Annotated in this window: 33 protein-coding genes (1 of these 33 only partly in view); 17 read left to right on the plus strand and 16 right to left on the minus strand. The window is 73.4% G+C overall.

The genetic code is table 11. The features are described from left to right. The 4 genes from ACFYVL_RS17395 to ACFYVL_RS17410 form a co-directional block, all read left to right on the plus strand. Positions 1–528: the final stretch of a DUF692 family multinuclear iron-containing protein gene (locus tag ACFYVL_RS17395; RefSeq protein ID WP_389245526.1), read on the plus strand. The gene continues 1,164 nt to the left of window position 1, outside the view; the window shows 528 of its 1,692 coding nt (coding positions 1,165–1,692); its start codon lies beyond the left edge, outside the window; the stop codon is at positions 526–528. Continuing rightward, positions 525–1,634, plus strand: coding sequence for a TIGR04222 domain-containing membrane protein (locus tag ACFYVL_RS17400; protein WP_389245528.1), 1,110 nt, complete (start codon positions 525–527; stop codon positions 1,632–1,634). The genes ACFYVL_RS17395 and ACFYVL_RS17400 overlap by 4 nt, the downstream gene beginning before the upstream one ends. A 307-nt stretch (positions 1,635–1,941) precedes the next feature. Next, a complete protein-coding gene (locus ACFYVL_RS17405) occupies positions 1,942–2,760 on the plus strand; it encodes a TIGR04222 domain-containing membrane protein (RefSeq protein WP_389245529.1) in 819 nt (272 codons plus the stop codon). Between the two features lie 198 nt (positions 2,761–2,958). Next, positions 2,959–4,629 carry an alpha/beta hydrolase gene (locus ACFYVL_RS17410; protein WP_389245531.1) on the plus strand — a complete coding sequence of 557 codons (1,671 nt, stop codon included), beginning with the start codon at positions 2,959–2,961 and terminating at the stop codon, positions 4,627–4,629. 123 nt (positions 4,630–4,752) lie between these two features. Here the strand turns inward: ACFYVL_RS17410 and hemQ are convergent, their stop codons facing one another. Continuing rightward, positions 4,753–5,490 carry a hydrogen peroxide-dependent heme synthase gene (gene hemQ / locus ACFYVL_RS17415; RefSeq protein WP_389245533.1) on the minus strand — a complete coding sequence of 246 codons (738 nt, stop codon included), beginning with the start codon at positions 5,488–5,490 and terminating at the stop codon, positions 4,753–4,755. A gap of 4 nt (positions 5,491–5,494) precedes the next feature. Further along, positions 5,495–6,949, minus strand: coding sequence for a protoporphyrinogen oxidase (gene hemG, locus ACFYVL_RS17420; RefSeq protein WP_389245535.1), 1,455 nt, complete (start codon positions 6,947–6,949; stop codon positions 5,495–5,497). A 213-nt stretch (positions 6,950–7,162) separates the two neighbouring features. On the opposite strand from hemG, the gene ACFYVL_RS17425 reads away from it, so the two are divergent. Further along, a complete protein-coding gene (locus ACFYVL_RS17425; protein ID WP_389245537.1) occupies positions 7,163–8,290 on the plus strand; it encodes a DUF4349 domain-containing protein in 1,128 nt (375 codons plus the stop codon). A gap of 77 nt (positions 8,291–8,367) precedes the next feature. Beyond that, the gene (locus tag ACFYVL_RS17430) at positions 8,368–9,753 is read left to right on the plus strand and encodes an FAD-dependent oxidoreductase (RefSeq protein WP_389245538.1); all 1,386 of its coding nucleotides are present in this window, start codon (positions 8,368–8,370) and stop codon (positions 9,751–9,753) included. A gap of 18 nt (positions 9,754–9,771) precedes the next feature. Here ACFYVL_RS17430 and hemE read toward each other — a convergent pair whose 3' ends face one another. Next, on the minus strand, positions 9,772–10,839 hold the full coding sequence (gene hemE / locus ACFYVL_RS17435; protein WP_389245540.1) for a uroporphyrinogen decarboxylase: 1,068 nt from the start codon (positions 10,837–10,839) through the stop codon (positions 9,772–9,774). Positions 10,840–10,930: 91 nt separating this feature from the next. Between hemE and ACFYVL_RS17440 the strand changes: the two genes are divergently transcribed. From ACFYVL_RS17440 to ACFYVL_RS17450, 3 genes are all read left to right on the plus strand, one after another. Next, positions 10,931–11,626 (plus strand): DUF3000 domain-containing protein, encoded by a 696-nt coding sequence (locus ACFYVL_RS17440; RefSeq protein ID WP_389245542.1) that lies wholly within the window; start codon positions 10,931–10,933, stop codon positions 11,624–11,626. Positions 11,627–11,857: 231 nt separating this feature from the next. Further along, complete coding sequence (locus ACFYVL_RS17445) at positions 11,858–12,523, plus strand: LuxR C-terminal-related transcriptional regulator (RefSeq protein WP_389245544.1); 666 nt, start codon at positions 11,858–11,860, stop codon at positions 12,521–12,523. Between the two features lie 213 nt (positions 12,524–12,736). Then, positions 12,737–14,026, plus strand: coding sequence for an HRDC domain-containing protein (locus ACFYVL_RS17450; RefSeq protein WP_389245546.1), 1,290 nt, complete (start codon positions 12,737–12,739; stop codon positions 14,024–14,026). A gap of 138 nt (positions 14,027–14,164) precedes the next feature. Here ACFYVL_RS17450 and ACFYVL_RS17455 read toward each other — a convergent pair whose 3' ends face one another. The 6 genes from ACFYVL_RS17455 to ACFYVL_RS17480 form a co-directional block, all read right to left on the minus strand. Next, entirely contained in the window at positions 14,165–15,043 is an 879-nt protein-coding gene (locus tag ACFYVL_RS17455; protein ID WP_389245548.1) for an ABC transporter permease, read from the minus strand. Beyond that, entirely contained in the window at positions 15,040–15,825 is a 786-nt protein-coding gene (locus ACFYVL_RS17460) for an ABC transporter ATP-binding protein (protein ID WP_389245550.1), read from the minus strand. The genes ACFYVL_RS17455 and ACFYVL_RS17460 overlap by 4 nt, the downstream gene beginning before the upstream one ends. Next, positions 15,819–16,577 carry a PIG-L deacetylase family protein gene (locus ACFYVL_RS17465; protein ID WP_389245551.1) on the minus strand — a complete coding sequence of 253 codons (759 nt, stop codon included), beginning with the start codon at positions 16,575–16,577 and terminating at the stop codon, positions 15,819–15,821. The genes ACFYVL_RS17460 and ACFYVL_RS17465 overlap by 7 nt, the downstream gene beginning before the upstream one ends. Further along, the gene (locus ACFYVL_RS17470) at positions 16,574–17,362 is read right to left on the minus strand and encodes a papain-like cysteine peptidase (RefSeq protein WP_389245553.1); all 789 of its coding nucleotides are present in this window, start codon (positions 17,360–17,362) and stop codon (positions 16,574–16,576) included. Before ACFYVL_RS17470 ends, ACFYVL_RS17465 begins: the two co-directional genes overlap by 4 nt. Positions 17,363–17,535: 173 nt before the next feature. Next, positions 17,536–19,044, minus strand: a complete 1,509-nt coding sequence (locus tag ACFYVL_RS17475) for a glycoside hydrolase family 3 protein (protein ID WP_389245555.1) — start codon at positions 19,042–19,044, stop codon at positions 17,536–17,538. 693 nt (positions 19,045–19,737) lie between these two features. Beyond that, complete coding sequence (locus tag ACFYVL_RS17480; protein ID WP_389245556.1) at positions 19,738–20,952, minus strand: SAM-dependent methyltransferase; 1,215 nt, start codon at positions 20,950–20,952, stop codon at positions 19,738–19,740. A 448-nt stretch (positions 20,953–21,400) separates the two neighbouring features. Between ACFYVL_RS17480 and ACFYVL_RS17485 the strand changes: the two genes are divergently transcribed. Both ACFYVL_RS17485 and ACFYVL_RS17490 read left to right on the plus strand, forming a co-directional pair. Then, entirely contained in the window at positions 21,401–22,621 is a 1,221-nt protein-coding gene (locus ACFYVL_RS17485; protein WP_389245558.1) for a thiolase family protein, read from the plus strand. Beyond that, the gene (locus tag ACFYVL_RS17490; protein ID WP_389245560.1) at positions 22,618–24,750 is read left to right on the plus strand and encodes a 3-hydroxyacyl-CoA dehydrogenase NAD-binding domain-containing protein; all 2,133 of its coding nucleotides are present in this window, start codon (positions 22,618–22,620) and stop codon (positions 24,748–24,750) included. The genes ACFYVL_RS17485 and ACFYVL_RS17490 overlap by 4 nt, the downstream gene beginning before the upstream one ends. A 71-nt stretch (positions 24,751–24,821) precedes the next feature. Here the strand turns inward: ACFYVL_RS17490 and ACFYVL_RS17495 are convergent, their stop codons facing one another. Next, positions 24,822–25,517: a polyprenol monophosphomannose synthase gene (locus ACFYVL_RS17495; RefSeq protein WP_389245943.1), complete on the minus strand. Its 696-nt coding sequence runs from the start codon at positions 25,515–25,517 to the stop codon at positions 24,822–24,824. 259 nt (positions 25,518–25,776) lie between these two features. After that, positions 25,777–26,859, minus strand: a complete 1,083-nt coding sequence (locus ACFYVL_RS17500; protein WP_389245562.1) for a sugar phosphate nucleotidyltransferase — start codon at positions 26,857–26,859, stop codon at positions 25,777–25,779. 210 nt (positions 26,860–27,069) lie between these two features. Between ACFYVL_RS17500 and ACFYVL_RS17505 the strand changes: the two genes are divergently transcribed. From ACFYVL_RS17505 to ACFYVL_RS17530, 6 genes are all read left to right on the plus strand, one after another. Next, positions 27,070–27,531, plus strand: coding sequence for a GtrA family protein (locus ACFYVL_RS17505; RefSeq protein WP_389245564.1), 462 nt, complete (start codon positions 27,070–27,072; stop codon positions 27,529–27,531). A 93-nt stretch (positions 27,532–27,624) separates the two neighbouring features. After that, positions 27,625–29,334, plus strand: a complete 1,710-nt coding sequence (locus ACFYVL_RS17510) for a glycosyltransferase family 2 protein (RefSeq protein ID WP_389245566.1) — start codon at positions 27,625–27,627, stop codon at positions 29,332–29,334. 4 nt (positions 29,335–29,338) lie between these two features. After that, positions 29,339–30,439, plus strand: a complete 1,101-nt coding sequence (locus ACFYVL_RS17515) for a glycoside hydrolase family 26 protein (protein WP_389245568.1) — start codon at positions 29,339–29,341, stop codon at positions 30,437–30,439. Next, complete coding sequence (locus ACFYVL_RS17520) at positions 30,436–31,947, plus strand: hypothetical protein (RefSeq protein WP_389245570.1); 1,512 nt, start codon at positions 30,436–30,438, stop codon at positions 31,945–31,947. The genes ACFYVL_RS17515 and ACFYVL_RS17520 overlap by 4 nt, the downstream gene beginning before the upstream one ends. Continuing rightward, on the plus strand, positions 31,944–33,506 hold the full coding sequence (locus ACFYVL_RS17525; protein ID WP_389245572.1) for a glycosyltransferase family 39 protein: 1,563 nt from the start codon (positions 31,944–31,946) through the stop codon (positions 33,504–33,506). Before ACFYVL_RS17520 ends, ACFYVL_RS17525 begins: the two co-directional genes overlap by 4 nt. 81 nt (positions 33,507–33,587) lie before the next feature. Next, positions 33,588–34,043 (plus strand): NTP pyrophosphohydrolase, encoded by a 456-nt coding sequence (locus ACFYVL_RS17530; protein WP_389245574.1) that lies wholly within the window; start codon positions 33,588–33,590, stop codon positions 34,041–34,043. A gap of 16 nt (positions 34,044–34,059) precedes the next feature. Here ACFYVL_RS17530 and ACFYVL_RS17535 read toward each other — a convergent pair whose 3' ends face one another. The 5 genes from ACFYVL_RS17535 to ACFYVL_RS17555 form a co-directional block, all read right to left on the minus strand. Continuing rightward, complete coding sequence (locus ACFYVL_RS17535) at positions 34,060–35,484, minus strand: ArnT family glycosyltransferase (RefSeq protein ID WP_389245576.1); 1,425 nt, start codon at positions 35,482–35,484, stop codon at positions 34,060–34,062. Between the two features lie 130 nt (positions 35,485–35,614). Beyond that, entirely contained in the window at positions 35,615–37,144 is a 1,530-nt protein-coding gene (locus tag ACFYVL_RS17540) for an amino acid permease (protein ID WP_389245578.1), read from the minus strand. A gap of 217 nt (positions 37,145–37,361) precedes the next feature. Continuing rightward, a complete protein-coding gene (dxs, locus tag ACFYVL_RS17545; RefSeq protein ID WP_389245581.1) occupies positions 37,362–39,281 on the minus strand; it encodes a 1-deoxy-D-xylulose-5-phosphate synthase in 1,920 nt (639 codons plus the stop codon). Positions 39,282–39,515: 234 nt separating this feature from the next. Next, positions 39,516–40,829 carry a sugar ABC transporter permease gene (locus ACFYVL_RS17550; protein WP_389245583.1) on the minus strand — a complete coding sequence of 438 codons (1,314 nt, stop codon included), beginning with the start codon at positions 40,827–40,829 and terminating at the stop codon, positions 39,516–39,518. Next, positions 40,826–41,638 carry an ATP-binding cassette domain-containing protein gene (locus tag ACFYVL_RS17555; RefSeq protein ID WP_389245585.1) on the minus strand — a complete coding sequence of 271 codons (813 nt, stop codon included), beginning with the start codon at positions 41,636–41,638 and terminating at the stop codon, positions 40,826–40,828. Before ACFYVL_RS17555 ends, ACFYVL_RS17550 begins: the two co-directional genes overlap by 4 nt. Positions 41,639–41,826 lie beyond the last annotated feature (188 nt).

A 41,826-nucleotide genomic window follows, 5' to 3' on the forward strand; every position in this document is an offset into this window, starting at 1 on the left:
ATCGGCCCCGCTTCCACCGGTGCCGCCCGGCAGCGGCTCGCGCTCGCTCAGGCCGCGCTGCTGGACGCCCTCGTCGCCGGCGGGCCGGTGCCCGAGGGCTTCGACGGGCCCCGGCTGCGCGTGCAGAGCCGCGCCCTCACCGGCAAGCGCGCCGACATCGTCGCCAAGGTCGCCCCGGAGCTGCCCGGCATCCTCGGGGCCGGGTTCCGCCCGGCCTTCTTCGCGTACGCGCTGAACCGCCCGCTCCGGTCCGGTTACCGGCGCGACGCCCTGGACTTCGCCGAACACACCCTGGTGCACGGCGCGCCGGACCCGGTGGCCCGGCGCGCCCTCACCCACTGGTGGCAGGACCGTGCGGCGGCCCGCCCGCCGACCCGGGCCACCCGTCTGCTGCGCGCCGCCCGCGCGGCGGCCACCCGCGCCGGGGCCCACCGGCCCGGGTCCCGCCGGGCCGGGGACCCGCAGCCGCTGGCCGCCCGGACGCCGGATACGCAGCCCCTGGCCCACCGGGAGGCGCGCCAGGCATGAACTCCGAGAACCTCGCCGTCCTGATCAACGTGCTCGTCGGCGGCTCGTCGCTCCTGCTTGCCCTCACCCTGACCATGGCCCACGGCCGCCGCGGCCAGGCGAACGCCACCGTGCACGACGTCATGGAGGCCGCGTTCCTGATGGGCGGTCCCGGCCGCGCCGTGGACACCGCTCTGACCGCCCTGCACGCGGACGGGCGGCTGGGCGTGGGCGGGCCCGGCATCGTCGTCGTACGGCACAGGGCGGCCCGCGACACCGTGGAGCGGGCGGTGCTCATCGAGTACGACGCGGCACCCAACGGGGCGCTGCACAGCCTGCGTTACGCGACCATGCGCAACCCGGCCGTCCAGGAGATCGGCGACGCCCTCGCCGCGCGCGGGCTTCTGCTGGCACCGCGGGAGACTCTGGCGTGGCGCCGCTGGGGTCAGGTCCAGGGGGTGGGCTGTCTGCTCGCCCTGGTGCCCGCGGTGGCGCTGACCTTCGTCTTCCAGGCCACCGAGGACCGCTACGTCTTCCTACCCCAGACGCCGTTCGTGCTGCGGGTACTGCCCGCCCTCGTCATCGGTGCGGTGGTCGGGTTCACCATGGCGGCGCGGGCCAGGCGCCGGCTGACCGACGCGGGCCGCCGGGCCCTGCGTGCGTACCGCACGGACGCGGCGAACCTCGTCGCACCCGCCCAGTTGGTGGCCGTGGGCGGCATCCGCGCCCTGCCGGACGGCGAACTGCGCGACCAGCTCCGCGCGGCCGTCCGCCACCGCCCGGACCCCGTTCCCGCACCGCCGGGCAGCAGCGCGTCGACCTCCTCGGCGGCACTGGTCCCGGTGGTCTGGTGCGCCGGTACGGTCCCGGGCGCGGGCCCCGGAGCGGCGTGCGGCAGCTCCTCGGCGTGCGGTGGCGGCAGCGGCTGCTCGGGCGGCAGCGGAGGCAGTTGCTCCAGTTCCAGCTGCGGCTCGGGCGCAGGAGGCGGAGGCGGCGGTGGCGGTGGCGCCAGCTGCGGCGGAGGGGGCGGCGGCAGCAGTTGCGGTGGCGGCGGTGGGGGCGGAGGCGGCGGTGGGGGCGGAGGCGGCTGCGGAGGTGGTGGCGGAGGAGGAGGCGGCGGCTTCTGACCACGCGCGGAGGCAGCGTCCACGGAGGGGCCCGCCCACTCGCGGAGGCAGCTTCGACGGAGGGCCCGACCACCCACGAAGGCAGCGCCCGCGGAGAATTCAGACCACCCACGGAAACGCCCGCGCAGACCCCGACCGCACGCGGAGCCGGCGACGCTCACCCCCGGTCGCCCACCAAGCGCCTCTGGCCAGGCAAAACACCCACCGGTACGCACTTCCCCCAGCCCGCGGTCACATCTCCACAACACTCCTTGCACAACATGCACATGCCATAGCGTCAGGGACGGGCCTCGCATAGACATCCGTCATGTTCTGGGTCCCGTTGCTCCTCATCGCCTGGGTCGCGGCCATCGCCACCTGCGCCCGGCTCTGCGTCGCCGCCACCGCGGCGGCGGCCTTCGACACCGAGGCGCCGGACGTGCCGCCGCGCACCGACGGGCTGACGCTTCCGGAGGCCGCCTTCCTCTGCGGCGGGCCCGGCCGGGTGGCCGATCTGACCCTGGTCTCGATGCACGCCCGCCGCCGGGTGCTGCTCGCCCACACGGGCTGGACGACCGTCGTCGCGCCGGACGGCCGGGACGCGCTGGAGCGGGCCGCGATCGAGGCCGCCGGACCGGGCGGACAGTCCCGTACGGCAGCGGTGCGTTCCGCACTGGCCGCCGCGGACGGCGTGCGGGCCCTCGCGGACCGGCTGGTCGACCGGGGCCTGGCCGTCCCGGCGCCGGAGCGGGACGCGGTGGCCGGCGCGGTCCGGGCGGTGCGCAACGCGAGCGCCCTCGTCCTGGCGCTGGGCACCTTCGCGGCCCTGGCGCTGCCGCACGAGCCCGGCGGGCAGCTCCGGGTGGCGCTCTGGTTCGCGCTGCCGCTGCTGCTGACGGTGGGCACCCTGGGCGTGGCCCGGATGGAGATCCACCCGTACACCCGCTGGGCGTCCGGCGCGGGCCGGCAGCTGCTGCGCACCCTGCCGCAGGGGCAGGACTCCGGCGAGGGGCCCGACCCGGGCTCCGGCACCGCCGTGCACACCGGCTCCGAACAGGCGCTCCTGACCGCCGTCGCCGTCTCCGGCGTGCGCGCGATACCCGACCCCGAACTGCGGACGGCCCTCACCCCGCCCCGCCGCGCCTGACGGCACCCGCCCGGCTCCCCGCGCCGGGGCAGCGCCCGCACCCGGTCCCGGCGCCCCCGTCCGCCCCCGTGCATCGGAGTCAATGCACCCGACACGCACACAGGTGCTTTACATCCTCAACTACCTTGCCAAGTATCCCTTGCATCCGCCGCGGAGATCATCCGCGGGGTCGCCGCCTCACGAGACCAAGGGATCGCGATGAGAGCACTTGCGCTGTACGGAGCCGCCACCACCCTCGGCTCCCTGGTCCTGACCGCCCTCGCCGCGGCCCCGTCGGGCGGTGCCGCCCCCGCCCTCGCGCCGCCGGCCCTCCACGACTCCCCCGAGGCGCACGGCACCGCCCTCGCCGCCGGGCGGGCCCTGGCCGCCGGCATCGCGTTCGGCGCCTGCCCCGCCTCCGAGGACCTGCCCGCCCCGGTCAAGTGCGGCACGGTGAAGGTGCCGCTCGACTACGCCCACCCGCACGGCCGGCAGATCGAACTGACCGTCAGCCGCCTGAAGGCCTCCGGCAGATCAGCCACCGGGAGCAACGGCAAGGAAAAGGCCGCCCCGGTCCCCCGGCAGGGCGCCCTCGTCTACAACCCCGGCGGCCCCGGCGCCTCCAGCATGTACTTCCCGCTGGTCTCCCAGCTCTCCGAGTGGAAGCGGATCGGCGCCGCCTACGACCTGGTCGGCTACTCGCCGCGCGGGGTGGCCCGCTCCGCCCCGCTGTCCTGCGTGGACCCCAAGGACTTCGCCGAGGCCCCCACCCAGGCACCCACGCACCCCTCCGCGTCGTACAAGCGGGAGCGGATCGCCCGCGCGAAGACCTACGCGCGGGGCTGCGAGCGCCGCGCGGGCGATGCGCTGCGCCACTACCACTCGCTCAACAACGCCCGCGACCTCGAAGTGCTGCGCGCCGCCCTCGGCGAGCCGAAGCTCAACTTCATGGGCGCCTCCTACGGCACGTACTTCGGCGCGCTCTACGCGACGCTCTACCCCTCGCACGTGCGCCGGATGGTCTTCGACTCGGCGGTCGACCCCTCGCCGGAGCAGATCTGGTACCGGAACAACCTCGACCAGTCGGCCGCCTTCGAGCGCCGCTGGAAGGACTTCCGCACCTGGGTGGCCAAGCACGACAAGACGTACGGCCTGGGGTCCACGGCCGCCGAGGTCGAGCACAGCTACGCGCGGGTGCGCGCCGAGCTGGCCCACAAGCCGGCCGGCGGGGTGGTCGGTCCGGGCCAGCTCCAGTCCGCGTTCCTCAAGACGGGCTACTACGACGACGTGTGGCCGATGCGCGCCACCGCGCTGTCGGAGTACCTCAAGGGCAACGCCAAGCCGCTGATCGACCAGGCCTCGCCGCGCCCCGAGGCGGCCAAGGACGACGAGAACGGCACGGCCGTCTACACCGCCGTGGAGTGCAACGACGCGCCGTGGCCCACCGACTTCGCGACCTGGGACCGCGACAACACGCGGCTGGCCAGGCGGGCCCCGTTCGAGACGTGGGACAACGCGTGGATGAACCTGCCGTGCGCGTACTGGTCCGCGCCCAGGCAGCGTCCGCTGGACGTGCGGACCGCGCGCGGCGCGCTGCCGCCGACGCTGATCCTGGCCGCCGAGCGGGACGCGGCGACCCCGTACAAGGGCGCGCTGGAGCTGCGCAAGCGGCTGCCGGGCGCGGCGCTGGTCACCGAGGAGGACGCCGGTACGCACGGCATCGGCGGCGGCGCGAACGCCTGCGTCAACGGGCACCTGGAGCGGTACCTGCTGACCGGGAAAACACCGGTGCGGCGCGCTGAGTGCGCGCCGCACCGGGAGCCGAACCCGGTGTCGCTGGACAGGGCCGTCCCCAGGGGGATCCCCGAGGGGATGCCGGCCGCCGTCTGATCTTCCGGGCTGGGGTGACGGGAGAAGCGGACCACGCACCCATGGTCCGCCTCCCCGTCACCAAGTCGCTGTCGTACGCCTGACCGTACGAACGGTACGAAAACCCGTACCGGGGGATCCTGCTCAGGCGAGCTGCGCCACCAGGTCCGCGACGCTCTTGCGGCGCCCGGTGTAGAAGGGCACCTCCTCGCGGACGTGCATACGGGCCTCGGAGGCGCGCAGGTGACGCATGAGGTCGACGATGCGGTACAGCTCGTCGGCCTCGAAGGCCAGCAGCCACTCGTAGTCGCCCAGCGAGAACGAGGCGACCGTGTTGGCCCGCACGTCCGGGTAGCCGCGCGCCATCTTTCCGTGGTCGGCGAGCATCCGGCGGCGGTCCTCGTCGGGCAGCAGGTACCAGTCGTAGGAGCGCACGAAGGGGTACACCGAGACGTAGTCGCGGGGGTTCTCGTCGGCCAGGAAGGCCGGGATGTGCGACTTGTTGAACTCGGCGGGGCGGTGCAGTGCCATGTTCGACCACACCGGCTCCAGGGCGCGGCCCAGCTTGGTGCGGCGGAAGAGGTTGTAGGCGTTCTGGAGCTCGTCGGCGGTCTCCGCGTGCCACCAGATCATGACGTCGGCGTCCGCGCGCAGCCCGGAGACGTCGTAGGTGCCACGGACGGTGACGTCCTCGGCGGCGAGCTTGTCGAAGAGCGCCTGGACCTCGTCGGCGTAGCCGGTGCGGTCCTCGGGCAGCACGTCGCGCAGCTTGAAGACGGACCACAGGGTGTAGCGGATGACCTCGTTGAGGTCCTTGGCCTTCTTGCCGGCGTTCGGGGCCTTGGCGGGGGCCCCGGCGGCGGCGTTCTCCTGAGCAGTCATGTGGCTATTGTCCCGTGCCCTTCGCCATGCCCTCCACCAGGGTCGGCGTGGCCAAGATCTCGTCGATCAGCTCGCCGGCGGCGCGCTGTCCGCTGCCGACGCACGCGGGGATGCCGACGCCGTCGTACGCGGCGCCGCAGACCCGCAGTCCGGGCAGCTTCGCCACCGCGTCGCGGACCCGGGCCACCCGGTCGAGGTGGCCGACGGGGTACTGCGGCAGGCCGCCGATCCAGCGGGTCACCCGGGTCTCGACGGGGCGGGCGGCGAGCCCGGTGGCCGCGCCGAGGTCGCGCAGCGAGACGTCGACGAGGTCGGCGTCGTCGCGGTGCAGGTGCTCCTCCTCGCCGTACCTGCCGACGGAGGTGCGCAGTACGAACAGGTCGGGGGCGTGCGCGTCGGCCCAGCCCCACTTGCGGGTGGAGAAGGTGGACGCCTTGATGGTGTGGCCGTCCACCGGCGGCACCAGGAACCCGGAGCCCGCGGGCAGCACGGCGTCCACGTCCTTGCGGGCGAAGGCCATGGTCACCAGGGCCATCGACGCGTACTCGACGCCGGACAGCTCGGCGGCGGCGGCCGGGGACTCGTCGGCGAGCAGGGCGGACGCCGACCAGGCGGGCGCGGCGAGCACGACGCCGTCGGCGCCGATCGTGCCCTCGTCCGTGCGGATCCGCCAGTGGCCGTCCTGCCGGGCCATGCCCAGTACGGGCGTCTCGGTCAGGATCCGACCGCCGGCCGCCCGGACCGCGGTGGCCACGGCGTCGGGCAGTGTCCCGATGCCGCCGTCGATGCCCATGAAGACCGGGCCGGTCGCGGGGTTGCCCGCGGCCCGCCGCTGGAGTTCCACGACGCCCTCCAGGAGGGAATCGTGCCGCAGCGCCGCCTCGTACAGGGTCGGTACGGCGGCCCGCAGGGAGGTCCGGTACACGTCGCCCGCGTACACCCCGCCGAGCAGCGGTTCCACCAGGCGGTCGACGACCTCGCGGCCGAGCCGGGCGGCGACGTACTCGCCGATCGCCATGTCGTCGCCGACGTCGGTGCGCGGCAGCGTCCGGTCCCGTTCGGCGCGGGCGAGCCCGGCCTCGGAGAGCACCCCGGTGAGCACGGACGGGTCGCCGGGGACGCCCATCACATGCCCCTTGGGCATCGGGGTGAGCGCGTTCCGGTTCCACAGGGAGGCGGCGGCGGTGGACGGCGGCTGGAGCCGGCCGGCGATCCCGACGGCCTCGGCGAGCGCCACCGCCTCGGGGCGTCTGGCGAGCATCGACTCGGCGCCGAAGTCGACCGGCGCACCGGCGATTTCGCCGGCCAGGAGCTTGCCGCCGAGCCGGTCGGTGGCCTCCAGGACGGTGACCCGGGCGCCCGAGCCCACCAGCCGGTGGGCGGCGGCGAGGCCGGAGATGCCGCCGCCGATGACGACGACGTGGGGCGGCCTGGGGTCCGTGGCGTCCGTACCGTTCATGCCTCCACTGTCTCAAACGCCGGTACGTGGTCCCGCCCGGCCGTCACCGAGTCCCGACCGTGACCGCTTCGGAGCCGCTTCGGGACCGTTGAAGGGCAACCCGCACGCCCGTCCCGCACGTCGAACCTGCAACATCCTTCACCAGTTTCGGGGGGACCGAAAATGCGTGCAGCAGTACGTACAACAGCTCGTGCGGCGGGGCGCCGGCGCCGTATGTCCTTCGTGGGCGCGGCCGTGGTGGCCGCGACGCTCGCGGTCGGCGGGTGCGGGGCGAGCGACAACAGCGCCTCCTCGGACAGCAAGGGCGCGGCGGCACCCGCCCCGCAGAAGCCGGGAGGGGACTCCGGGACGGGCGGGCGGGCGAACCCGGGCAGCGGCGCGGAGCAGGGCTCTGGCGCCGACCAGGACTCGGGCGCCCGGCAGCCGAACGCTCCCAAGGCGCCCGCTCCCAAGGCGCCTTCGCAGCTCCAGTTGCACGTGATCCGCACCGCCGAGCTCCAGTTGCAGGTGTCCGACGCGACGCAGGCGCTCGTCAAGGCGCGTACGACGGCCGAGTCGGCGGGCGGGCTGGTCGGCAACGAGTCCACCGAGCGGGACTCCACCGGTCACGTCTACTCGCGCATCACCCTGCGGGTCCCGCAGGACAAGTACGCGGAGACCCTGACCACGCTGGAGCAGAGCGGCGGGAAGCTGCTCGCGCGCAAGGCGGACGCCAAGGACGTCACCAACGAGGTGGTGGACGTCGAGAGCCGCATCAAGTCGCAGCGGGTGAGCGTGGCGCGCGTCCAGGAGTTCATGAACCGGGCGACGAAGCTGACCGACGTGGTTTCCCTGGAGGCCGAACTGGCCACCCGGCAGGCCGAGCTGGACTCGCTGCTGGCCCAGCAGTCCTCGCTGAAGGACCGCACCTCGATGGCGACGATCACCCTGGTCATCTCGGAGACGCCGCCGAAGAAGAAGCCGACGCCGCCGCCCGCGGACGACGAGCCGGGCTTCCTCGACGCCCTGGACGGCGGCTGGGAGGCGTTCGTGACCACGGTCCGCTGGATCGCGATGGTCGTGGGCGCGGTGGCCCCCTTCGCGGCGACCCTCGCCCTCCTGTACCTGCTGTGGCGCCGGCTGGTCGCCCCGCGGCTGGCGCCGCGCCGGACCCGGCGGGCACCGGCCTTCCCGTCGTACCCGTCCGCCTACCCGGCCCCGCCCGGCCAGCGCCACCCGGAGCCCTCCGCACCCGGGCCGCGGGGCCCCGAGTCCGGCGCCCCCGCCCCGACCGCGCCGACCGCCCCCGCTGCCCCCGAGGGCTCCGAGGGGCCCGAGGGGGCCGCGTCCGGCAGGGACTGACCCACGGCCGCGCCCCGCGCTCCCGCGGGGCGCGGCCCACCGCCCCGGCGCCGCCGCGGCTGTCTACCGTGTCCTCCATGACCACCCGACAGGAAACCCTCGTCGTCATCGGCGGCGACGCCGCCGGCATGTCCGCCGCCTCCCAGGCCAGGCGCCTCAAGGGCCCCGACGAGCTGCGGATCGTCGCGTTCGAGCGCGGCCACTTCACCTCGTACTCGGCCTGCGGCATCCCGTACTGGGTCGGCGGCGACGTCGGCTCGGCCGACGACCTCATCGCCCGCACCCCCGAGGAGCACCGGGCGCGCGACATCGACCTGCGGATGCGCACCGAGGTCAGGGAGATCGACGTGCCCAACCGCCGGGTGAGGGCCCGCGACCTGGCCACCGGTGACGACTCCTGGACCGGCTACGACAAGCTCGTGATCGCCACCGGTGCCCGCCCCGTCCGCCCGCCGCTGCCGGGCATCGACGCCCCGGGCGTCCACGGTGTGCAGAACCTCGACGACGGCCGGTCCCTGATCGAGACCCTGGAGCGTACGGAGGGCAGGCGCGCGGTGGTGGTCGGCGCGGGGTACATCGGTGTGGAGATGGCCGAGGCGCTGCTGCACCGGGGCTACGAGGTGACTGTCCTGACCCGCGGCGAGCAGCCGATGGCCACCCTCGACCCGGACATGGGCGCGCTGGTGCACGAGGCGATGAACGGCATGGGCATCACGACCGTGTGCGACGCCGAGGTCACCAAGATCCTCACCGGCGCGGACGGCCGGGTCACCGGGGTCGCCACCGAGGAGGCCACCTACCCCGCCGACGTGGTGGTGCTCGGCATCGGCGTCGAACCGGAGGTCACGCTCGCCGGGGCGGCCGGTCTGCCGCTCGGCCCGTCCGGCGGGCTGGTCACCGATCTGGCCATGCGGGTGCGCGGGCACGAGGACATCTGGGCGGGCGGGGACTGCGTGGAGGTGCTGGACCTGGTGTCGGGCCGGCCGCGCCACATCCCGCTGGGCACGCACGCCAACAAGCACGGCCAGATCATCGGTTCGGGCGTCGGCGGCGGTTACGCCACCTTCCCCGGGGTCGTGGGCACCGCGGTCAGCAAGGTCTGCGACCTGGAGATCGCCCGTACGGGGCTGCGCGAGAAGGACGCCAGGGCGGAGGGGCTGCGGTTCGTGACCGTACGCATCGAGTCGACGAGCCGGGCGGGGTACTACCCGGGCGCGTCGCTGATGACGGTGAAGATGACCGCGGAGCGCGGCACCGGGCGGCTGCTGGGGGTGCAGATCGTGGGGCGCGAGGGCGCGGGCAAGCGGGTGGACATCGCCGCCGTGGCGCTCACCGCGAGGATGACGGTCGACCAGATGACGGCTCTCGACCTGGGGTACGCGCCGCCGTTCTCGCCGGTCTGGGACCCGGTCCTGGTGGCCGCCCGCAAGGCGGTGTCAGCGGTCCGCGGCGCGGGCCACTGACACCGTGCCGGTCCGCCCCTAGCGGGCGGTCCGGGTGTGGACGTACTCCACGAGCCGGGACAGCGAGTCCGGGTCCATGGAGGGCAGCACGCCGTGGCCGAGGTTGAAGATGTGCCCCTCCAGGTCCTTGGCCGCGGCGAGCACCTCGTCCGTCTTCGCCATGACCGCCTCCGGCGGGGCGAAGAGGACGGCGGGGTCGAGGTTGCCCTGGAGGGCCTTGCCGGGGCCGACCCGGCGGGCGGCCTCGTCCAGCGGGACCCGCCAGTCGACACCGACGACGTCCGCGCCGGCCTCGCCCATGAGGCCGAGCAGTTCGCCGGTGCCCACGCCGAAGTGGATGCGCGGGACCCCGTAGCGGGCGACGGCGTCGAAGACCTTGGCCGAGGCGGGCATCACGGACTTCACGTAGTCGGCGGGGGCCAGGGCGCCCACCCACGAGTCGAAGAGCTGGACGGCGCTCGCGCCCGCCTCGATCTGCACCTTCAGGAAGTCGCCGGTGATGGCGGCCAGCCGGTCCACGAGGTCGGCCCACAGCTGGGGGTCGCCGTACATCATGGCCTTGGTGTGCTCGTGGTTGCGGGACGGGCCGCCCTCCACGAGGTAGCTCGCGAGGGTGAACGGCGCACCGGCGAAACCGATCAGCGGGGTCTCGCCCAGCTCCTCGACGAGCATGCCGATCGCCTCGGTGACGTACCAGACGTCCTCGGGGGTCAGGTCGCGCAGCCGTGCCAGGTCGGCGCGGGTGCGGATCGGCTCGGCGACGACCGGGCCGACGCCGGGCTTGATGTCGAGGTCGATGCCGATGGCCTTGAGCGGGACGACGATGTCGCTGAAGTAGATCGCCGCGTCGACCTTGTGGCGGCGCACCGGCTGGAGGGTGATCTCCTTGACCAGCTCGGGCCGCATGCACGACTCCAGCATGGGGATGCCCTCGCGCACCTTCAGGTACTCCGGCAGCGAGCGCCCCGCCTGCCGCATGAACCACACCGGTGTGTGCGGCACCTCCTCGCGCCTGCACGCCTTGAGGAAGGCCGAGTCGTACGTCTTGCTCTGGGCGGGGCCCGCGGGGACCTGGTTGGCACTCACGCCCAGAATCTTCGCACGCGTGCGGAAGCACTCGCCCCGGGCCGGGTGTCCTTCCCGCCGTAGGGGCCGCCTTCGGCCTACCCTTCCCCGCATGGCTCCGGCTCAGGGACGATTTTCAGATGACGCGCACGGTCACCCACACGGCAGAGACAACAGGGAAGGCACCGAGGAGAACACGGCCCCGCTCCCCTTCCGCCAGGCGGTGGACGCCCTGCGCGCCGCCCGGCTGCGTCCCGAGGTGGAGGTCGACCCGACCAAGCCCCCCAAGCGCCTCGCCCCCTACGCCTACGCGCTGGAGGCGGCGGCCGTGGAGGGCGACGAGGACCTGGCGGACGGCCGTCTCGTACTGCTCCACGACCCGGCCGGGCACGACGCCTGGCAGGGCACCTTCCGGCTGGTGACCCTCGTACGGGCGGACCTGGAGCCGGAGATGGCGGCCGACCCGCTCCTGCCCGAGGTGTGCTGGTCGTGGCTGACCGGTGCGATGGAGGCGCGCGGTCTGACGTACGGCGAGGCGAGCGGGACCGTCACCCGGGCCGGTTCGCACTACTTCGGCGGGCTCGCGGACCGGCGGCCCGCCACCCAGATCGAGATCCGGGCGTCCTGGACGCCGCGCGAGGGGCGGGGCGGGGTGCCGGACACGGCGTCCTACCTGGCCGCCTGGTGCGATCTGCTGTGCCAGGTCGCGGGGCTGCCGCCGGCTCCGACGACGGGTCAGGAGGCCGCGTTCCAGGGGCTGCCGGGTGTGGTGTCGCTGCCGCAGCGACGGGGCCCGCAGCGCCCCTGACGGACAGTTCGAGAGGTGGGGCGGGGGGCGACGGGCCCTCCGCCCACTGCCCTGATCAGGGACTTCATCGATCGTCCGTCCGAATTGCCCGAATTGTTACTCATCAATTCGTGATCTTTCCCTAAAGCCGGGCGGGGTTGCTGCCGAAGAGGTCAATGACCCTTCCAGCACGGTTCGCCCGGCTTGGCCCTCAGCCCGCCGGAGCCTTCCCGTCACTTCCCCGGAGGCCTGGTGTCCGTTCTTCTTGAGCAGCCCGCAAGCCTGGTCGGCTACCGGCCCAACAAGCCGACCGCCATGGTCGTCGTGGCCGACCCGCGCGTCCGCTCCACCGTTACCCGCCACCTGTGGGCCCTCGGAGTACGTGACGTCATCGAGGCGTCCTCCATCGCCGAGGCCCGCCCCCGCGTCGGCAACCCGCGCGACATCTGCGTCGCCGACGTCCACCTGCCCGACGGTTCCGGCCTCACCCTGCTGTCCGAAACCCGGGCCGCGGGCTGGCCCAACGGTCTGGCCCTCTCGGCCGCCGACGACATCGGCGCCGTGCGCAACGCCCTCGCGGGCGGCGTGAAGGGCTACGTCGTCACCGGCACCCGCAACGCCGTCGGCCACCACCCCGGCCGCCCCGGCACCGCCCCCATCGGGGCCAACGCCGCCCGCATGCACCGCCGCCCCCCGGGTTCCCCGAGCCACCCGGGCGGCTACCGCGAACTCTCCGGCCGTGAGGTCGAGGTCCTCAGACTCGTCGCGGAGGGCCAGTCCAACAAGGCCATCGGCGTCTCCATGGGGCTGTCCGCCCTGACCGTGAAGAGCCACCTGGCACGCATCGCCCGCAAGCTCGGCACGGGCGACCGTGCGGGCATGGTCGCGGTGGCGCTGCGTACCGGAATCATCCACTGACCAGGCGCCGACCACGCGAGCGGGCACGCGCCGACCGTGCGGTCGGCGCCCGCCGGTCGCACCGCGACCGGCTCGTGGCACCACCGGGAGTCGTGGCCGGGTGTTCCTCCAGGCACCCGGCCGGACCCCCGTCCTCGGCCCCCCGGGCCCCGGGAGCCCGGCGACGGAACGTTCCGTCGTCGGGCTCCTGCCATACACAGATACCCTTGGCAGGTGACCGACGCCCAAGAGACCGCAGCAGAAGCAGACCTGCGAACCACCGGGGGCGGCCCCCCGGACGACGTCGAACCGGCGCCGATCCCGCTGTTGGAGCCACGCGAGGGCATTCCCCCCGTCGTGGCGACGCAGGAGGCCCTCGACGAAGTGATCGCGGCATTCGCCGCCGGAACCGGCCCCGTGGCCGTCGACGCCGAGCGCGCGTCCGGCTACCGGTACGGACAGCGGGCCTATCTCGTCCAGCTGCGCCGCGAGGGCGCGGGCAGCGCGCTGATCGACCCGGTCGGCTGCCCCGACCTCTCCGGCCTCGGCGAGGCCATCGCGGACGCCGAGTGGGTGCTGCACGCGGCTACCCAGGACCTCCCGTGCCTGCGGGAAATAGGCATGGTCCCGACCCGGATCTTCGACACGGAGCTGGCCGGACGCCTCGCGGGCATCCCGCGCGTCGGCCTCGGCGCCATCGTCGAGAACCTCCTCGGCTACGCCCTGGAGAAGGGCCACTCCGCCGTCGACTGGTCCACCCGCCCGCTGCCCGAGCCGTGGCTGCGCTACGCGGCCCTGGACGTGGAGCTGCTGGTGGACCTGCGGGACGCGCTGGAGAAGGAGCTCGACCGGCAGGGCAAGCTGGACTGGGCCCTCCAGGAGTTCCGGGCCATCGCCGAGGCGCCGCCCGCCCCGCCGCGCAAGGACCCCTGGCGCCGTACGTCGGGGATGCACAAGGTTCGCGGGCGCCGCAGGCTCGCGGTCGTACGCGAGCTGTGGAACGCCCGGGACAAGATCGCCCAGCGGCGCGACGTCTCGCCGGGCAAGGTGCTGAGCGACGCGGCGATCGTCGAGGCCTCGCTGGCCGTGCCGCTGAACGCGAACGTGCTGGCCGCACTGCCCGGCTTCGGGCACCGGATGGGGCGGCGCCAGCTGGAGCAGTGGCAGGCCGCGATCGACCGGGCCAAGGCGCTGCCGGACATCGAGCTGCCGCAGCCGGGCCAGGCGGTGGCGGGCCCTCCGCCGCCCCGGTCCTGGGCCGACAAGGACCCGGCGGCGGCCGCCCGGCTGTCCGCGGCGCGCGCGGCGGTCTCGGCGCAGGCCGAGGAGATCAACATGCCGCAGGAGAACCTGATCACCCCGGACACGGTGCGCCGGGTGTGCTGGGAGCCGCCGAAGCCCCCGACCCCGGAGAAGGTCGCCGAGGCGCTGGCCGGGTACGGGGCGCGGCAGTGGCAGATCGAGCTGGTGACTCCGCTGCTGGTGGAGGCGCTGGCCGCGAAGGCGGCACCGGCCGCGGAGTGAGCCCGCGCCGCTCGCGACGACGGTACGCGTGAGCCGCGGCGGTACGCGTGAGCCGCGGCGGTACGCGCGAGCGATGGGAGTACGTGCGAGGCCCCCGGTCCCCCCGGACCGGGGGCCTCACGCGTGCCCTCCCGCGGGTCAGGAGTAGCGGGTCACCAGACCCCGGCGGCGGAAGGTGCGGAGCATCCGGCGCAGCGCGAGGAGGCTCAGCAGGGTCAGTACGGCGGTGCCCCCGGCGGCGAGGGCGAACTCGCCCCACGGCATCGGGCCGCCGGAGGCCAGGGTGCGGCCGACGGCGAAGACGTGCGTGGTGGGCAGGATCTGCGCGACGGGCTGGAGCACGGTGGGCAGCGTGGTGATCGGGTAGAAGACGCCGGACAGCGGCATCACCACCGACAGCGCTCCCCACACCAGTGCCTCCGCCCCGCTGCCGTACCGCAGTACCAGGCCGACGACCAGGAGGGCCACCGCCCAGCCGGACGCCAGCAGCAGGGCCGCGACCGGGATCAGGCCGAACCCGAGGCGCGTCACGTCGAAGGCGTACGCGGCGAAGGCGAGGGCGGCCACCGCGACGGTGCTGGCGGCCGTACGCACCAGGGCGAAGAGTCCGACGCCCGCCAGGTACTCCCAGTCCCGCATCGGGGTGGCCAGTAGGCCCAGCACGTTGCGCGACCAGGTCTCCTCCAGGAAGCCGGTGGCCAGCGAGATCTGGGTCTGGTGGACGAGGTGCCACAGGACGGTGCCGCTGAGCAGGTAGACGGCGACGGCGGTGGTGGCGCTCGGGGTGTCCCCGGCGGCCTCGGCGGCGAACAGGCCGATCGACCCGTACAGGAGGGTGTCGACCAGGGGCCAGACCAGGACGTCGAAGAAGCGGTGCGGGCTGCGCTTGAGCACCAGCCAGTGGCGCCGGGCCACGGCCCGCACGCGGTGCGCGGAGGCGGCGGCCGGGGAGCGGAGGGCGGGGCCCTCGGTGTCCGGGGACACGGTCAGGGTCGGACTGCCGATGCGGTCGCTCATGCCAGGGCCGCCCTTTCTCGTTCGCGGTCCTTGTCGCGCTCGGCGGCGAGGTGCAGGAAGACCCCTTCGAGGTCGTCGCGGCCGAAGGTGCGGGCGACGTCCTCGGGGGTGCCGTCGGCGGCGATGCGTCCGCCGTGCAGGAAGACGACGCGTTCGCAGAGCCGCTCGACCTCGGTCATGTCGTGGCTGGTGACCAGCAGGGCGGTGCCGCGCTCGGCGGACAGCGCGAGCAGGGCGGTGCGCACGCGCAGGGCGATGTCCGGGTCCAGGGAGGCGGTGGGCTCGTCGAGGATCATCAGCCGGGGCCGGTGCAGGGCCGCCTTGGCGATGCCGACCAGGGTGCGCTGGCCGCTGGAGAGCTGGGTGCCGATGGCGGCGGCGAGGTGACCGATGCCGAACCGTTCCAGTGCCTCGCCGACGGCGGTGTGCGGGTCCCGCAGGCCGTAGAGGTCGGCGTACAGCCGCAGGTACTCGCTGACCCGCACCCGGTCGGGCAGCGGGAGGTAGCCCGCGACGAAGCCGACGCCCTGCATGGCGCGGGCCCGGTCGGCGGGCAGCCGGTGGCCGAGGATCTCCACGCGGCCCGCGTCCGGTTCGACCGCGCCGAGGCACATCAGGAGGGTGGTGGTCTTGCCCGCGCCGTTGGGGCCGAGCAGTCCGAGGCGCTCGCCGGCCCGCACGCTCAGCGTGACGCCGTCGACGGCCCGGCCGCGTGCGTACTCCTTGACGAGGTCGCGGGCCACGAGGACGGGCGGGCGCTCGTCGGGGACGGGGGTCAGCACGTGGGCTCCAGGGACCAGACGAGTTCGGCGCGCAGCGGGCCGGTGCGGGAGAGGAAGTTGCCGTGGTCGGCGGCGACGGGGGCGAGCTGCGAGCCGTAGCACTGGGCGGCCTCGCGCTTGGCGGCCCACTGGGCGTCGTCCGGTACGAGGTGGTGGTGGACGGTGGTGCGGTGGGTGGTCAGCAGCTCCTGGTAGGCGAGGCCGCACATCGGGCTCTGCGCGAGAGCTTCGCTCGCCCCGTCCGTGCCCCACTCGGGGAGGTGCCCGGTGTACGGGAGGTCGGCGTAGACGAGGGGCGGCGGGGCGCCGAGCCGGGCGAGGGCGCGGGTGGCGCGCACCCGGACGTTCTCGTGGTCGGACTGGTTGCTGCCGAGGGGGGCCCAGACGTCGGTGCCGGCCGGGAGCCGCTCCAGGAAGGCGTCCAGGCCGGGCAGTTCGGGCCCTTCGGCGTACGGGCCGTCCGGGTGGTCGAGCACGACCTGCTCGACGCCGACCTTCGCGCAGGCCTCGGCGTCCTCCGCGACCCGGGCGCGGTGCGCCTCGTGCGCGGTCGAGAAACCGCAGGTGGAGTCCCACCAGGAGACCGGCACGTCCGGGGCGGGCGCGCCGCCGTAGACGGTGACGACGGCCGTCGGCCCCGGCAGCCCGGCCAGGGTCGCGCCGAGGGAGAAGACCGCGTCGTCGAAGTGCGGCGAGAGGACGACGGTGTGCCAGGGGCGCGTGGGCGGGAGGTGAGGGGGGTGCGAGGTCATGCGGGCTCCTCGGTGCGGAAGTCGGGGGTGGAGGCGGGGCCGGGGGCCGCCGGGGGGTGTCCGGGCGCGGCGGGCCAGAGGGTGCGGGGGCCCAGGGCGGCGAAGACGCGGTCCCAGGCGGTGTCGTCGCCCTGCCAGCGGCCGGGCACTTCGGGGACCGTGTCCCAGACCACGCCGGGCGGCAGCGCGGCCACCTCGCCCGGCGGGGTGCGGCGCAGCCAGAGCACGGCGAAACGGTGGCCGGGGTAGCGGCGGGCGAGGAGTCGGTGCAGCCGGCGCAGGTCGGTGTCGGCGAGTTCGTCGAAGGCGTCGTGGTGGACGTACAGCACGCGCCGGTCGGCGTCGGCGGTGGTCGCCCGCCAGCGGTCGGCGAGATGCGCGAACTTGGCGCGCACCGTGGGGAGCTGGGCCTCGATGTCCGCCTGGACGAGCGGCCGGCCGGGCCGGGGCTCGAACTCGTGGAAGAAGCGGATGCCGGTCCCGCGGTCGTGTGCGCAGAGTCCGTCGCTGAAGGGTTCCGTGCCGCCGGGCAGCAGTACGTCCCGGAAGTCGGTGTCCAGGAGGGACAGGACGGACGCGAAGTCGAGGTCCAGCCAGTCGAAGAAGTGGGCGCGGTCGGTGCGGGTGAGGCGGCGGATCTGGTGGGTGGATTCGCAGTGGTAGCCGAGGCCGATGCAGGTGTCGAAGGGGTGGGGGTGGGGGTGCAGGTGGGGGTGGGGGGCTGTTCGGTCGTCGGGTTGGTTCGTTTGGCCTGTGCGGCCGGCTGGTGGGGGTGGCTGGTTCACGGGGGCTCCGGGCGGGTGGGGTGGGGTGGGCGCGGGGGACGGGAGGTGCGGGGGAACGGGGGCGGGGCGGGGCCGGAGGGTTCGGCTCCGCCGGGGGGCCGCCCCCTTGCCCGCCCGTTCCGCCCCCGGGGGGGGCGGCCCCGCCGCCCAAGGGGGCGGGGGTGGGGGTGGGGTCAGGGGCGGAGGGGGTGGCGGTGAGGGGGTGTGGTGGTGAGGAGTTCGGCTGCGGCCATGGCGTTGGCCAGGCCCGCGCCCCGGGTGAACACCGTCGGGTGGCCGTCCGTGGGGAGCGGGGCGGGCGCCAGGCCCATCTCGACCACCACCAGTCCCGGCCGCCGGGCCCGCAGCGCGGCCAGCGTCCCGCACTGCCACGGGTCGCGTGCGGCGTCCCGTACCACGACCGCCAGGGTCCTGCCGTCGTCGGCGGGCAGGGGCACCTCGGCCGGGTCCGTGCCCGGTTCGACCTCCGTGTGCGAGGCCAGCGAGTCCAGCGTGCGCAGCACCCGGTCCAGGCCCCACGGGGCCTCCCCCACCGCCATGTTGGCGCCGACGGCGAGCCGTACGACATGCACCGGGCCAGGCTTCGGTATCCCTTCCAGGGCCACCGTTTCGACCGCCCGGCGGGCCGCGACGAGGCCGATGTCCGGGGCGGGGGTCCGGTCCGTCACCGGCGTACGGGCACCGGGGGCCGCCCAGGCGCGCAGGGCGGCGACGCGGGCGGCGGCCTCTTCGAGCCGGTCGACGGTCAAGTCGCCTTCCCGGAGCGCGCGTTCAACCTCCGTGTACACCTCGGGCAGGATCTTCTCGCCATCCGTGGCACCCAGCAGCACCAGGTCCACGCCCGCCGACCAGGCCAGCACCGCCGCTCCGCCGAAGCCCCAGCGGTCCAGGATCGGCGCCATCTCCAGCGCGTCGCTGATCACCACGCCGTCGTATCCCAGTTCCTCGCGCAGCAGCCCCGTGACCACCCGGCGGCTCAGCGTGGCGGGCAGGTCGTCGAGCTGGGGAAGCCTGATGTGGCCGGTCATCACCGCCTTGGCGCCGGACGCGAACCCCGCCGCGAACGGAGGGAGTTCCAGCGCGCGCAGGGCGTCGAGGGAGCGCGGGATGTCGGGCAGCCAGGAGTGCGAGTCCGTGCCGGTGTCGCCGTGCCCGGGGAAGTGCTTGAGGGTGGCGGCCACACCGCGCCCCTGGAGTCCCTCGACGAACGCCCGGGTGTGCCGGGCGACCAGATCGGGGGTCGGCCCGAAGGACCGTACGCCGATGATGGGGTTGCCGGGGCGGGAGTTGACGTCCGCGCACGGACCCAGGCACAGGTTGATGCCGGTCTCCCGCAGGTCGTCGCCGATCGCTTCGGCGATCTCGCGCGTCAGGGCAGGGTCGTCGACGCCGCCGAGGGCGTGGTTGCCCGGGTAGACGCTGCCCCGGCGGTAGTCGAGCCGGGTGACGTCGCCGCCCTCCTCGTCGAGGGCGATGAGCACGTCGGGCCGCACCGAGCGCAGCGGATCGACGATGTCGTCGCGCAGTGGGCCGCCGGGCGGCAGCAGATTGGTGCCGAAGAGGCCCACTCCGGCGAGCCCCTGGTCGAGGGCGCGCTTGATCCAGTCGGGCGGGGTGCGTCCGTCGTAGGCGGGCATCAGGCACGCGTTCACCAGGGACACCAGCGAAGGGACAGAGCTCATGGCGAGTACACCTTTGCGAGGAGGCGGGTGGTCGGAACATCGACAAGTCGATATGCGAGGGGTCCGGGCGGGGCCACCGCCCGCGTCGGCGCACCCACGGGTGTGCGGGCGGCGGGCTCGCACGGCTACGGAGTGCGTGGCGAGGGGCCGTGCGGGTCCTCGGTCCGGAGGCCCGGGGGGGAAGCCGGAGTAAGCCGGTGGCCGTCGGGGCGGCGGGGCACGGGGCCGGTGATCGATGGCCGTCGGCACGGGGGGGGGAACGGGGCGGGATTTCGGTGGCCGCCGGGGTGGCTGGGCACGGGACGGGAGTTCGATGACCGTCGGAACGGCGGGGAACAGGACGGGAGTTGGATGACCGCCGGAACGGCGGGGCACGGGACGGGATTTCGGTGGCCGTAGAAGGCAGGCGACGGGGGCCGGCAGGTCGCACCGGTACGGGAGTGCCGCGCCCTGCCGACGCCTGGCAGGGGCTGGCCCGCGAGGAAGGCCGGTGCGGGCGGGACCTGGGCGGTTGGAGCGCCTGGCGTGGAGGGCGGGCCGAGGCCGGACCCGGGGCGGTCGGCGTACCCGGTGAGGGGTCCCGCCGGGTGGGCCGGGCGGCCATGCGCCTCACGTCATGGCCCGACCACCCACGACAGCTGCCCGCACCCCCGCCGCCCCGCCGCCCCCTCCGTCGCCGGCCCCGTCCGCCGGTCAGCTGTCGCGGGTGGTCGGCTCCGTTCTGCGCAGTGCGAGGCCCACGCTGCCCCGCTTGCTCAGGTAGGCGCGGCCCCCGCACACCGGTTCCAGTGCCGGGGCGACCAGTACCGTCTCCTCGACCGTCTCCCAGCGGGACGTGGCGGCCAGCCACGGGCGGACCCGTTCGTCCAGGGTGGCCGGTTCCAGGGCGAGGAGGACCAGGTCGGTGGGCAGGTCGTCGAGCAGGGCCGGGTCCTGGCCGTAGTAGAGCATCTCGATCAGCAGGTACGCGGTCCCCGCGAGCCCCGGCTCCCTGCTGCGGTCCGCCAGTTCCGCCAGGTCGTACGGATGGACCCGTACGCCTTCCGGGACGGTCTCGGTCCGTGCGGTCAGCCGGTCCCGGAAGAGCGGGTTGGGTTCGGTGGCGTCGACCGCGTACCCCTTCGCGGCGAGCCGTGCGGTGAGGGCTCCCTCGCAGGCGCCCACCTCGACCAGCGGGCCGTCGCCGGGCAGCCGGTGCCGGGCGACCCAGGCGGTGGTGGCGTCGAGCCGGGAGCGTTCGTAGGCGGAACTGTCGAACTCCCACGGGTCGGCCACCGTCGCGGCCTCCTCGTCGAGACTGGCCAGCAGCGCGAAGAGTCCCTCCCGCTCGCGGGGGTCGCCCGCCGCGAAGAAGCGCTCGGTCGCCGGGACCCGCGCGGTGTACACCATGAACTCGGGCGAGTCGCTGCTCAGCAGCGGGCCGCAGTGCCGGTTGACGAAGCCGAGTTTGGCGGCGACCAGGGCCCGGCCGAGCGGGCGGTCCTCGTCGCTGACGAACTGGAGGTACGGGGAGTAGCCGACCGCGTGGTGCACCGGCAGTCCGTGTGCGGCGGCGGCGACGTCCCGGCCGAGCCGGCCCCGGCTGCGGCGGTTGTCGGCGGGCGAGTGGGTCCAGATCCGGGCCGGACGGCCCTCGGCGGCCCCGGTGAGCAGGGCGGCCAGGACCTTGGGGCCGGGCGAAGCGGCGGGCGCGTCCGGGGCGCGCAGGTGCGGGGCGAGGAGTTCCAGCCGGTCGTACGGGGTGCCGTCGGGCGGCAGCGCGATCCACTGCCCGGTGTCGCAGCACAGCACCCGGATCTCCCGGGGAGCCTCGCCCTCGCGGACCCCGTCGCCGTCCGGGTCGGTCAGTACGGAGAGGAAGTCGAGGACCGCGTCCTCGGCCCTCAGAACCACCACTAAGTCGAGCACGGTCTTTTCCCATCAGCAGGTACGGCACAGCAGGAAAGAGCAGGTGAGGGTGGGTTCGCGGCCGTACGGCGCACGATCTTGAGGCGAGCCTAAGGGCTACCGAGGAGTATGGTCCAGACCAATTTTCCAGCCGCGAAAGGGAACCGGAAGCCCCCGAATTCCGTACGGGGCCGACCCCCGCACCGGTCGCGAACCCGCTGACCGGCCGCCCCGCACCACCCCGTACCGGCACCTCCCGCGACACGCCGCACCGCACGCTTTCCGCCAACGGCGGACCCCCGGGACACCCGCCGGACGGCCGCCACCGAGTGTGACCTTCGCCGCTTGGGGCGAGAAGGGTGGGCAGCTTGGTTACCCGTAAGTAGCATGGGGCCGTGCGGTGCCGCCCACCTCGGCGTCTCCGCGTACTGGCAGCAGCACCACCCCGCACCCCGGAGGAGAGCCAATCGTGCCTCGTACCGTCAGGGACGTCGTCTTCGTCGACGGCGTCCGCACCCCGTTCGGCAAGGCGGGCCCGAAGGGCATCTACCACGAGACCCGGGCCGACGACCTGGTCGTGAAGGCGATCCGGGAGCTGCTGCGCCGCAACCCGGACCTCGACCCCGCGCGCGTGGACGAGGTCGCCATCGCCGCGACCACCCAGATCGGCGACCAGGGCCTGACGCTGGGCCGCACCGCCGGCATCCTGGCCGGTCTGCCGACGTCCGTCCCCGGCTTCTCGATCGACCGCATGTGCGCCGGCGCGATGACCGCCGTGACGTCCGTGGCGGGCGGCGTGGCCTTCGGCGCGTACGACATCGCCCTCGCGGGCGGCGTCGAGCACATGGGCCGCCACCCCATGGGCGAGGGCGTGGACCCCAACCCGCGCTTCGTCTCCGACAAGCTGGTCGACGAGTCCGCCCTCTTCATGGGCATGACCGCCGAGAACCTGCACGACCGCTTCCCGGGCATCACCAAGGAGCGTGCCGACGAGTACGCGGTGCGCTCGCAGGAGAAGGCCGCCAAGGCGTACGCCGACGGCAAGATCCAGGCCGACCTGGTCCCCGTGTCCGTGCGCCGCACGAACGCCGAGGCGGGCGAGACCGGCTGGGGCCTGGCCACCACCGACGAGCCGATGCGTCCGGGCACCACCCTGGAGTCGCTGGCCGGGCTGAAGACCCCGTTCCGCCCGCACGGCCGGGTCACCGCCGGCAACGCGGCCGGTCTCAACGACGGCGCCACCGCCTCCCTGATCGCCGCCGAGGACGTCGCGCGCGAGCTGGGCCTGCCGGTCAAGATGCGCCTGGTGTCCTACGCCTTCGCGGGCGTCGAGCCCGAGGTCATGGGCATCGGCCCGGTCCCGGCGACCGAGAAGGCCCTCGCCAAGGCGGGCCTCTCGATCGACGACATCGGCCTGTTCGAGATCAACGAGGCCTTCGCCGTGCAGGTGCTGGCCATGCTCGACCACTTCGGCATCCCCGAGAACGACAGCCGCGTGAACCAGTACGGCGGCGCCATCGCCTTCGGTCACCCGCTGGCCTCCTCCGGCGTGCGCCTGATGACGCAGCTGGCCCGCCAGTTCGAGGAGCAGCCGCACGTCCGCTACGGCCTGACGAGCATGTGCGTCGGCTTCGGCATGGGCGGAACGGTCATCTGGGAGAACCCGCACTTCGACGGAGGCAACAAGTGAGCACCACCACCGCCGAGCTCCTGAAGGGCGCGGCCGAGCTGTTCCCCGACGAGGTCGTCACCCAGGCGCACGTACGTCACCTGGAACTGCCGGGCGGCGCGGGCAACTTCGCCCTCATCACGCTCGACAACGGCCTGGACCACACCAAGCCGACCACCTTCGGCCCGCAGTCGCTGGGCAACCTCAACGCCGCGATCGACCAGGTCGAGGCCGAGGCGGCCGAGGGCAAGATCGTCGGTGTCGGCATCACCGGCAAGCCGTTCATCTTCGCCGTCGGCGCCGACCTCAAGGGCGTCGAGCTGCTGAAGCGCCACGAGGACGCGCTCGCCATCGGCAAGGGCGGGCACGACGTGTTCCGCCGGCTCTCCGGCCTGGCCGTGCCCACCTTCGCGTACTACAACGGTGCGGCGATGGGCGGCGGCGTCGAGGTCGGTCTGCACTGCTCCTACCGCACGGTGTCGCAGTCGCTGCCCGCCTTCTCGCTCCCCGAGGTCTTCCTCGGCCTGGTCCCGGGCTGGGGCGGCTGCGCGCTGCTCCCGAACCTGATCGGCGCCGACAAGGCCGTGACGGTCATCATCGAGAACTCGCTGAACCAGAACCGCCAGCTCAAGGGCGCGCAGGTCTTCGAGCTCGGCATCGCCGACGCGATCTTCGAGGGTGCCGACTTCCTGGAGCAGTCGCTGATCTGGACCTCCGCGGTGCTGCGCGGCGAACTCCAGGTCCAGCGCCCGGAGATCGACCGGGGCGAGGGCTGGGACGCCGCCGTCGCGCGCGGCCGGTTCGTCGCCGACTCCAAGGTGCACGGTGCGGCCCCGGCCGCGTACCGCGCCCTGGACATCATCGAGGCCGCCAAGTCCGGTGACCTGTCCGCCGGTTTCGACGCCGAGGACCAGGCGCTCGCCGACCTGATCATGGGCGGCGAACTGCGCTCCGGGATCTACGCGTTCAACCTGGTGCAGAAGCGCGCCAAGCGCCCGGCCGGTGCACCGGACAAGAACCTGGCCCGCCCGGTCACCAAGGTCGGCGTCGTCGGCGCCGGTCTGATGGCCTCGCAGCTCGCGCTGCTGTTCCTGCGCCGTCTGGAGGTGCCGGTCGTGCTGACCGACATCGACCAGGAGCGGATCGACAAGGGTGTGGGCTACGTCCACATGGAGATCGAGAAGCTGCGCGGCAAGGGCCGCATCAACCAGGACAAGGCCAACCGCCTCAAGGCCCTGGTCTCCGGCGTCCTCGACAAGGCGGACGGCTTCGCCGACGCCGACTTCGTCATCGAGGCCGTCTTCGAGGAGATGTCGGTCAAGCAGCAGGTGTTCGCGGAGGTCGAGGCGGTCGCCCCGGCGCACGCGATCCTCGCCACCAACACCTCCTCGCTGTCCATCACCGAGATGGCGTCGAAGCTGAAGAACCCCGAGCGGGTCGTGGGCTTCCACTTCTTCAACCCGGTCGCGATCCTCCCGCTCCTGGAGATCGTGCGCGGCGAGAAGACGGACGACGCGTCGCTGGCCACCGCCTTCGGTGTGGCCCGCAAGCTCAAGAAGACGGCCGTGCTGGTGAAGGACGCCCCGGCGTTCGTCGTCAACCGCATCCTGACCCGCTTCATGGGCGAGATCCAGAACGTCATCGACGAGGGCACCCCGGTCGCCGTCGCCGAGAAGGCCGTCGAGCCGCTCGGTCTGCCGATGTCGCCGCTGGTCCTGCTGGAGCTGGTCGGCCCGGCCATCGGTCTGCACGTCTCGGAGACCCTGAACCGCGCGTTCCCGGACCGCTTCACGGTGTCGCCGAACCTGGCCGCCGTGGTCAAGGCCGGCAAGCGGGGCTTCTACGTCTACGACTCGGGCGCCCCGGTCCTCGACCCCGAGGTCGCAGCCCTCCTCAAGCAGGGCGACACCGTCCTGACCGAGGAGCAGGTCCGCGACCGCGTGATGGGCGCGGTCACCGAGGAGATCCGGCTGATGCTCGACGAGGGCGTCGTCGCCGAGGCCCAGGACATCGACCTGTGCCTGATCACCGGCGCCGGCTGGCCCTTCCACCTGGGCGGCATCACGCCGTACCTGGACCGTGAGGGCTACTCGGAGCGGGTCGCCGGGAAGAAGTTCCTGACGGCGGGCGTGGCGAGCGTCCCCGCGTAACGCCACCGCGTCCCACCGGGAGGGGGTCGTACGGAGTCCGTCTCCGTACGACCCCCCTCGTGCGTCCCCGCTCAGCCGCGCAGCCGCAGTCTCCAGGGCAGCACCGCCGACTCCAGCTGCACGGCGAGGCTCATCTTGGACACGCCGGTACGGCGCTCCTCGAAGTGGATGGGGATCTCCACGGCCGTGCAACCGGCCCGCACCGCCCGGTACTTGAGCTCCACCTGGAAGCTGTAGCCACTGCTGCGGACCCGGTCGAGCCGGGCCGCGCGGACGGTGTCGGCGCGCCACAGGACGAACCCGGCGGTGACGTCGCGCAGCCCGGTGTGCAGGACGGCGCTCACGTACCGGTTGGCCCAGCGGGAGAGCAGCCTGCGGTGCAGGCCCCACTCGTCGGCGAGCCGGCCGCCGCAGACGTAGCGGCTGCCGACGGTGAGCCCTGCGCCGGTGGACAGGGCGCTGCCGAGCAGCTGGGGGACGTACCCGACGGGGTGGCTGCCGTCGGCGTCCATCTGGAGGACGAAGTCCGCGCCGTCCTCGACCGCGCGGGTCATGCCCGCCGCGTACGCCCGGCCGAGGCCGTCCTTGGTGGTGCGGTGCAGGACGGCCACCCGGCCCGGGTGGCGGGCGGCGAGGCCGTCGGCGATCCGTCCGGTGCCGTCGGGGCTGTTGTCGTCGACCACCAGCAGGCGCAGGCCCGGCAGGGCGAGTGCCATCAGCCGCTCGGCCATGCCGGGGAGGTTCTCCGCCTCGTTGTACGTGGGCATGACGACGGTCAGCGCGGTGCGGCCCCACTCGTCGGGCACGGCCAGCGGCCGACGCCGCGGGTCGGGGGCGGGGGTGGGTACGGCGGGGGCGGGCGCGGTATCGGCCACGGGACCTGCTCTCCATCTGTGCGGAAATCCGGGGTGGGCGGGGCATCGGGGCAGGACGCCGCGGCTGCGGGCCGGTGGGCGGGGGCTGGGAGACGGTGGGCGGGGGCTGGGGGGGGCTGGGAGACGGTGGGCCTGGGCCGGTGGGTGGCCGTCAGCAGTCGGGCGAGAAGCGGATGGCGGCGTCCGGGATGCGTGCGTCGCACCACACCCGGGCCCCGTGGTCGAGTTCGTTGGCCGCGCCCACCCGGGCGCCGTCGCCGACGACCGCGCCGGTGACGGTGGTGCCGCGGCCGACGTAGGAGCCGGCCCCGAGCATGCTGGCGTGCACCCGGGCCCCCTCGTCGACCCGCGCGCCGTCGAGCACGACGGAGCCCTCGACGACGGCCCCCGCCCCGATCCGGGCGCCCGCGCCGACGACCGTGCCGCCGCCCAGCACCGCGCCCTCCTCGATCCGCGCGCCGGGCATCAGCAGGTACTCGCCGGTGGGGCCCGGCAGCGCGGGCGAGGCGACGACACCGCGCACCAGGTCCGCCGACGCCTGCACGAAGCAGGCGGGACGGCCGAGGTCGCGCCAGTAGGAGCGGTCGACGACCCCGTGCAGCAGGGCGCCGGAGGCGAGGAGCCCGGGGAAGGTCTCGCGCTCCACGGACACCGGGCGGCCCGCCGGAACGGTGTCGATCACCTCGCGCCGGAAGACGTAGCAGCCCGCGTTGATCTGGTCGGTGACGATCTCCTCGGGCCGCTGCGGCTTCTCGGTGAAGCGAAGGACGCGGCCGGTGCCGTCGGTGGGCACCAGCCCGTACTCGCGGGGGTCGTCGACGCGGGTGAGGTGCAGGGTGACGGCGGCCCCGGCCCGCAGGTGGCCGCGTACCAGGCCCGCGAGGTCGAGGCCGGTGAGGATGTCGCCGTTGAGGACGAGCACCGGGTCGGCGGGGCCCGACTCCAGGGCGTCGGCCGCGCCGCGGACGGCGCCGCCGGTGCCCAGCGGCCGGTCCTCGGTGACGTAGGTGAGCCGCATGCCGAGTGCGGAGCCGTCGCCGAAGTAGGGCTCGAAGACCTCGGCGAGGTAGGAGGTGGCCAGCACCACGTGGGTGACGCCCGCCGCGCGGGCGCGGGCCAGCTGGTGGGCCAGGAAGGGCACCCCGGCGGCCGGAACCATGGGTTTGGGCGTGCGGAGCGTGACCGGACGCAGCCGGGATCCCTTACCACCGGCCAGGAGTATCGCCTCAGTCATGCGTGCCGTCGCTCTCGAATTAACTCTTCCCGAATGCCCCGCACCATACGGGAACATCTCCGCCAATCGGGCATAGCTTACGATAGGGAACCGCGCCGGGTTCACACGGTTCTTAACCCGGGCCTTTGCAGGCATGAACTCCCCCACTGGCGCCCCGATTTACAGATGACCCCTGAAGCACGGAATTCGGCGCGCCCGGAGTTGTGAACCATGAAAAGCAGAACCGGCAGACACGCGGCCCGCAGCCGGCTGCGTTCCCTCTCGGTGGAGATGGCCAAGTTCGGTGCCGTCGGCGGCATCGGCGTGATCGTCAACCTGCTGGTCTTCAACCTGCTCCGCTCGCACACCGGCCTCCCGGTGGTCCGGTGCGGAATGACCGCCACCGCGGTCGCCGTCGCCTGCAACTACCTGGGCTTCCGCTACTTCGCCTACCAGGACAGACGCCAGCGGCGGCAGAGCAGTGAGCTCCTGCTGTTCGCCTTCTTCAGCGCGGCCGGGCTCGTCCTGGAGAACGGGGTGCTGTTCGTGACGACCTACGGAATGGGCTGGGACACCCCGCTCCAGGAGAACGTGTTCAAGTTCACCGGAATCGCCTTCGCCACCCTTTTCCGGTTCTGGTCGTACCGCACCTGGGTGTTCCGCCGCACTTCTTTGGTCCCGGCCACCCGGTGACTTTGTACCCGGCGAGGCAGGACCTTTTCCGGGAATTCGCCCGAGCACCTTTCATAAAATGGCCGCCCAGGAAAGGCCGGAGAAGAACTTCGCATGACCATCAGGAATTCACCTGCTTCGGGCCTGCTGCCGCAGCCGCCCGACGACAGCGAGAAATACTGCTACGCCCGGCGGCATCTGTGGGTGCTCACCTTCTTCGCTTTCGTCGGCATCGTTTTCCTGGCGATCAGCCAGCTGGCCTTCACCAGTTCCAGCCCCTGGTTCTGGCTCTTCGCGCCCTTCCTGGTCGTCGCCGTCTGCCACTCGCTGCTCTCGCTGCGGCTCGACGGGTTCAGCCGCGGCTTCGACATGCGCGCGCACCGCGCCCTGGTGAGGGGGTGGCGGCCGGACGCGTACCCCACCGTGGACGTCTTCCTGCCGGTGTGCGGCGAGCCCATCGAGGTGCTGCACAACACCTGGACGCATGTGCGCCGGATGGCCCGGAACTACCCGGGCCGGGTCACCGTGTACGTGCTCGACGACGGCGCGTCCGCGGAACTGGCCGCCATGGCCGCGGACTTCGGGTTCCGGCACGGCACCAGGACCGATCGCGGCCGGTACAAGAAGGCGGGCAACCTCCAGTACGGCTTCGGGATCTCCGCGGGCGAGCACATCCTGATCCTGGACGCCGACTTCGCCCCGCGCGCCGACCTGCTCCAGGAGATGCTGCCGTACATGGACGAGCCGGACACCGGCATCGTCCAGTCCCCGCAGTTCTTCCGCGTCCTCGACTCGCAGAACTGGATCGAGCGCGGCGCGGGCGCCACCCAGGAGTACTTCTACCGCTCCGTGCAGGTCTCCCGGGACGGCAAGAACGCGTCGATCTGCTGCGGCAGTTGCGCGCTGTACCGCCGCTCCGCGCTGGAGGCCAACGGCGGCACCACCCTGATCGAGCACTCCGAGGACATGTACACCGGCTTCGACCTGCGCGGTCTCGGCTGGCGGCTGCGGTACGTCCCGGTCGCCCTGTCCACCGGTGTGTGCCCCGACACCGCGGGCGCGTACATGAACCAGCAGTACCGCTGGTGCTGGGGGTCGCTCGCGCTGATCACCGACCGGAAGTTCTGGGCCGCCCCGCTGCGCGTCGAGACCCGGCTGTCCTACCTCAGCGGCTTCCTCTACTACCTGACGACGGCGCTCGCCGTGTTCGCGCTGCCGCTGATCCCGATCGGACTGCTGCTGTTCGCGCCGGGGCAGGTCGTCGCGCAGGCCTCGTTCCTGCTGCTGCCCACGCTCTTCTACGTGACGATCGTGCAGCCCCTGTGGCACCGGGCGCCGTTCCGGCTGGAGGCCTGGGCGGTACAGGCGATCCAGGGCTGGTCGTTCGTCTTCGCCTTCTGGGACCTGCTGCGCGGCCGGCACATGGGCTGGAAGCCGTCCGGGTCCGGCGGAGCCAGGTCGAACGGCACCCGCCGCTTCTGGCTCGGGCTGGCCCTCTGGAGCGGCGGCACCGCCCTGGTCTGGGTCGCCCTGGCGCTGTGGCGCACGCTCTCCCTGTACCCGCCGGACTTCGCGCTGCTGCTGGCCGCCGGGCTCTTCTACGCGGCGACGATCGGGCGCGCGCTGCTCCAGCCGCACGTCGGCGAGCCCGGTGATCCGCGCCTCGCAGCCGCCGTCGCCCCGCCAGCCGCCGTGGCCCCGGCCGCCACCGCCGCCCCGCCCGTAACCGCCGTACCGCCCGTAACCACTGCGGCTGCCGCACCCACGGTCTCCCCCGCCACTCCGGGCGACTTCCCCGCCGCCGACCCCTTCCAGAAGGCCTGAACCCGTGCTTCCGTCCCGTTCCCGCCAGGTCCGCACCCCCTCCGGGCAGGCCCGTACCCCCCTCCGCACGGCCCGCGGGCCCTTCCGCCGGGCCCGAGGGGCGGCCGTGGTCTGCGCCGCCCTGGTGCTCGCCGCCGGCGGGTGCACCACCTTCTCCTCCGCGGGACGGGACCACTACCGGTCCCTGGACACCGGGCCGCCGACGACCGCCGCCGCGACCCAGGAGGCACGCGAGGCCCCGTACGACCTCACGCCCCTGCTGCGGCCCGCCGGGGGGAAGAAGTACCTGGGCGTGGCCGCCGAGGGACTGCCCGGTTCGCTGGAGCCGCTGCGGACCTTCGCCGCGCAGGCCGGTAGACAGCCCAACCTGGTCGGCTACTACGCCGCGTGGGGCGACCGGTTCGACGAGGGCGCCGCCGCCGCGGTGTGGCACGAGGGGGCACTGCCGATGATCTCCTGGGAGCCGCACACGACGCCGCTCGCCGACATCGCGGCGGGCCGCAGCGACGACTACATCCGCTCCTACGCCGAGGCCGTCCGCGAACTGAACCTCCCCGTGGCGATCAGCTTCGCGCACGAGATGAACGGCGACTGGTACCCCTGGGGCACCAAGAAGGCCACCCCGGCCGAATTCACCGCCGCCTGGAAGCGCACGCACGACCTCTTCGAGAAGGCCGGAGCCAGGTCCGTGATCTGGGTCTGGACCCCCAACGTCGTCAACCCGATGCCGCAGGTGAAGCTCAAGCCGTTCTGGCCGGGCGAGAAGTACGTCGACTGGGTCGGCGTCATCGGCTACTACGCCAAGCACGGCCCGACCACCTTCGAGACCCTCTTCGACCCGACGCTTCGGCAGATCCGCACCTTCACCCGCAAACCGGTGGTCATCCCCGAGACGGCGTCCGAGGGCGGCGAGCGCAAGCCCGCCGACATCGAGGACCTCTTCCGGGGCGTCGAGAAGCGCCCCGACGTCCTCGGCTTCATCTGGTTCGACTACGACAAGGAGGCCGACTGGCGGATCAGCAGCGGTCCGCTCGCCCGGCGCACCTTCCGCGAACAGGCCCGCGGCTCGGCCGCGTTCGGCTTCGACCCCGGCAAGCTCCGATGAGCCCCGACACCGTGCGGCTGCGCAGGGCCGACATCGCCGCCCGGCTCGCCCCCGCTTACACCGTCCCCGAGGTGCCGCGGTCCGCCTGGACGGTCAACTCGCGGCGCAGCGTGCGCATCGGACGGCTGCTGCTGCTGTGCGTCCTGGCCGTGCAGGCCGGGCTCTCCTCCCGGATGGGCGGCCGGCTGTTCCCCGGCGAGGCGCTGACGCTGGTCCACGGGCACCTCCAGCGCGACGGCTCGGGCACGGTGCCACTGACCGACCCCGCCTCGGGGCGGCCGTCCCTGTACCCGGTGCTGGCGGCGTTCGTCGACTCGTCCTTCGGGCCGACCGGAGTGCGGGTGCTGAGCCTGCTGGCGATGCTCGGGGCGACCGTGTGCGTGTACGCGCTGGCCGCCCGGCTGTTCCGGGCGCGGGCGGCGCTCGGGGCGGCGGCGCTGTTCTCGGTCTGCGAGTCGACCGTGTTCTCCGGGTTCCTCGCGGACGGCGCCGCGCTCGGCGGGTGCTTCCTGGCGCTCGCCGCGTGGCTGGCGGCCCGCGGCGGCGCGCGCGTGGCCCCGGTGCTGCTCGCGGTCGTCCCCGCCGTGCTGGCGGTCGCCCTCGCGTGGGGCACGGTGCTGTTCCTGCCGACGCTGGCCCTGCTCGCGGCCCTCACGACGCTGCCGGGCGGGGCGGGGCGCGCGGTGCTGCGGGCGGCGCTGTTCGCCGTGCCCACCGCTCTGCTGCTGTACGGCGGCACCCGGCTGCTCGGCGGCGGGAGCGGCCCGGACCGGGCGCCGCGGCTCTCCTCGCAGACCCCGGCCGCCGTGCTCGGGGACATCGTGCAGTGGGGCGGCCCGGTGTTCCTGTGCGCCCTTGGCGGCGCCGTCGCCTACATCCACCGGGCGCGCCTGGCCGAGACCTCGTGGACCCGGGTGGCGGTCCCCGGGCGGGTGCGCCGGGTGCTGCTGGCCGTGCTGCTGTGCGCGAGCCCGCTGCTGGCCGCCGGGTACGTGCTGGCCGGGCGCGGGGACCCGGCCCAGCTCCGGAACCTGGGGTACGGGCTGGCGCTCGCCGCACCGCTCTCGGGCCTCGGGCTGGCCCGGCTGGTCGGCGCGCACTTCCGCAACCCGCAGCTGGGCATCCTGGTGTACGTCGCGGTACTGGTGCTCGGCCTGGTGCGGGCGCACAACACCTTCGTACCGCCCGACTCCACCCGGGCCGTCGAGGCGCTGGCGAAGGTCGTCACGGCCGACGGCCGCTACCTGGCCGACCGGCCCGCCGTACCCGCGTACTACCTGCGCGGGGCTACCCGGGAGCGGCAGTGGGAGCGCACCGGCCCGTCCAAGGTCGCCGACCTCGCCGCCGGACGCTTCGACGCCGTCGTGCTGTCCGGGCTGCCCGAGTCCCCCGAGAACTTCGCCCTGACCACCTCCCTGCGCGCCAATCCCCACTACCGGCTGCTGCTCGACGACCCGTACGTCGCTCCCGCCGGGCCGAGCTCCTACCGCGTCTGGATCAAGAAGTGACTGTGATCGACCCCGCCGGACCCGTCGCGCCCGCGGAAGCGGCCGACCGGCCGCGCAGCGCCGCCCGGCGGCTGCGCCGCTCGGTGGACGCGCGCCGGTCGGCCGCGGTGGCGTTCCTGCTGCCGGCCGCGGTCGCGCTGGCCTTCACCCTGCACGGCATCGGGGACCGCCAGCTGTGGCAGGACGAGCACGCCACCTGGTGGTCGGCGACGCTGCCGCTCGCCGACCTGGGCACGCTGCTGCGGGGCGTCGACGTGGTCTTCGCCCCGTTCTACGTGGCGATGCACGGGTGGACCGCGCTGCTGGGCACCTCGGAGACCGTGCTGCGGCTGCCCGCGGCGCTGGCGACGGCCGCCGCGGCGGGTCTGCTGGGGCTGCTCGGGCGCAGGCTGTTCGACCTGCGCACGGGGCTGCTGGCCGGGCTGGTCTTCGCGGTGCTGCCGACGGTCACCCGGTTCGGGCAGGAGGCCCGCCCGTACGCCTTCGCCGTCGCGGCGGTCCTGCTGTCGACGCTGCTGCTGGTGCGGGTGCTGGAGCGGCCGTCGGTGAAGGGCTGGGCGCTGTACGCGGCGAGCCTGCCGCTGGTCGGCTGGAGCCACCTCGTCTCGCTGTCGGTGCTGGCGGCGCACCTGTGCGCGGTGCTGGCCGCGCGCCGGGCGGGCGACCGCACCGCGGCCTGGGGCTTCTGCGGGTCGGTGCTGGTCGGCGTCTCCTTCGTGCTGCCGATGGCGGCGCGCGGCTCGGGGCAGAGCGGCCAGATCTCCTGGAACAACCCGACCCTGCGGACCTTCCTCGACTTCCCCCACGACGTCGTCGGGTCCTGGCCGACGGCGGTCCCGCTGCTGGTCCTCGGGGCGGTCGGCATCGCGGTGGCGGGCCGGCCCCGGCTGATGCTCGCGGTGTGGGCGCTGCTCCCGCCGCTGCTGACCTTCGCCACCGCCGACCTGCTGCGGCTCTTCTACTACCGCTATCTGCTCTTCACGCTGCCCGCCTGGGTGCTGCTGGCGGCGGTGGCGGTGTGCCGCCCGGCCGGGTTCGGGCCGGACCGCGCCCGCAGGCCGCTGGTGGTGTGGCTGGGCTGGCTGCTGGCAGCGGCGGCAGCGACCGCCGTGCTGTGGCTCTCGCTGCCCGCGATGGCCACCGCCCGGCAGGCGGGCAAGGACGTCGCGTGGGAGCCGGACTACCGGAGCGCCGCCCGTCTGATCGAGCGGCAGCAGAGGGCGGGCGACGCCGTCGTGTACGGCGGCGCCACCTCCGGCACCATCGTCCGGCGCGGGCTCGCCTACGAACTCCGCGACGCGGCCCACCGGCCCGCCGACGTGCTGGTGTCCGTCACGGCGCGGGAGGCGGGCTCCTTCGCACCGGTCGAGGGCCTTGCCCCGAGGCCGGCCCTGAGCGGGCACGACCGGGTCTGGGTGCTGACCTCGCCCGCCTCCGACGACCCGTACACCGGTCTGACCCCGGCCACGGTCTCGGCCCTGCGCAGCCGTTACGAGCCGGCCGCGACCCATCGGCTGAAGAACGTGACGGTGACGCTCCTCGCGCGTGTGCGGCGCTGACCGCCGGGCACGGGCGGCCCCGGCACCGCGGTCTCCGGTCGGGGCGCGGGCCTGGCGGCGGCCCCGTGGGACGCTGGGCCCATGACGTCCACACCGCCCGAGCCGCCCGTCCCGTCCGAGGACGGCACCGCCCCCGACACCGCGACCGGCGCCGCGCAGAGCGCCCCGCCCCTGCTCGTGGTCGACGCGGCCAACGTCGTGGGTTCGGTGCCCGACGGCTGGTGGAAGGACCGGCACGGCGCCGCCGAGCGGCTGCGCGACCGGCTGCCCGGGTACGCGGCCGACGGGGTGGCGGGGCTTCCGGGACCGCTCGACGTCGTGCTGGTGGTGGAGGGCGCGGCCCGGGGTGTGGAGTCGGTGCCCGGGGTGCGGGTCGTGTCCGCCTCCGGCAGCGGCGACGACCGGATCGTCGAGGTCGTCGCGGAGCGGCTCCCGGCCGGCCGGGAGTGCGTCGTGGTCACCGCCGACCGCGAGCTGCGGCGCCGGGTCGAGGCGCACGGCGCCCGGTGCGTGGGGCCCCGCACCGTACGGAGCTGAGCGGGCGGAGCCGGGCTCAGGGCGCGCCGGTGCGCGCGTACAGCACCGCCCCGTCCACCGTCGCCACCCGCTCGTACTCCTGCGCCAGCACCCGCCGCAGCGTCGGCATCCGCCCGGGACCGTACGGCTTGCCCCGGGAGTCGTCGACGACGAGCGCGGGCCGGTGCTGTGCCAGGTCGGCCAGCAGGAGCGGCCAGCTGCCCTCGACCCCGTACTCCTCGCCGACCAGCGAACCGTTCCTGCCGCCGCTGAAGTTCGTGAGCAGTCCGGCCGTGAGGTAGCGGCTCGCGGGGGCGCGGCCGGCCAGCCAGTACGTCTCCGGGTGCATGCCCCAGATCAGTACCCGGTCGGTCGCCGAGGTGCGCTCCCGGACGGCTTGCGCGAGCTGTTCGGCGTGCGTGAGTTCGGCGCGCGGGGCCAGGAAGCCCCAGGTCAGGAAGAGCGCGCAGGTGCAGGCGAGTGCGGTGAGCGCGCCGCGCGTCCAGCGGTGGGGCAGGGCGTGCAGGGCGGCCGTGCCCAGCAGGGCGAGCGGCGGCATGAGTTGCAGGTAGTAGTGGCCGAAGAAGTGGAACCCGGTCGCCACGGCGACGGCGGAGGCCGCCAGCCACAGCCACAGGTCGGTGCCGGGGGCCCGCCACCGCCGTACCAGGGGCACGAGCAGGCCGAGGCAGGCGGCGGCCAGGATGCCCGCGTTGCCGAGGCCCCGGCCGAGCGCGTGCAGTCCCGAGCCGGTCAGGTCGGCGTACGAACCGGAGCCCGTGACCACCCAGAACAGGAAGCGGGACGGGCCCGTGACCAGGGCCACCGCCGCGACCGGCAGGGCGAACCCCGCGACCGTGCGCAGCAGGGCCGGGCCGCGCCGCGACGTCGTCCAGGCGAGCCAGAGCACCGGCACCAGTACCGCCCCGCCCGTCTGCTTGGTCAGGAAGGCGCCCGCGACGGCCGCCCCCGCCCAGGTCCAGGCCCTGCGGTCGGCGCACCACACGGCGAGCGCGGTGAACGGAAGGGTGAAGATCCCGAAGGAGGCGGCCTGGGTGTCCTCGGGGTGCAGTCCGACGGAGATCAGCAGGAAGCCGGCGCCCGCCACTGCTCCGGACCGGTCGCCCCACCGGCGGCGGGCCAGTGAGGCGAGGAGGGCCGCCGTGGCGAACAGGGCGAGGATCGCGAGGACCTTCACCGGGACGAGCGAGCCGTGTCCGAAGAGGCCGAGCGCCGCCTCGTACAGCCAGGGTACGAACGGCGGCTTGCGGTCGACGACGGTGTCGTACAGCACTCCCCCGTCGGCGAGCTGCCGCGCCTGGACGGCGAGGAACCCCTCGTCGGGGTTCCACAGGGGGTGCAGGAAGGAGGGGATGCGGGTGAGCGCCGCGAGGAGGAGCAGGGCGGGGAGCAGCTTCCGCCAGTAGGCGTGCGAAGTCGGGGTCACGGGCTCGACGAGCATGGGCCAAAACTATCCGCTCCGTCAGGGGCGCCGGGCACCGCGCCGAAAGCCTCCCACGACGCACCGCCCCGGCCACCGGCGACCGGGCCACCGGAGACCGGCGCCCGGCGCCCGGCGCCCGGCGCCCGGCCTACTCCACCGGCGTACCGCTCGTCCTACCCAGCTTGCTGTGCCGCCTGCCGTACAGGAAGTACACGGCCACGCCGATCAGCATCCACACCCCGAACCGCAGCCAGGTCTCGCTCGGCAGGTTCAGCATCAGCCACAGCGAGGCGAGCACCGACAGCGCCGGGACCAGCGGGACCAGCGGTGTGCGGAAGGAGCGCGGCAGGTCGGGGCGCCGGCGGCGCAGGATGACGACGCCGACGGCGACCACGACGAACGCGAAGAGGGTGCCGATGTTGACCAGTTCGGCCAGCTCGTCGATGGAGGTGAAGCCCGCGACGACGGCGACGATCGCACCGAGCAGCACCGTCGAGCGGTAGGGGGTCCCGAAGCGCGGATGGACGTGCGAGAACGTCTTGGGGAGGAGTCCGTCGCGGCTCATCGCGAAGAACACCCGGGACTGGCCGAGGAGCAGGATCATGCAGACCGAGGTGAGGCCGACGGCCGCGCCGAAGCTGATCAGGCCCGCCCAGAAGGGGTGTCCGACCGACTTGAAGGCGTCGGCGAGCGGGGCGTCGGTGGAGAGGTCGCTGTACTTCTGCATGCCGGTGACGACGACGGAGACCGCGACGTAGAGCAAGGTGCAGATGATCAGCGAGCCGAGGATGCCGCGCGGCACGTCGCGCTGCGGCAGCTTGGTCTCCTCGGCGGCGGTGGCGACGATGTCGAAGCCGATGAACGCGAAGAAGACGACGGCCGCCGCGGTGAAGATGCCCATCACGCCGAAGCTGGTCGGGGTGAACCCGAAGAGCACCTGGACGAGGGGGGCGGTGAGGCCTGTGCCGCCCTCGGTGTCCTGGGCCGGCGGGACGAACGGCTGGTAGTTCGAGCCGGTGATGAAGAACGCGCCGACGACGATGACCAGCAGCACGACCGTCACCTTGACGCCGACGATGACGCTGGTCACCCGGGAGGACAGCTTCATTCCGGCGACCAGGACCGCGGTGATGACGAGCACCAGGATGCAGGCCAGCAGGTCGAAGCCGAACTTTCCGTCGTGGGTGCCGGAGAGGAAGTCGGGCAGGGTGAATCCGGCGGTGTCCAGCAGGGAGCGCATGTAGCCGGACCAGCCGACCGCGACCACCGCGCAGCCGAGCGCCAGCTCCAGGACCAGGTCCCAGCCGATGATCCAGGCCGGCAGCTCACCGAGCGAGGCGTAGCTGAAGGTGTACGCGGAGCCCGCGACCGGGACGGTGGAGGCGAACTCGGCGTAGCAGAGTGCCGCGAGGCCGCAGACGACGCCCGCGACGACGAAGGCCAGGGCGACGGAGGGTCCCGCCGTCTCCTTGGCGATCTTGCCGGTCAGTACGAAGATGCCGGTGCCGATGATGACGCCGACGCCGAAGACCGTGAGGTCGAGGGCCGAGAGTGACTTCTTGAGCGCGTGTTCCGGTTCTTCGGTGTCCTGGATGGACTGTTCGACCGTCTTGGTCCGCAGGACGCCGTTAGGGTTCCTGCCGCTTTCTCTGCTGGTGGGTCCTTGTGCTGTGCTCACCGGCGCACCTCCGCCTGTCGGCCGTCGCCCAACTCTTGAGTGAGCGAGTCTCCGCAATCATCGTGATCACTCCTCAGGGACCACGAGAGGTGCGTTCGGGTTTCACCCAATAGGACGAAGCGGCACGCCAGGGCCCCGACCGGGTTTCGATCCCCGGCCGGGGCCCTTGGCGCAGGTCGTACGGTGCGTGCCGGTGCGGCGGCGGCCGTCCGGTGCCTCAGTCGCGCGCGGCGTCCGCGGTCGCGCTCTCCAGCCGGCCGTCGATCTTCGCGACCAGACCGGTGACCTGGCGGGCGATGTCCGGTGCGGTCAGCCCGATCTCGGCCATGACCTCCTTGCGGGAGGCGTGGTCGAGGAAGACGGGCGGGATGCCGAAGTCGCGCAGCGGTACGTCGACGTCCGCGTCCCGCAGCGCCTGGGCGACGGCCGAGCCGACGCCGCCGACGCGGGAGTTGTCCTCGACGGTGACGACGACCCGGTGCTGCTCGGCGAGCGGCGCCATGGCCTCGTCGACCGGCTTGACCCAGCGCGGGTCGACGACGGTGGAGGAGATGCCCTGGGCGTCGAGCAGTTCGGCGATCTCCAGGCACATCGGGGCGAGCGCGCCGACCGAGACCAGCAGGACGTCGGGGCGGGCCGCGTCGGTGGCGGGCCTGCGCAGCACGTCCATGCCGCCCACCTTGCCGACGGCCTTGACCGCCGGGCCGACCGCGCCCTTGGAGAAGCGGACGACGGTCGGGGCGTCCTCGACCTGGACGGCCTCGCGCAGCTGGGCGCGGACCTGGTCGGCGTCGCGCGGGGCGGCGATCCGCAGGGACGGGACGACCTGGAGGATCGACATGTCCCACATGCCGTTGTGCGAGGCGCCGTCGGTGCCGGTGACGCCCGCGCGGTCCAGCACGAACGTCACTCCGCACTTGTGCAGGGCCACGTCCATCAGCACTTGGTCGAAGGCGCGGTTGAGGAAGGTGGCGTACACCGCGAAGACGGGGTGCAGGCCGCCGGTGGCCAGGCCCGCCGCCGAGACGGCGCCGTGCTGCTCGGCGATGCCGACGTCGTAGACCCGCTCGGGGAAGGCCTTGGCGAACTTGTCCAGGCCGACCGGCTGGAGCATGGCCGCGGTGATCGCGACGATGTCCTTCCGCTCCTTGCCGAGCTTGACCATCTCCTCGCCGAAGACCGAGGTCCAGTCGACGCCGGAGGAGGCGATCGGCAGGCCGGTGTCCGGGTGGATCTTGCCGACGGCGTGGAAGCGGTCGGCCTCGTCGGCGAGGGCGGGCTGGTAGCCGCGGCCCTTCTCGGTGAGGCAGTGCACGATGACCGGGCCGCCGAAGCGCTTGGCGCGCTGCAGCGCGGACTCCAGGGCCTCGATGTCGTGGCCGTCGATGGGGCCGACGTACTTGAGGCCGAGGTCCTCGAACATGCCCTGCGGGGCGATGAAGTCCTTGAGGCCCTTCTTCGCGCCGTGCAGCGTCTCGTACAGCGGGCGGCCGACGACCGGGGTGCGCTCCAGGATGTCCTTGCCGCGGGCCAGGAAGCGCTCGTAGCCGTCGGTGGTGCGCAGGGTGGCCAGGTGGTTGGCGAGGCCGCCGATGGTGGGCGCGTAGGAGCGCTCGTTGTCGTTGACGACGATGACCAGCGGGCGGTCCTTGGCGACGGCGATGTTGTTCAGCGCCTCCCAGGCCATGCCGCCGGTCAGGGCGCCGTCGCCGATGACGGCGACGACCGCGTCGTCCTTGCCGAGCACCTCGTTGGCCTTGGCGAGGCCGTCGGCCCAGCCGAGGACCGTGGAGGCGTGGCTGTTCTCGATGACGTCGTGCTCGGACTCGGCACGGGCCGGGTAGCCGGAGAGGCCGCCCTTCATCTTCAGCCGGGTGAAGTCCTGGCGCCCGGTGAGCAGCTTGTGCACGTAGCTCTGGTGGCCGGTGTCCCAGAGAACCTTGTCCTTCGGCGACTCGAAGACCCGGTGCAGGGCGATGGTCAGCTCGACCACTCCCAGGTTGGGGCCGAGGTGACCGCCGGTCTTGGACACCTCGTCGACGAGGAAGGTCCGGATCTCCGCGGCCAGCTGGTCGAGCTGCTCCGGGGACAGCCGGTCCAGGTCGCGCGGTCCCTTGATACGGGTCAGCAGGGCCACCCGTGCCTCCTTGCGGTTGAACTGGCTTACTTGCACGGCTGCGCTTGCTCGCACAGAAGTGCTTGGACGTTCGTGCCGATCTGACGAGTCTAATGTTCCGCGCGGAACGCGGATCGTCGGGTCGTGCGACCTGCGTCACCCGTACGGGGGATAAATGCACAGACGTGCCCGGCACCGGGAGTGTCGGTGCCGGGCACGGAGGGGTGGGGCTGTTAGACGCGGCCCACCGGTTTTCTAGGCGCGGCCCGCGGATTTCTGGGTGCGGCGGGAGACCGAGTCGATGACCACGGCGGCCAGCAGGACCGCACCGGTGATCATGTACTGGATCTCGCTGGCCATGCCGAGCATGTTCAGGCCCTGCTGGATGGCCTGGATGACGATCATGCCGAGCAGCGCGGACCAGACCTTGCCCCGGCCGCCGAAGAGGCTGGTGCCGCCGATGACGGCCGCGGCGATGACGAGCATCAGGGTGTTGTTCGCGCCGAGGCTCTTGGTGGCACCGCCCGAGAGGCTGGCCAGGAAGAGCCCGCCGAAGGCGGCGAGCAGGCCGGAGATGCCGAAGACGGTGATCCGGATCCGGTCGACGCTGATGCCCGCGCGGCGGGCGGCCTCGGCGTTGCCGCCGACGGCGAAGACCTGGCGGCCGAAGGTGGTGCGGCGGGCCACGAAGTCCGCGATCAGCAGGACGGCCAGGAACAGCACCAGGGCGAGCGGCAGGCCGCGGGCGCCGACCGGCTCGTTCAGGAAGTACGCCACGGCCAGGCACAGCACCGCGACGACGACCGTGCGGAGCACGATCTCGCTGGTGGGGCGGGACGGCAGGGCGGCGGCCCGGCGGCGCTTGCTGTCCAGGAACATCGACAGCCCGTACACCAGGATCGCGACGACGGCCAGGCCGTAGGCGGCGATCTTGTCCTCGAAGTAGTAGCCCGTCAGGTTCTCGACGAAGCTGCCGGAGGGGGTGTTGATCGAGCCTTCCTTGCCCATCAGCCAGATCTGCAGGCCGCTCCAGCCGAGGAAGCCGGCCAGGGTGACGACGAAGGCGGGTACGCCGATCTTGGCGAAGAAGAAGCCGTGCAGCAGACCGAGGGCGAGGCCGGAGAGCAGCGCCACGACGATGGCGAGCCAGCCGTTCCACCCGTTGGAGACCTGGAGCACCGCCCATATCGCGGCGCCGACGCCCGCGACCGAGCCGACCGAGAGGTCGATCTCGCCGAGCAGCAGCACGAAGACGATGCCGACCGCCATGATGCCCATGCCGGAGCTGTAGACGGCGATGTTGGCCAGGGAGCTGGCGGAGAGGAAGTTGCTGTTCTGGAGCTGGAAGACGACCGCGATGACGATCAGTCCGACCACGACGGGCAGCGAGCCGAGCTCACCGCCGCGCACCTTGCGGCCGAACTCGGTCAGGTAGCCCTTGAAGCCCTCCTCGCGGACGAGGAGGCGGGGGTCGACGGCGGGGGCCGCCGGGTTCGCGTCGGCGGAGCCGTTCGCGGGAGAGGTCTCGGGTGCCTCGGACGTCTTCGAGGTCTTGGCGAGGTCGCTCACTTCGCGTCCTCCTTCGCTGCCGTGGCCGAAGCCGAGGTGGTACGCGCCTTGCGGCGGGTCACGGCGTTGTCCGTGGCGCCGGTGATCGCGGAGATGATCACTTCCTGGGAGACCGTCTTCACGTCGAAGACGCCGTTGTTGCGGCCCAGCCGCAGTACGGCGACCTTGTCCGCGACGGCGCGGACGTCCTCCATGTTGTGGCTGATGAGGATGACGCCGTGGCCGCGCTCGCGCAGCCGCTCGACCAGGTCGAGGACCTGCGCGGTCTGCTCGACGCCGAGGGCGGCGGTGGGCTCGTCGAGGATGACCACCTTGGGGTCGCCGACCAGGGCGCGCGCGATGGCGACGACCTGGCGCTGACCGCCGGAGAGCGAGGCCACCGGGATCCGGACGCTCGGAATCCGGATGGACAGGGTGTCCAGCAGCTCCTTGGCGCGCTTCTCCATGGCGATCTCGTTGAGGACCGAGCCGCGGCGGATCTCGCTGCCGAGGAAGAGGTTGGCGACGACATCGAGGTTGTCGCAGAGCGCGAGGTCCTGGTAGACGGTGGCGACACCGAGGTGCTGGGCGTCCTGCGGCCGGTTGACGTGCACCGGCCTGCCCTCCCACTCGATGGTGCCCTCGTCGATCGGGTGGACTCCCGAGATCGTCTTGACGAGCGTGGACTTTCCGGCGCCGTTGTCGCCGACAAGGGCGACCACCTGGCCGGGCTGGATCTCCAGGTCTACGTCGGTGAGCGCCTGGACGGCGCCGAACCGCTTGGAGACTCCGCGCAACGCCAGCACGGGCGTAGCGGACACGTGAATCATCTCCTTCGCCGCCTGACCGGCGGGGATGGTGGTGCGTGGTGCACGGGGTGCACGAGGGGGGCTGTTCGGGGGCGTGCGGGGGCCCCCCCCCGGGGGGGGGGGGGGCCGCCCCCCGCCCCCCGGGGGGGGGGGGGGGGGGGGGGGGGCGCCCCCACGCCAATAGCCGGGCGGGACTGTTGTCACCCCGC

This window comes from Streptomyces sp. NPDC004111, from assembly GCF_042874215.1.
Taxonomy (GTDB): domain Bacteria; phylum Actinomycetota; class Actinomycetes; order Streptomycetales; family Streptomycetaceae; genus Streptomyces.

Coding starts and splice junctions, on each gene's coding strand:
- ACFYVL_RS17400 (WP_389245528.1), top strand. CDS start 525: ATGAACTCCGAGAACCTCGCCGTCCTGATCAACGTGCTCGTCGGCGGC.
- ACFYVL_RS17405 (WP_389245529.1), top strand. CDS start 1,942: ATGTTCTGGGTCCCGTTGCTCCTCATCGCCTGGGTCGCGGCCATCGCC.
- ACFYVL_RS17410 (WP_389245531.1), top strand. CDS start 2,959: ATGAGAGCACTTGCGCTGTACGGAGCCGCCACCACCCTCGGCTCCCTG.
- hemQ (WP_389245533.1), bottom strand. CDS start 5,490: ATGACTGCTCAGGAGAACGCCGCCGCCGGGGCCCCCGCCAAGGCCCCG.
- hemG (WP_389245535.1), bottom strand. CDS start 6,949: ATGAACGGTACGGACGCCACGGACCCCAGGCCGCCCCACGTCGTCGTC.
- ACFYVL_RS17425 (WP_389245537.1), top strand. CDS start 7,163: ATGTCCTTCGTGGGCGCGGCCGTGGTGGCCGCGACGCTCGCGGTCGGC.
- ACFYVL_RS17430 (WP_389245538.1), top strand. CDS start 8,368: ATGACCACCCGACAGGAAACCCTCGTCGTCATCGGCGGCGACGCCGCC.
- ACFYVL_RS17440 (WP_389245542.1), top strand. CDS start 10,931: ATGGCTCCGGCTCAGGGACGATTTTCAGATGACGCGCACGGTCACCCA.
- ACFYVL_RS17455 (WP_389245548.1), bottom strand. CDS start 15,043: ATGAGCGACCGCATCGGCAGTCCGACCCTGACCGTGTCCCCGGACACC.
- ACFYVL_RS17465 (WP_389245551.1), bottom strand. CDS start 16,577: ATGACCTCGCACCCCCCTCACCTCCCGCCCACGCGCCCCTGGCACACC.
- ACFYVL_RS17475 (WP_389245555.1), bottom strand. CDS start 19,044: ATGAGCTCTGTCCCTTCGCTGGTGTCCCTGGTGAACGCGTGCCTGATG.
- ACFYVL_RS17495 (WP_389245943.1), bottom strand. CDS start 25,517: ATGCCCACGTACAACGAGGCGGAGAACCTCCCCGGCATGGCCGAGCGG.
- ACFYVL_RS17500 (WP_389245562.1), bottom strand. CDS start 26,859: ATGACTGAGGCGATACTCCTGGCCGGTGGTAAGGGATCCCGGCTGCGT.
- ACFYVL_RS17505 (WP_389245564.1), top strand. CDS start 27,070: ATGAAAAGCAGAACCGGCAGACACGCGGCCCGCAGCCGGCTGCGTTCC.
- ACFYVL_RS17510 (WP_389245566.1), top strand. CDS start 27,625: ATGACCATCAGGAATTCACCTGCTTCGGGCCTGCTGCCGCAGCCGCCC.
- ACFYVL_RS17520 (WP_389245570.1), top strand. CDS start 30,436: ATGAGCCCCGACACCGTGCGGCTGCGCAGGGCCGACATCGCCGCCCGG.
- ACFYVL_RS17530 (WP_389245574.1), top strand. CDS start 33,588: ATGACGTCCACACCGCCCGAGCCGCCCGTCCCGTCCGAGGACGGCACC.
- ACFYVL_RS17535 (WP_389245576.1), bottom strand. CDS start 35,484: ATGCTCGTCGAGCCCGTGACCCCGACTTCGCACGCCTACTGGCGGAAG.
- ACFYVL_RS17555 (WP_389245585.1), bottom strand. CDS start 41,638: ATGATTCACGTGTCCGCTACGCCCGTGCTGGCGTTGCGCGGAGTCTCC.